The organism is Mesorhizobium sp. M0968, assembly GCF_040319065.1.
Classification (GTDB): domain Bacteria; phylum Pseudomonadota; class Alphaproteobacteria; order Rhizobiales; family Rhizobiaceae; genus Mesorhizobium.
Genome location: NZ_JAMYNL010000027.1, coordinates 1 through 57523, shown reverse-complemented (window position 1 = coordinate 57523; position 57523 = coordinate 1). Strand labels below are relative to the sequence as shown.

At 59.4% G+C, this 57523-nt stretch carries 52 protein-coding genes and 2 pseudogenes; 41 read left to right on the top strand and 13 right to left on the bottom strand.

The genetic code is table 11. The features are described from left to right. Positions 1-106: 106 nt before the first annotated feature. Positions 107-447: pseudogene (locus NKH67_RS28790) on the bottom strand (VOC family protein). A gap of 186 nt (positions 448-633) precedes the next feature. Here NKH67_RS28790 and ppdK point away from each other — a divergent pair. The 4 genes from ppdK (at position 634) to NKH67_RS28770 (ending at position 5428) form a co-directional block, all read left to right on the top strand. Then, positions 634-3312, top strand: coding sequence for a pyruvate, phosphate dikinase (gene ppdK / locus NKH67_RS28785; RefSeq protein ID WP_352473349.1), 2679 nt, complete (start codon positions 634-636; stop codon positions 3310-3312). Between the two features lie 135 nt (positions 3313-3447). Then, positions 3448-3921, top strand: a complete 474-nt coding sequence (locus NKH67_RS28780; protein WP_352473348.1) for a glycosyltransferase family 9 protein — start codon at positions 3448-3450, stop codon at positions 3919-3921. 122 nt (positions 3922-4043) lie between these two features. Then, the gene (locus NKH67_RS28775) at positions 4044-4550 is read left to right on the top strand and encodes a glycosyltransferase family 9 protein (RefSeq protein ID WP_352473347.1); all 507 of its coding nucleotides are present in this window, start codon (positions 4044-4046) and stop codon (positions 4548-4550) included. 140 nt (positions 4551-4690) lie between these two features. Continuing rightward, positions 4691-5428 (top strand): polysaccharide deacetylase family protein, encoded by a 738-nt coding sequence (locus tag NKH67_RS28770; protein WP_352473346.1) that lies wholly within the window; start codon positions 4691-4693, stop codon positions 5426-5428. On the opposite strand, the gene NKH67_RS28765 is transcribed toward NKH67_RS28770, so the two are convergent. Continuing rightward, positions 5429-5818 (bottom strand): DUF427 domain-containing protein, encoded by a 390-nt coding sequence (locus NKH67_RS28765; protein WP_353032315.1) that lies wholly within the window; start codon positions 5816-5818, stop codon positions 5429-5431. 127 nt (positions 5819-5945) lie between these two features. After that, positions 5946-6332: a hypothetical protein gene (locus NKH67_RS28760; RefSeq protein ID WP_352473343.1), complete on the bottom strand. Its 387-nt coding sequence runs from the start codon at positions 6330-6332 to the stop codon at positions 5946-5948. A gap of 176 nt (positions 6333-6508) precedes the next feature. Between NKH67_RS28760 and NKH67_RS28755 the strand changes: the two genes are divergently transcribed. Beyond that, the gene (locus NKH67_RS28755; RefSeq protein WP_352473342.1) at positions 6509-8137 is read left to right on the top strand and encodes a fatty-acid--CoA ligase; all 1629 of its coding nucleotides are present in this window, start codon (positions 6509-6511) and stop codon (positions 8135-8137) included. A gap of 83 nt (positions 8138-8220) precedes the next feature. After that, a complete protein-coding gene (locus tag NKH67_RS28750) occupies positions 8221-9006 on the top strand; it encodes a DUF1499 domain-containing protein (RefSeq protein ID WP_352473341.1) in 786 nt (261 codons plus the stop codon). A gap of 13 nt (positions 9007-9019) precedes the next feature. On the opposite strand, the gene NKH67_RS28745 is transcribed toward NKH67_RS28750, so the two are convergent. Beyond that, positions 9020-9928, bottom strand: coding sequence for an MBL fold metallo-hydrolase (locus NKH67_RS28745; protein ID WP_352473339.1), 909 nt, complete (start codon positions 9926-9928; stop codon positions 9020-9022). Positions 9929-10042: 114 nt separating this feature from the next. Between NKH67_RS28745 and NKH67_RS28740 the strand changes: the two genes are divergently transcribed. From NKH67_RS28740 to NKH67_RS28605, 28 genes are all read left to right on the top strand, one after another. Next, the gene (locus NKH67_RS28740; protein ID WP_352473337.1) at positions 10043-10633 is read left to right on the top strand and encodes a biotin transporter BioY; all 591 of its coding nucleotides are present in this window, start codon (positions 10043-10045) and stop codon (positions 10631-10633) included. 422 nt (positions 10634-11055) lie between these two features. After that, positions 11056-11598 (top strand): transcription termination/antitermination protein NusG, encoded by a 543-nt coding sequence (gene nusG, locus NKH67_RS28735; RefSeq protein WP_352473336.1) that lies wholly within the window; start codon positions 11056-11058, stop codon positions 11596-11598. A gap of 145 nt (positions 11599-11743) precedes the next feature. Next, positions 11744-13060 carry a UDP-glucose dehydrogenase family protein gene (locus NKH67_RS28730; protein WP_352473334.1) on the top strand — a complete coding sequence of 439 codons (1317 nt, stop codon included), beginning with the start codon at positions 11744-11746 and terminating at the stop codon, positions 13058-13060. Positions 13061-13099: 39 nt separating this feature from the next. Then, the gene (locus tag NKH67_RS28725; protein ID WP_353032311.1) at positions 13100-14377 is read left to right on the top strand and encodes a sugar transferase; all 1278 of its coding nucleotides are present in this window, start codon (positions 13100-13102) and stop codon (positions 14375-14377) included. A 370-nt stretch (positions 14378-14747) separates the two neighbouring features. After that, on the top strand, positions 14748-16430 hold the full coding sequence (locus NKH67_RS28720) for an ABC transporter ATP-binding protein (protein ID WP_352473331.1): 1683 nt from the start codon (positions 14748-14750) through the stop codon (positions 16428-16430). A 128-nt stretch (positions 16431-16558) separates the two neighbouring features. Then, the gene (locus NKH67_RS28715) at positions 16559-17413 is read left to right on the top strand and encodes a polysaccharide pyruvyl transferase family protein (protein WP_352473329.1); all 855 of its coding nucleotides are present in this window, start codon (positions 16559-16561) and stop codon (positions 17411-17413) included. Between the two features lie 279 nt (positions 17414-17692). Next, complete coding sequence (locus NKH67_RS28710) at positions 17693-18601, top strand: glycosyltransferase family 61 protein (protein WP_352473327.1); 909 nt, start codon at positions 17693-17695, stop codon at positions 18599-18601. Positions 18602-18802: 201 nt separating this feature from the next. Next, positions 18803-19282, top strand: coding sequence for an acyltransferase (locus tag NKH67_RS28705; RefSeq protein WP_352473326.1), 480 nt, complete (start codon positions 18803-18805; stop codon positions 19280-19282). Continuing rightward, positions 19279-20478: a glycosyltransferase gene (locus NKH67_RS28700; RefSeq protein ID WP_352473324.1), complete on the top strand. Its 1200-nt coding sequence runs from the start codon at positions 19279-19281 to the stop codon at positions 20476-20478. The genes NKH67_RS28705 and NKH67_RS28700 overlap by 4 nt, the downstream gene beginning before the upstream one ends. Before the next feature lie 52 nt (positions 20479-20530). Continuing rightward, a complete protein-coding gene (locus NKH67_RS28695; protein WP_352473322.1) occupies positions 20531-21454 on the top strand; it encodes an NAD-dependent epimerase/dehydratase family protein in 924 nt (307 codons plus the stop codon). A gap of 38 nt (positions 21455-21492) precedes the next feature. Continuing rightward, complete coding sequence (locus NKH67_RS28690; RefSeq protein WP_353032308.1) at positions 21493-22401, top strand: glycosyltransferase family 2 protein; 909 nt, start codon at positions 21493-21495, stop codon at positions 22399-22401. Positions 22402-22486: 85 nt separating this feature from the next. Then, positions 22487-23551: an EpsG family protein gene (locus NKH67_RS28685; protein ID WP_352473320.1), complete on the top strand. Its 1065-nt coding sequence runs from the start codon at positions 22487-22489 to the stop codon at positions 23549-23551. 6 nt (positions 23552-23557) lie between these two features. Beyond that, the gene (locus NKH67_RS28680) at positions 23558-24673 is read left to right on the top strand and encodes a glycosyltransferase family 4 protein (protein ID WP_352473319.1); all 1116 of its coding nucleotides are present in this window, start codon (positions 23558-23560) and stop codon (positions 24671-24673) included. 38 nt (positions 24674-24711) lie between these two features. After that, entirely contained in the window at positions 24712-25593 is an 882-nt protein-coding gene (gene rfbA / locus NKH67_RS28675) for a glucose-1-phosphate thymidylyltransferase RfbA (RefSeq protein WP_352473317.1), read from the top strand. A gap of 5 nt (positions 25594-25598) precedes the next feature. Next, entirely contained in the window at positions 25599-26150 is a 552-nt protein-coding gene (rfbC, locus tag NKH67_RS28670; protein WP_502893823.1) for a dTDP-4-dehydrorhamnose 3,5-epimerase, read from the top strand. 29 nt (positions 26151-26179) lie between these two features. Further along, the gene (gene rfbB / locus NKH67_RS28665) at positions 26180-27250 is read left to right on the top strand and encodes a dTDP-glucose 4,6-dehydratase (protein WP_352473313.1); all 1071 of its coding nucleotides are present in this window, start codon (positions 26180-26182) and stop codon (positions 27248-27250) included. After that, complete coding sequence (gene rfbD / locus NKH67_RS28660) at positions 27247-28128, top strand: dTDP-4-dehydrorhamnose reductase (protein ID WP_352473311.1); 882 nt, start codon at positions 27247-27249, stop codon at positions 28126-28128. The genes rfbB and rfbD overlap by 4 nt, the downstream gene beginning before the upstream one ends. A gap of 268 nt (positions 28129-28396) precedes the next feature. Then, positions 28397-28888, top strand: a complete 492-nt coding sequence (locus tag NKH67_RS28655; RefSeq protein WP_352473310.1) for a hypothetical protein — start codon at positions 28397-28399, stop codon at positions 28886-28888. Positions 28889-29435: 547 nt separating this feature from the next. Next, positions 29436-30245, top strand: coding sequence for a tyrosine-protein phosphatase (locus NKH67_RS28650; RefSeq protein WP_352473308.1), 810 nt, complete (start codon positions 29436-29438; stop codon positions 30243-30245). Next, positions 30245-31033, top strand: a complete 789-nt coding sequence (locus tag NKH67_RS28645) for a polysaccharide biosynthesis/export family protein (RefSeq protein WP_352473356.1) — start codon at positions 30245-30247, stop codon at positions 31031-31033. The genes NKH67_RS28650 and NKH67_RS28645 overlap by 1 nt, the downstream gene beginning before the upstream one ends. 50 nt (positions 31034-31083) lie before the next feature. Next, positions 31084-33468: a GumC family protein gene (locus NKH67_RS28640; protein WP_352473307.1), complete on the top strand. Its 2385-nt coding sequence runs from the start codon at positions 31084-31086 to the stop codon at positions 33466-33468. A 37-nt stretch (positions 33469-33505) separates the two neighbouring features. Further along, positions 33506-34609: a tetratricopeptide repeat protein gene (locus NKH67_RS28635; RefSeq protein ID WP_352473305.1), complete on the top strand. Its 1104-nt coding sequence runs from the start codon at positions 33506-33508 to the stop codon at positions 34607-34609. Further along, positions 34606-35922 (top strand): O-antigen ligase family protein, encoded by a 1317-nt coding sequence (locus tag NKH67_RS28630; protein WP_352473304.1) that lies wholly within the window; start codon positions 34606-34608, stop codon positions 35920-35922. The genes NKH67_RS28635 and NKH67_RS28630 overlap by 4 nt, the downstream gene beginning before the upstream one ends. A 389-nt stretch (positions 35923-36311) precedes the next feature. Next, positions 36312-37217: a sulfate adenylyltransferase subunit CysD gene (cysD, locus tag NKH67_RS28625; RefSeq protein WP_352473302.1), complete on the top strand. Its 906-nt coding sequence runs from the start codon at positions 36312-36314 to the stop codon at positions 37215-37217. 2 nt (positions 37218-37219) lie between these two features. Continuing rightward, positions 37220-39157 (top strand): sulfate adenylyltransferase subunit CysN, encoded by a 1938-nt coding sequence (cysN, locus tag NKH67_RS28620; RefSeq protein WP_352473301.1) that lies wholly within the window; start codon positions 37220-37222, stop codon positions 39155-39157. Continuing rightward, positions 39135-39956, top strand: coding sequence for a 3'(2'),5'-bisphosphate nucleotidase CysQ (cysQ, locus tag NKH67_RS28615; protein WP_352473355.1), 822 nt, complete (start codon positions 39135-39137; stop codon positions 39954-39956). The genes cysN and cysQ overlap by 23 nt, the downstream gene beginning before the upstream one ends. Positions 39957-40190: 234 nt before the next feature. Beyond that, on the top strand, positions 40191-40436 hold the full coding sequence (locus NKH67_RS28610; protein ID WP_352473300.1) for a type II toxin-antitoxin system VapB family antitoxin: 246 nt from the start codon (positions 40191-40193) through the stop codon (positions 40434-40436). Further along, positions 40436-40585, top strand: a complete 150-nt coding sequence (locus tag NKH67_RS28605; protein ID WP_352473299.1) for a hypothetical protein — start codon at positions 40436-40438, stop codon at positions 40583-40585. The genes NKH67_RS28610 and NKH67_RS28605 overlap by 1 nt, the downstream gene beginning before the upstream one ends. Here the strand turns inward: NKH67_RS28605 and NKH67_RS28600 are convergent. Continuing rightward, positions 40582-42168, bottom strand: a complete 1587-nt coding sequence (locus NKH67_RS28600) for an adenylate/guanylate cyclase domain-containing protein (protein WP_352473298.1) — start codon at positions 42166-42168, stop codon at positions 40582-40584. The two genes, NKH67_RS28605 and NKH67_RS28600, sit on opposite strands and share 4 nt — an antisense overlap. A gap of 667 nt (positions 42169-42835) precedes the next feature. Between NKH67_RS28600 and NKH67_RS28595 the strand changes: the two genes are divergently transcribed. Together NKH67_RS28595 and NKH67_RS28590 are read left to right on the top strand one after the other, a co-directional pair. Next, the gene (locus tag NKH67_RS28595; protein WP_352473297.1) at positions 42836-43069 is read left to right on the top strand and encodes a DUF6429 family protein; all 234 of its coding nucleotides are present in this window, start codon (positions 42836-42838) and stop codon (positions 43067-43069) included. A 206-nt stretch (positions 43070-43275) separates the two neighbouring features. Then, the gene (locus NKH67_RS28590; RefSeq protein ID WP_502893820.1) at positions 43276-44058 is read left to right on the top strand and encodes a helix-turn-helix domain-containing protein; all 783 of its coding nucleotides are present in this window, start codon (positions 43276-43278) and stop codon (positions 44056-44058) included. 676 nt (positions 44059-44734) lie between these two features. Here the strand turns inward: NKH67_RS28590 and NKH67_RS28585 are convergent. The 4 genes from NKH67_RS28585 to NKH67_RS28570 are packed head-to-tail and all read right to left on the bottom strand — an operon-like array spanning position 44735 to position 49072. After that, positions 44735-45562: an ABC transporter permease gene (locus NKH67_RS28585; RefSeq protein ID WP_352473295.1), complete on the bottom strand. Its 828-nt coding sequence runs from the start codon at positions 45560-45562 to the stop codon at positions 44735-44737. 2 nt (positions 45563-45564) lie between these two features. Then, complete coding sequence (locus NKH67_RS28580; RefSeq protein WP_352473294.1) at positions 45565-46845, bottom strand: ABC transporter permease; 1281 nt, start codon at positions 46843-46845, stop codon at positions 45565-45567. A gap of 5 nt (positions 46846-46850) precedes the next feature. Then, positions 46851-47900, bottom strand: a complete 1050-nt coding sequence (locus tag NKH67_RS28575) for an ABC transporter substrate-binding protein (RefSeq protein ID WP_352473293.1) — start codon at positions 47898-47900, stop codon at positions 46851-46853. Between the two features lie 5 nt (positions 47901-47905). After that, complete coding sequence (locus NKH67_RS28570) at positions 47906-49072, bottom strand: ABC transporter ATP-binding protein (RefSeq protein WP_502893822.1); 1167 nt, start codon at positions 49070-49072, stop codon at positions 47906-47908. 315 nt (positions 49073-49387) lie between these two features. On the opposite strand from NKH67_RS28570, the gene NKH67_RS28565 reads away from it, so the two are divergent. Beyond that, positions 49388-50776: an aminotransferase-like domain-containing protein gene (locus NKH67_RS28565; RefSeq protein WP_352473291.1), complete on the top strand. Its 1389-nt coding sequence runs from the start codon at positions 49388-49390 to the stop codon at positions 50774-50776. Between the two features lie 10 nt (positions 50777-50786). Next, positions 50787-52037 (top strand): NAD(P)/FAD-dependent oxidoreductase, encoded by a 1251-nt coding sequence (locus NKH67_RS28560; protein WP_352473290.1) that lies wholly within the window; start codon positions 50787-50789, stop codon positions 52035-52037. A gap of 492 nt (positions 52038-52529) precedes the next feature. Here the strand turns inward: NKH67_RS28560 and NKH67_RS28555 are convergent, their stop codons facing one another. From NKH67_RS28555 to NKH67_RS28545, 3 genes are all read right to left on the bottom strand, one after another. Next, positions 52530-53723, bottom strand: a complete 1194-nt coding sequence (locus NKH67_RS28555; RefSeq protein ID WP_502893819.1) for an IS91 family transposase — start codon at positions 53721-53723, stop codon at positions 52530-52532. A 4-nt stretch (positions 53724-53727) separates the two neighbouring features. Continuing rightward, positions 53728-54633, bottom strand: coding sequence for a tyrosine-type recombinase/integrase (locus NKH67_RS28550; protein ID WP_352473288.1), 906 nt, complete (start codon positions 54631-54633; stop codon positions 53728-53730). Between the two features lie 295 nt (positions 54634-54928). Then, positions 54929-55336 (bottom strand): hypothetical protein, encoded by a 408-nt coding sequence (locus tag NKH67_RS28545; RefSeq protein WP_352473287.1) that lies wholly within the window; start codon positions 55334-55336, stop codon positions 54929-54931. A 34-nt stretch (positions 55337-55370) separates the two neighbouring features. On the opposite strand from NKH67_RS28545, the gene NKH67_RS28540 reads away from it, so the two are divergent. Both NKH67_RS28540 and NKH67_RS28535 read left to right on the top strand, forming a co-directional pair. Continuing rightward, a complete protein-coding gene (locus NKH67_RS28540; RefSeq protein ID WP_352473285.1) occupies positions 55371-55541 on the top strand; it encodes a hypothetical protein in 171 nt (56 codons plus the stop codon). Positions 55542-55794: 253 nt separating this feature from the next. Continuing rightward, entirely contained in the window at positions 55795-56394 is a 600-nt protein-coding gene (locus NKH67_RS28535; protein WP_352473284.1) for a sulfotransferase family protein, read from the top strand. Between the two features lie 309 nt (positions 56395-56703). Here the strand turns inward: NKH67_RS28535 and NKH67_RS28530 are convergent. Next, positions 56704-56956 (bottom strand): annotated as a pseudogene (locus NKH67_RS28530) (alpha/beta fold hydrolase); the annotation flags it as partial. 337 nt (positions 56957-57293) lie between these two features. Here NKH67_RS28530 and NKH67_RS28525 point away from each other — a divergent pair. After that, positions 57294-57523 (top strand): alpha/beta fold hydrolase (locus tag NKH67_RS28525; protein WP_502893821.1); only part of this gene is annotated, 230 nt, incomplete at its 3' end.

The following is a 57523-nucleotide window of genomic DNA, read 5'->3' as shown; positions in this document are numbered from 1 at the left end:
TACCAAACGGACAACTTGATTTTCTACGACACGGCGAAGATGAGAACCGGTCACTTTGATCTACCAGTTTCGTTCGCGATCGTAGCGTCGGAGCCGGAGTTGGAGACTATTCGCTCCAGACCGCCATTTCATTGCCGGCAGGATCGAGAATGGAACCACTGCCGCCGGGGAACGAAAAGATCGGCTTGACGATCGTGCCGCCGGAATTTTCGACGGCGTTCAATGTTCTCTCCAGGTCTTCGGAATGGAGAACGGGCAGCGGCTTGGCAGGCGCATCTTCGGCATCCGCCTGAAAGCCTCCGTCTAGCCCTTCGGCGAAGGCTGAATAGGTCGGCCCGCAATTGGTGAACGACGACGAGAAGGCGGCGCTGTAGAAGGCCTTCACCCTATCCAGCTTCCGCCGGTCGCCGGCATTTCCAGATAATCGAGTTTCCCGGTCACTCCCATGGTTCTGCCTCTTGTTCTCTGAATGTTCTACAGCGGAAGCGCTCAAAACGCCAGTGTTATCGACTTCGGTTTTCCTTAATCGATTGTAGAGGCTGGCGGGCCTTGCCGAAGCCTTGCCTTTCGCACTGCAGCATCATATCGCTCGATTTGCCAGCCTTTCCAACCTCCTGCAACCGGGGAGTAAGCATGCCCAAATGGGTCTACACCTTCGGCGACGGCGCCGCGGAGGGCCGTGCCGGCGACCGCAATCTGCTCGGTGGCAAGGGCGCCAACCTGGCCGAAATGTGCAGCCTGGGCCTGCCGGTGCCGCCAGGCTTCACCATCACCACCGAGGTCTGCAACGCCTACTACGCCAACGGCCGCGCGTATCCGGCCTCGCTGGAAGCGGATGTCGCGGTCGCCCTCGATCATATCGGCCGGCTGACCGGGCGGCGTTTCGGCGATCCGTCGAAACTGCTTTTGGTGTCGGTGCGCTCCGGTGCCCGCGCCTCCATGCCCGGCATGATGGACACCGTGCTCAATCTCGGCCTCAACGACGAGACGGTCGAAGCCTTGGCCGCGGATTCAGGCGATGCGCGCTTTGCCTATGACAGCTACCGCCGATTCATCCAGATGTATTCCGATGTCGTCATGGGCCTCGACCATGAGGTCTTCGAGGAAATCCTCGAAGACCAGAAGGGCGGCCTCGGCCATGATCTCGACACCGAGCTGACAGCCATCGAATGGCAAGGCGTGATCGCGCTCTACAAGGCCAAGGTCGAGGAGGAGCTCGGCAAGCCGTTTCCTCAGGATCCGAGCGAGCAGCTCTGGGGCGCCATCGGCGCGGTGTTTTCCAGTTGGATGAACAACCGCGCCATCACCTACCGCCGCCTGCACGACATTCCCGAAAGCTGGGGCACGGCGGTCAATGTCCAGGCCATGGTCTTCGGCAATATGGGCGACACCTCGGCCACCGGCGTCGCCTTCACCCGCAATCCGTCGACCGGCGAAAAGCAGCTTTATGGCGAGTTCCTGGTCAACGCCCAGGGCGAGGATGTCGTTGCCGGCATCCGCACGCCGCAGAACATCACCGAGGCGGCGCGCATTGCCGCCGGCTCCGACAAGCCGTCGCTGCAGAAGCTGATGCCTGACGCCTTCCAGGCTTTCGTCAGCATCTCCGACCGCCTGGAAAAGCACTACCGCGACATGCAGGATCTCGAATTCACCATCGAGCGCGGCAAATTGTGGATGCTGCAGACCAGGTCAGGCAAGCGCACCGCCAAGGCGGCGCTGAAGATTGCCGTCGACATGGCCAGGGACGGATTGATTTCGAAGGAGGAGGCCGTCGCTCGCATCGATCCGGCCTCGCTCGATCAGTTGCTGCATCCGACGATTGATCCGAAGGCGGCACGCGACATCATCGGCGTCGGCCTGCCGGCTTCGCCGGGTGCTGCCACCGGCGAGATCGTCTTTTCCTCCAATGACGCCGAGGAGGCGAAGGCGCAAGGCCGCAAGGCGATCCTGGTCCGCATCGAGACCAGCCCCGAAGACATCCACGGCATGCATGCGGCCGAAGGCATCCTGACGACGCGCGGCGGCATGACCAGCCACGCTGCCGTGGTGGCGCGCGGCATGGGCAAGCCTTGCGTTTCGGGCGCCGGCTCGCTGCGCGTCGACTACAAAGCCGGCACGCTGATGGCGATGGGCGCGACCTTCCGCAAGGGCGATATCATCACCATTGACGGCGGCAACGGCCAGGTGCTGAAAGGCGCGGTACCGATGCTGCAGCCGGAACTCTCGGGCGATTTCGCCGCCATCATGGAATGGGCCGACGGCGCGCGCCGCATGAAGGTGCGCACCAATGCCGAGACGCCGCTGGATGCGCGCATGGCGCGGTCCTTCGGCGCCGAAGGCATCGGTCTTTGCCGCACCGAGCACATGTTCTTCGACGGCGACCGCATCGTTGCGATGCGCGAGATGATCCTGGCCGATACGGAAAAGGACCGACGAACGGCGCTGGCCAAGCTGTTGCCGATGCAGCGCTCGGATTTCCTCGAGCTGTTCGAGATCATGGCCGGGCTGCCGGTGACGATCCGCCTGCTCGATCCGCCGCTGCACGAATTCCTGCCCAAGACCGAGGAGGAGGTGGCCGAGGTCGCCGCCGCCATGAATGTGTCGCCGGACAAGCTCAGGCGGCGCACCGAAGCGTTGCACGAGTTTAATCCGATGCTCGGCCACCGCGGCTGTCGGCTTGCCATCTCATATCCCGAAATCGCCGAGATGCAGGCACGAGCCATTTTCGAGGCGGCCGTGGAGGCCGGCAGGAAGGCCGGCGCGCTGGTGGTCCCCGAAATCATGGTGCCGCTGGTCGGGCTGGTTAAAGAGCTCGACTTCGTCAAGGCGCGCATCGACGCCGTCGCCAAAAGCGTGATGGAGGAAACCGGCGTCAAGATCACCTATCTTACCGGCACGATGATCGAACTGCCGCGTGCCGCGATCCGCGCCCAAATCATCGCCGAGGCGGCCGAATTCTTCTCCTTCGGCACCAACGATTTGACCCAGACCACGTTCGGTATCTCGCGCGACGACGCGGCCTCGTTCCTCGAGACCTACCGGCAAAAAGGCATCATCGAGCAGGATCCGTTCGTGTCGCTCGACATAGAGGGTGTCGGCGAGCTGGTGCGGATGGCGGCCGAAAAGGGCAGGGCGACGCGGCCCGACATCAAGCTCGGTATTTGCGGCGAGCATGGCGGCGACCCGGCCTCGATCCATTTCTGCGAAAAGGTCGGCCTCGACTACGTCTCGTGCTCACCATACCGGGTGCCGATCGCCAGGCTGGCCGCCGCGCAAGCGGCGGTGCAGGCTGCAAAGAACGGCCGCGGATAGGAGTTGGAGTCCACCGGCATCTGACCTTACCGATTTGTAACCGAATTCACGCGAACGTGCGTCTGTCGGCTCCAAATCCCGACATCGTTTCTGCCCAGTTTCCGGCCCCCGAACCCGCCCCGGTGCCAGAAACAGATGTTGCAGAACCCGCCCACGCACGTCCGCTCGATTCTCATCCTCCAGACGAAATTCATCGGCGATCTTGTCCTCGCTTCTGCGCTCGCCAGAAACCTGCGCCTCCAATATCCAAAGGCCAGGATCGTGTTCCTTTGCGAGGCGAACTTTGCCAGTTTCCTGTTGGCTCATGGCATCGCCTCGGACGTGGTGTCGTTCCGACGCGTACGCATGCGTGGCACCCCTGTGCAGCGTGGTCGCGAGCTTTACGCGATGGTGCGCGCTCTGCGCCGGTTCCGGTTTGACCTGACCATCGACCTGGCCGATTCCAAAACCTCACGCATCATCGTCAGGCTCGTCAACGCCAAGACCCGCGTCGGATATGATCCTCCGAAAAACCGTTGCGCTGGCTGGAACGCCAGCCCGCCAACGTCCTGGCCAACCGTTTGGCTTTGGTGGTCAGCATTATCTTCACCGCTATCTTTCGCCGCTTGAGGCGCTTGGCGTGGAGTTGCGTGCGGAGGTCCCAACGATTCAGCCACTGCCGCTGGAGACCGCTAAGGCATTGGCGCTTCTCGAGCGGCATCATCTTCGGCGTAACGCCTTCATAGCCGTTCATGCGGGAGCGAGCTTCCGGGGGCGCCAATGGCAGCCGGAACGTTTTGCGTTGGCGATCGACGAGATCTCGCGGCAGATCGGGTTGGACTTCCTGCTTGTGGGAGGCCCCGACGAACGGGCATCTGCCGAGCGCATCATGGCCAAGGCCGCTTCGCCGGTCGTCAACGTGGTCGGGGCGCTGTCGCTTGCAACGCTGCTGGCGGTCCTCGGGCCAGGCACGCCTGTTTCTCGGCAACGAGAGTGGTCCGATGCACATGGCCGCCGCCGCCGGAACGCCGGTTGTTGGCCTCTTCGGCCTGACCGACCCGGCCGTGTGGGGTCCTCTCGGCGCGGCCAATGTTACGCTGCGGCCCTCCATGCCTTGCGAGTGCATAGCCAGAGACCTGTGCCGCCGGCCCGATCCGAGCAAAGCTTGCTGCGTCTGGCGGCTAGAGGTCAAAGCAGTGGTCGACGCGGTGCGCGCGATCCTTTCACGTAAGGTTAAGGACGTGGAGCACGCATTGTGACCTCGCGCTTGCCAAAGGCCAAGCCGGCGGTCAAATTGCCGCTGCCGACGCTTTTGCAGGGGCATCGTCCCGATTTCCGCCTTGATGCCGGTCTTGGGGTCGCCGCTTCAACTTTGATCCGGCCGACCTGGAAATAATCGATGCGCCTGTTCCAAAAGTATTTTTGCGCCATTGCGATATCGCTGTGGGCTGTCTCTCCTGGCAACGCCCGGTTGCTCGTCGCACCGACGCTGCACATCAAGGCCGAGGCGGACGGCGGCCGCGTCGCGCTGACGCTCGATGCGTGCGGCGGAAGGACCGACACAAGGATTCTCTCGGCGCTGGTGGAAAACAAGATTCCTGCCACCATTTTCGTCACCGGTATCTGGCTGAAGCACAACGCCGCCGCCATCGAGATCATGCGGGCGCATCCAGAACTGTTTGAGTTGGAAAACCATGGCGGCCGCCATGTCCCGGCTGTCGACACGCCGCAAAAGATCTACGGCATTCGCAGTGCCGGCAGCCCGGAGGCCGTGCTGGCCGAGGTCGAATCGGGTGCTGCCGCTCTTGCCGTGACCGGCGAACCGGCGCCGAAATGGTTTCGCGGCGCGACCGCCGAATACAGCCCGTCGGCAATCGCGATGATACGCAAGCTTGGTTTCAAGATCGCCGGATTCTCGATCAATGGCGACGGCGGCTCATTGCTCGGCGCAAAAGAGACCGCCCGGCGCATTGCCGCGGCGAAGGACGGCGACGTCATCATCGCTCACATCAACCAGCCGACCCATGCGGCCGGCGAAGGCGTGGTGCAGGGACTTCTGGCGCTGAAGGCCAAGGGCCTCACCTTCGTGCGTCTCGACGATGCCGACGGCGTCGGCGATGAAGGCACCACCGACTGATCAGTCGGGCGTGGCCTTGATCGTCACCTTGTTTGGATAGAACGCGCCGTGGTCGCGGATATCGGCCACCTCGTCGAACGGCCGTTCATAGGCCCACATCGCATCCTTGCCTGCATCGCCGAAGGGCAGCACGCTCCAATAGCTGGCATCGCCCTTATAGGGGCAATGGGTCGAGTGTTCGGTCTTGCCAAGCTGTTTGAAGCAGATGTCGCCGAACGGAATGTAGAAAACAGGCGGATAGGGAGGTTCGGTCAGCACCTTGACCTTGCTGGACGAGGCGATGACGGTATCGCCGGCGCGCACCGTCACGGTGCCCCTGTAAGGCTCGACGGTGATCACCTTGTCCGGATTGCGTTGAAAGCCGGGTGAGGGGTTTGCGATCTGGTCCATATCGGATCTCCTTGCCTCTACCGCAAGATGTGTCTGGCAAGCGCGTTGCGCAAGAGCTGCCTGCCACCAGGCGGGCGTCGTCCGCAGGCGGCAGTCTTGCGCTTTCCTCCGGTATCCCGCCTGGAAATCAGGCGGCGGCCTGGAATGCGTCCATCAGCCCGGCATAGGCGGCGGCAATGCCGGCCACCGGATTGGTGCTTTTCGAGGTGGTCTCGACCTTCAAAGCACCACCGTTGGTCGGCAAGGTGAGCAGCAGGAACTGGCGATTGCCGCCATCGCCGACCGATGCGGCGGCGACGTGCTGGGCTTCGCCCTCGTTCTCGACGCACATCTTGAACAAGAGCGTGCCGCCGACAGCTTCGAGGGCACCGCCGACGACCTCGACGAATTCATCTTCGGAAACGGTTTTGGCGTCAGGCGCCAGATCAGCCTGCGCCACATCGGCTGCAACCCGATCGGCCAGGCTTTCGGCAAGCGTATTTTCCAAGGCTTTGTCGTCGAGCTGCGCGTCCATGCGAACCTCTTTCATTCGCCAATCGCGCCCCGCCATTAATCAAAGTTAACGCCGAGCATGGCCGGATTGTGGCGAATTCGGCCTCATTTTGGTCTATGCACGGCTCCAGCCCAGTCACAGCTGGACAATCGGTCGGTTCGTCCCACAATGGCGCAAAAAATAACGGGAGGAACAAAATGCTCGGGCTGATGCAGAAATGGCCGCTGCTTTGTCACAAGCTGATCGACAACGCCGAGAGGCAGCACGGTAGCCGCGAGATCGTGTCGCGTTCGATCGAGGGGCCGATCGTGCGCAGCACATATGCCGAAATCCATGATCGTGCCCTGAAGGTCGCCGAGCGGCTCGAGCGTGACGGTTTCGGGCTTGGCGACCGCATCGCAACCCTGGCCTGGAACACCGCGCGCCACATCGAGGCCTGGTACGGCATCATGGGTGTCGGCGCCATCTATCACACGCTCAACCCGCGGCTCTTTCCCGAGCAGATCACCTGGATCATGAACAATGCCGGGGACAAGGCGATCTTCGTCGACCTGACCTTCGTGCCGCTGCTCGAAAAGATCGTCGGCGCGGTCAAGTCGCTGAAGCAGGTTATCGTGCTGACCGACAACGCGCATATGCCGGAGACTGCGCTGCCCAATGTGGTTGCGTACGAAGAATGGCTTGCTGAAGCCGACGGCAACTTCGCCTGGAAGACTTTCGACGAAAACACCGCCGCCGGTATGTGCTACACCTCGGGCACCACGGGCGATCCGAAAGGCGTCCTCTACAGCCATCGTTCGAACGTGCTGCACGCCATGATCGAAGCGATGCCCGACGCCATGGGCCTGTCGTCGCGCGATACCGTATTGCCGGTCGTGCCGATGTTTCACGCCAACGCCTGGGGCCTTGCCCAGAGCGCGCCGATGATCGGCGCCAAGCTGGTCATGCCCGGTTGCAAGATGGATGGCGCTTCGATCTATGAGCTGCTCGACACCGAGAAGGTGACCTTCAGCGCCGCCGTGCCGACGGTGTGGATGATGCTCCTCCAGCATCTGGAAGAAACCGGCAAGAAACTGCCCTATCTGCAGAAAGTCGTCATCGGCGGCGCGTCCTGTCCACGCGCGATCACGACGAAGTTCCAGGACAATTACGATGTCCAGGTCGTCCACGCCTGGGGCATGACCGAGATGTCGCCGCTCGGCACGCTGTGCACCTTGAAGCCGGATTACGCCGGGCTGAAGGGCGAGGCTCGCCTCGCCGTCCAGCAGAAGCAGGGCTTTACGCCGTTCGGCATCGAAATGAAGATAACGGATGACGACGATAACGAGCTGCCATGGGACGGCAAGACCTTCGGCCGGCTCAAAGTCCGCGGGCCGGCCGTCGCGCGCGCCTATTATGGCGGCATCGGATCCGAACAGTTTGATGAAGACGGCTGGTTCGATACCGGTGATATCGCGCATATCGACCCCGGCGGCTACATGCAGATCACCGATCGCGCCAAGGACGTAATCAAGTCGGGCGGCGAATGGATCTCGACCATCGAGCTCGAGAACCTCGCTGTCGGCCATCCCGACGTGGCGGAGGCCGCCGCCATCGGCATTCCGCATTCCAAATGGGGCGAGCGGCCTTTGCTCGTGATCGTACGCAAGCCGGGCAGGGAGCCGACCAAGACGGATATTCTCGCTTTCATGGACGGCAAGGTGGCGAAGTGGTGGATGCCGGACGACGTCGCTTTTGTCGGCGAAATCCCACACACGGCTGCCGGCAAGATCCAGAAGATTACCTTGCGCCAGCAATTCCGGGATTATCACCTGCCGACGGATTGACCGGAGATGCGGCGTCTTTGCGCCTTCAAGCCGCCACTGAAAGGCACTATGCCTGTGTTCGAGTTGGGGCAGCGCGGAAAACAATGACGGGAATTCCCGAGCGACAGACGTCGTGGGCTGCCAGCTGGTCGCGGCGCGCCGGCGCGTTTTCGGCAGTCCTGCTGCTGACCGCTCTCATCGGCGATCGCTATGACCTCGTCGAGACCCAAGCTTTCCTATGGGTGCTTGGCATTGTCGCCTTGCTGGCTGCGTTTGCGCTTCTGTTCGCCGGGTTTGCCTTTGCGCGATTGTGGAATTTCGGCGATCGCGGCGGCCGCGACCTGACTGTCGGCGCCTTGCTGGCGGTTCTGGTTCTCATCCCTTACGGCGTTGTGGCCTATTGGGTGGCCACCTATCCGCCGCTACGCGACATCTCGACGGATCTGGACGACCCACCGGTGCTCGATATTTCTACCCGGACAAAGGATATGAACGAGCTTTTGCCGCCGACACCCGGCGAGCAGCGCCTGCAAATCGAAGCTTATCCGCTTGTTACCGGACGCAGCTACACCTTGCCTTTCGATCGCGTTCTGGAGGCGGTCAAAACGGTGCTCGATCGGCGCGGCTGGCAGCTCACGGCGCCGTTTCCAGACGCAGCAGGGCAAAGCGACGTGACGGTCGATGCGCTGGCCAAGAGCTTGCTGCTTGGTCTTCCCGCCGATGTCGCCATCCGCGTGACCGACGATGGCGACGCGGTCACCGTCGATATGCGCTCGGCCTCGCGTTACGGCCGCTATGACCTTGGCGACAATGCAGCGCGCATCATCGATTTCCTTGCCGAGCTCGACCAGGAAGTCGCCGGCCAGGTGGGCGTGGCGCCGGCGGGGTGATACCCGAAGTGTACTACTTTGCCGGCGAATAGATGCCATCGATAGCCGGCTCGCCGTCGGTGTGGACCAGGCCGCGCGCCACCAGATCTTCCAGATGGGCAAGCACCGACAGGCCGGCCGCGCCATGGAGGCGCGGGTCGGTGTCTCGATAGATCGCCTCCACCATGTCCTTGATTGCCCGGTCGCCGCTGTTGATCCGCTCCAGAATTGCGCGTTCGCGCATTTTGCGATGCGTTTTCAATCCGCGCATGAAGCTGCGCGGCTCGGTCACCGGCCCACCATGACCGGGCAGCAGCAGCCGGTCGTCACGTTCGATCAGCCGATCGAGCGATGTCATGTACTCTGCCATCGCGCCATCCGGCGGTGCGACGATCGTGGTTGCCCACGCCATGACGTGATCGGCCGAGAAAAGGATGCCGGTTCCCTCCAGCGCGAAGGCCGCGTGATTGGCGGTATGGCCGGGCGTCAGCACCGTGCGGATCGCCCAGCCGTCGCCGTCGATCACCATATCGTCCGGCAGCGCGATATCTGGAACGAACTCGATATCGGCGCTGGCATCGAGCGGATTGACCTCGCCGGTGCGCAACGGCCGCGCCGGGCGATGCCGGCCCTCCGCCAGAACCACCGCACCGGTATGCTGCTTTAACCGAGCCGCCAGCGGCGAATGGTCGCGATGCGTGTGGCTGATGAAGATATGGCTGACCGGCCTGGTCCCGATCGCTTCGAGCAGTGTTCGAAGATGTGCCTCGTCATCCGGTCCGGGATCGATCACCGCCAGCGTCTCGCGTCCGACGATATAGCTGTTGGTTCCGTGAAAGGTGAACGGGCTTGGGTTCCTGGCGGTGACGCGTTGAATATCAGGCGCAACGACTACGCCCTGGCCGTAGGCCGGTTCGAAGCCTGTGTCGAATTTCAGCGCCATGCGAACGTCGCGACCTTTTTTGGGGCGAGGGCAAAACCGATTGCCGCATAGCACGGAAGCCAATATAGGAAAACGCAAGGCCGCGTTCGGCGGCAATCCGGAACGGGGAAGACCATGGCAATTGCAACGACGATGCGTCCGCTCATTTCTCTCGCTTTGCCCGAAAAAGGCACGGCCCGCCTGGCGGGACAGCTTTTGCTGGCGATCGCCGGAACGCTGCTGCTGATCTTGTCGGCCAGGACCAAGGTCATGCTCGGACCGGTAGACATCTCGATGCAGACGCTCGCCGTCTTGCTGATCGCTGCCGCCTTCGGCATGCGCCTCGGCGTCGCAACGCTGCTTCTCTACATGGCTGAGGGCGCATTGGGCCTTCCGGTCTTCCAGAGCACGCCCGAAAAGGGCATCGGCATCGCTTACATGCTCGGTTCGACCGGCGGTTATCTTGCCGGCTTCGTCGTCATGGCGGCGATCGTCGGCTGGGCTGCCGACCGTGGCTGGGATCGCCATCCTATCAAGCTCTTCAATGCCATGCTGGTGGCCGAGATCGTCATGATGGCAATGGGCTTTGCCTGGCTGGCGCTGTTGATCGGCCCGGAAAAGTCGTGGCAGTTCGGGGTGATACCCTTTATCGTGGGCGATCTGATCAAGGTAGCGCTGGCCGCGAGCCTGGTGCCGGCTGTCTGGTCGCTGGTGAAGCGTTCGTGAAGCCGGTCGAGCGGTGATAACCTGTTCTGCGCGACAGTGGTTTTTCGCCGTAGTTGGCGTGGCCGTGCAGGTTCTTTGTCGCTGGCGGCACGCTTGTGCGCGACGCCATCCGTCACATTAGCTTCAAGTCGACGGACTAAGTACCAGAACCAACGTGCGATTCGTCACGACCAGCGTAACCAAGCACCTACGTATGGAAATAAATTGCTCGACATAGCATCTCAGCCAGCTGAAAAAGAAAGCGGCTCGATCATTATTTAGGCACCGCTAAATTTCTGGACAATGTGTAGGAAATTCTTAACCCAACCGCCTTGACTTTAGTGGCTTGGTTGCTTGCTGGTATCCACACACTGTCGTAACCGTTGACCTGAGATCATGCCGCCGACCGCCGAAGGAAGACACGTGAGTAGCGCGGAAAAAAAATGAGCAAGGCAACAACCCTGTCGCCCAAGCCGACCGCCGCGCCGGCAACGCGCTGGTATGCCGCCAGCGTCTTCCCCGGAAAGGAGCATGTCGCCGAGCGGCATCTTCGGATCCAGGGATTCCACCCCTTTGTGCCTCGCTGCGAGAAAACCGTGCGTCATGCCCGGCGGCTCGAAACACGAGTTGCGGCTTATTTCCCCGGTTATATGTTCATCGCCCTTGACGTTGCGCTGCAACGTTGGCGCTCGATCAACGGAACGTTCGGTGTGCGCTCCCTCGTCACGCAAGGGGACCGGCCTTTGCCTGTCCCTTCCGGTCTGGTAGAGCGCTTCATTGCGTTGACCGGCAGGCACGGCCTGCTCGACTTCAGCGGCGGCCTCGCAGCCGGTGCTTCGGTGCGGATCCTTTCCGGCCCGTTCGCGGAAATGATCGGTCGCCTTGACCGGCTCGATCCAACCGGAAGAGCTCGGGTTCTGGTTGCCATCATGAGTGGCGAGATCCCTGTCGACCTTGATGCCAGGGATCTCGTAGCCATCGCATAATCGCAAGCACCGAGGTGCGGCGAGGCGATGTAAATTGTTGTCGGATCGGCTCTCGGGTTTTCACCCGGGAGTGCGGTAGCCGTTCTTTGGTGGGACTAGGCGCTGTGTGGCGAGATCACATCGGCGCTGATTGGGAGTATGCGGTATGCGAATAACAATGATTGGAGCCGGCTATGTGGGGCTCGTCTCGGGCGCCTGCTTCGCCGACTTTGGCCATCAGGTCTGCTGCGTCGATCGCGATGCGGAAAAGCTTGCCATGCTAAAGCTCGGGAAGATCCCGATCTACGAGCCAGGGCTCGACGAATTGGTAACGACGAACGTGGCGCAAGGCCGCTTGCGTTTCGACGACAATCTGGCAGATGCGGTTTCTCAATCGGATGTCGTCTTCATCGCCGTGGGCACGCCGTCACGGCGTGGCGACGGTTTTGCCGATCTCTCCTTCGTATATGACGCGGCGGCCGAAGTGGGTCGCGCGATCAAGGGATTTACCGTCGTGGTGACGAAATCCACCGTCCCTGTCGGTACTGGCGATGAAGTGGAACGAATTATCCGGGAGCAAAATTCCGCCGCGGACTTTACTGTGGTGTCCAATCCCGAATTTCTTCGCGAAGGATCGGCGATCGAGGACTTCAAGCGGCCCGACCGCATCATTGTTGGAACCGACGCCGAAAGGGCCAAGACGGTCATGGGCGAGATCTACCGCCCGCTCTCGCTGAATGCGGCGCCGATATTCTATACGAGCCGGCGCACGGCGGAACTTACCAAATATGCCGGCAATGCCTTTCTGGCGATGAAGATCACCTTCATCAACGAAATTGCCGATCTCTGCGAGCGGCTGGGAGCCGATGTGCAAGACGTCGCGCGCGGCATCGGCATGGACAATCGCATCGGGGCAAAGTTTCTTCACGCCGGGCCGGGTTATGGCGGCTCCTGTTTCCCGAAAGATACCCTGGCGCTGGTCAAGACCGCGCAGGACGCGGCAAGTCCCATCCGGCTTATCGAAACGACTGTGTCCATAAACGACCAGCGCAAGCGGGCGATGGCGCGCAAGGTGATCGAGGCCTGCGGCGGCTCCGTGCGCGGCAAGACCATCGGTATACTGGGCCTTACGTTCAAGCCAAACACCGACGATATGCGCGATGCCCCCTCATTGGCCATCATTCAGGCACTCCAGGACGCGGGCGCTTCGATCAAGGTCTATGATCCGGTCGGCATGGAGCAGGCGCGCAAGATGATCGAGGGCATTGAATTCGCAGAAAGCGCCTACGCGGTGGCCGACGGCGCACACGCGATCGTCATCGTCACCGAGTGGAACGCGTTTCGCTCATTGGATCTCAAGCGGCTGCATGCGCTGATGGCGACGCCGGTGATGGTTGACCTGCGAAACGTTTACCGCGGCGAGGACGTCGTGAAGGAAGGCATTGCCTATTCGAGCGTCGGCCGAGAGCGGCATCTTGTTTGAACGTCAGGTTTTCATGGGGCCCGGTTCGCGGGATTCAATTTGACCACTACCACTATCCATTTACCTAATCGAAGGCACCTCCTGCTCCGGATGCGCTTTCAACTGCTTGGCGGATTGACGTTCGCCATACTGCTGCCTGCGTTGATGCGCATGTCGTTCGATCGGGAAGTAATCTGGCAGTCGAACATGCAAGTTACGATTGTCGCGGCATTCATCGCCCACACCACCGGCTATCTGCTTTACAAGCGCATTGGCAATTTCCCGGGCGTTGCGGCGGCCGGCTACATCTTGCCAACGTTTGCACTGACTTACGGTCTCGTGTTCGTGACTATCTTCTTCTTCAGGTTCGAATACAGCCGGTTCCAAGCCGCCGCGAGCTTCATCCAATCGACATTGTGGTATTTTGGCCTGAGCCTGGCCACGCGGCGGCTCGATGCACACCGGCTGGCGATCATTCCTGGCGGGGACGTTGACCGGCTAGAGAACATACCGGGTGTCAATTGGCACAGGATCCATTCGCCTGACATGATTGTCGAATATGCGAGCGGCGTGGTGGCCGATCTTAGAGCCGACCTTTCGGGTGAGTGGGAGCGTTATATCGCCGATCGAGCGCTCTCGGGAACACCGGTCTACCACGTCAAGCAAATTAGTGAGTCGCTCACCGGTAGGGTAGAGATCGAGCATCTTTCCGAAAATACACTAGGTTCTCTGAACCCGAACCAGGCCTATCTGAAAATAAAGCAGGCGATAGACTGGGCTTCCGCGTTGTTTGTTCTTGTTGTTTTCTCTCCATTGCTGTTGTTTGTGGCGATTGGCGTAAAGATTGATTCGCCTGGACCCGCACTATTTAGACAGAAGCGAATGGGCTACGGAGGGCATCCCTACGAGGTCTACAAGTTTCGAACGATGAAGCTCAGCGACACGGCTGTCGACGAGAAGGAAGCGGCCATCACAAAGGCCGGCGACACACGCATCACCCGTTTGGGGCAGTTCTTGAGAAAATCCCGGATCGACGAGTTGCCGCAGGCCTTCAACATCCTGCGTGGCGAGATGAGCTGGATCGGTCCGCGGCCGGAAGCTCTCGTACTCTCGATGTGGTACGAGGCGGAACTGCCATTCTATCGGTACCGGCACATCGTTCGGCCTGGCATCACCGGATGGGCACAAGTCAACCAAGGCCATGTTGCGGCCGTTGACGATGTTCTGGAAAAACTTCACTACGATTTCTACTACATAAAGAACTTCTCGCCTTGGCTTGACGTGCTGATAGTGTTTCGCACCATCCGAACCATGCTCACTGGATTTGGCGCGCGTTGAAGAGTATTTGTCCACAAAACATCTCTGACACGAAGCGTCTGGTATCCGTGTCGGCCTGTTTCTTTGTCTGCCGTGATGCGCCCAGATATGTTGAGGTTCTGGAGGAGGCGATCGCCGGACCCGCGGGAGGGCTTCTTTCCCTTCGGCCAAATGAAGTGACCGATACATTTGCTGAGAAGTGCCTGGTGGAGGGGGACAGATATCGCAGCAGCAAAAGTGCGCGCGAGAGCGGAAGGAAATTCCCTGGCTTTTGCAAGTCTCATCGAACAAAGGGCGTTATCGTTTGACTCAGCATTCTATGATCGCATCACTACGCGAGCTTTTCGCTCATGTGTCCCGCCGCCGCCGCCGCCAACTTGGCCCCGTCCTGATGCTGATGCTTGCCGGCGCAGTGGCCGAGGTGGTCTCCTTGGGAGCGATTCTACCATTTCTCGCTGTCGTCTCCAAGCCACAGGAGGCTCTTGCTAGCGAAAGGCTGCGGCCGCTGCTCAATGCGCTCGGACTCAGCACTCCCATGGAGCTAGTGATCGCGGCCGCCGCTGGCTTCGCGCTGTCGGCCGTCGTCGCCGCAGCGGTGCGGCTGTTGCTCGTCTGGGGCAGCCAGAAATTCGTCTTCGCCATCGCCCAGGAGCTTAGCGTGGCAGTCTACCGCCGTACTCTCCACCAGCCTTATGCCTACCATACCGCCCACAACTCAAGTGAGACTTTAGCGGCCATCAACAAGGCACAACTTGTTACAAATGGCCTGCTGGTGCCGCTGATGCAAGCGGCCAGTTCTGCTGTCATTGCGCTGTTTATCCTGCTTGGCCTACTCTTTGTTGACCCAGTGGTGGCACTGACCTCGGGCCTCGGTTTCGGCCTCATCTACCTGCTGGTTATGCATTTCACAAAGCGGATAATGCGGCGCAATGGCGGGGTCATCGCCCGGGCACAGAAAGAGCGTGTGCAGGCGGCGAGCGAAGGATTGGGCGGCATCCGCGACGTGTTGCTTGATCGATCGCAAATCGTCTTCATCAAGCGCTTTGCAGCCGTCGAGAGCGACCTACGCCGGACACAGGGGACCAACAATTTCGTTGCTGCCGCGCCGCGCTTTGTTGTCGAAGGACTTGGGCTAGTGTTGATCGCTGGGCTAGCGCTAATGCTCAGCTTCCGGGATGGAGGGCTGGTTGCGGCAATCCCGGTGCTCGGCGCCCTAGCACTCGGCGCACAGAGATTGCTTCCGTTGCTGCAACAAGTCTACTACGGCTGGACGTCCTACATGGCGAACGGTCAGTCGCTGCGTGACGTTCTTGACATTTTGCAACTGCCGGACGCGCCGCACTTTGGCGCCTCGCAGAGCTTCGACCCTTTGCCTTTCGACAAAGCGATTACGCTAGAAAACATCCGCTTTTCATATCCTGTGGGCAGTCGGCCGGCAATCGAAGACGTCAGCCTCGTCATCTCCAAGGGAACGCGCGTCGGCTTTGTCGGCAAAACCGGCAGCGGCAAGTCGACGTTGATGGATATCATCCTCGGACTTTTGACGCCCACCAGTGGCCGCATCATCATCGACGGGGTCGAACTGAGTGATGCCAATCGCTCGGCCTGGCAGGAGCGCATTGCACATGTGCCGCAGGCGATATACCTGTCCGACGGCAGCGTTGCCGAGAACATCGCCTTTGGGGTCTCGGCAGAAACGATTGACCACGAACAGGTTAGGCACGCTGCCGAACAGGCTGAACTCCTGGACGTCATCGCAGCGCTGCCCCACGGGTACGACAGCATCGTCGGCGAGCGCGGGGTTCGCCTGTCGGGTGGGCAGCGCCAGCGCATTGGTATCGCTCGCGCACTCTACAAGCAGGCCGACGTGCTCGTGTTCGACGAGGCAACCAGCGCGCTGGACAACGAGACGGAGAGCGCGGTTATGCAGGCGATAGACGGGTTGAGCCGGTCGTTGACCGTTATAATGATAGCGCATCGGGTATCCACATTGGCAAAATGCGATTTTATCTTTGAATTAAAAGACGGCCGTGTTTTGCACGGCATAGATCGTCGACTTCAAGAGATTAGCTAGTAAGATAACGTCAAGCGGAAAGAATATACGATCTTTCTGCTTCGCTAGGCTCAATGTGATTGCGGGCTTCACGGGCAGTACTGAATGGTTAACCGGGCGAATGCCTGCTGAGGCGAGGAAAGTTCTGGATGAGGACCATGCGTTCACTAAACTTTGTGGCTAGATTGACGTCTGATCTCATACCATATATCGGTGGAGATAGAAGGACGCCCGTTGTTTACTTCGACAAGGTCCGCAATGTTGGCGATATGCTTAACCCGTACATTGTTCCAAAAATAACGGGGCAAGAGACGCGGCGGTCGAAATCAAATGTTTTCGCGCATTTGAGGGCGATCGGAAGTGTGTTAGGCTCGGCCAACCGGCAGAGTTACATTTGGGGATCCGGCTCAATCGATGGCAAGCCTCCCAGGTCCAGATTGGATCCGCAAAAAATTCGCGCCGTGAGAGGGATTCTTACTCGCGAAATGTTATATGATTGTGGTTACCCGATCGAGTCAGTGCCGCTCGGTGATCCAGCCGTACTGCTTCCAAGATACTATTCGAAGGAACGTGTTGCGGCTACCTTTCGTGTTGGTGTCGTACCTCATTTTTCTGACATGGATATACTGCTTCAGGGAAATATGGTTGTCCCAAAGGACTGCGTTGTTATAGACGTGGCGCAAGAACCAGAGGTATTTATCGATTCGCTTCTGAAGTGTGACTTCATCGTAAGCTCGTCGCTTCATGGACTGATCCTCGCTGACGCCTATGGAATTCCAAATGTTTGGGCGAGTTTCTCAGATAGACTTCTGGGAGGTGAGTTCAAGTTCATGGATTATTATACAACGACGGACTCTCCGAAGCAGGTGGTGTACCACGTTGGAACGCAAAGTGACTTTACCGAGCTGTTGAAGAGCATCTCATCGATCGCGTCTAGAAAGTTGTTTAAATTCAATACCGACGATTTGCTTGATGCATTTCCAAGAGAGATGAAGTCTGTTTAGGCCGTCAAGGGGCAACTGCCGAGCGCCGCACGCCGGAGAACGGCGAAAGGGGCGGATCGGGCCAATGGTCATTTGGGCGAGTGCGATTACCGATTCAGCGGTGCACAGGCGCTTCGGGGGAAGTTCGATTGGGTTGTCTTGCTGATGAGGAGAACCGTCGTGGTTGAGGAGGAGATACACCTTGTCGAATCGGTCCCGGCGCCGGTCTTTCGGCCTGGAACAACTCAGGCCCGTAACGTAATCGTGACCCGCTCAGGAATGTGCTTCCAAGGACCGCTCATGCTGTCAGATTCTGTCCATGTCGGTTACGGGTTCCGCAAGAGCCTTGCAACCTACGCAACCGGAATCGGCAGCCTGTTGACACGCGGTGTGCGCTATCATCGCACCACGCGCGAAGCGATTGTATTCCATAACCTGTGGACTGGGGGTTACTATCACTGGATGACAGAAGCCTTGCCGCGGCTATTCGCCGTCCGCGACCGGTGGAGCACGTCTGCGTTAGTTGTGCCGCACCACGCTCCGAATCCGTGGCTTCTCAGGTGGATCGAGAATGTAGGCCAATTTGGAGAAGTCGTCCGGTTTGAAGGCGGGCGAAATCTGTGGTTGCCGCGCGTGTTGATCCCGCATTGCCCAACAAGGCAGGATGAATTTGACGTGCTAAACCTTCAAAGGGTTAAGAGTGAACTCTTTGCTTCGATTGGTGTTGACCAACGGACCAAGGCCGATCGCCGGATTTTCATCACGCGACGAAACGCCAGATGGCGCAAAATCCCCAATGAGGCTGAGGTAATCGCGCGACTCGAACCACTAGGGTTCGAGATCTTCGATTTCGACAAACTGGACTACGAAGGTCAGGTACGCACCATGAGTGAGGCAGGTATTCTTGTCTCTTTGCATGGAGCGGGCCTGACCAACTTGATGTTCATGCGGCCAGGGTCACATGTGGTCGAATGTGCAATGCGCCCCGCCTATCCGCTTACCTACAATCGTTTTCGGAAGACGCACCTAGCAAATCCATCTTATGTCAGACTGGCGCGACTGTTTAGGGTAAATCATCATTTCGTGTTTTGTGAACTGGATATGTCCAATGTTCCAAAAAGCAGAACCAAGAAGATAACCGCAAACGATTATGACCTCATCGTGGACGTGGATAAGTTGTTGGCGACGCTGGGCGAGATCATTCGATGAACAAAAAGCTCGTATGAGATGATGAGGTTCGCAGCAAAATTTGTGCATTCATGGCTGACGAATCCGGTCTCGCGCTTTTTCTACCGAAGATTCGGAGCTGGATCGGTCGTCGCGCGCAGAGCCGAAATCATAGGTCGTCGGCGGGTGGCGATCGGGGCGGGCGTTCGTGTAATGCCGGGCGCTTCCCTAATATGTTCGGGCATGCCACCCTATCTTTTTAAGCGTAAAGGAACAATCAGCATCGGTGATGGAAGTATTATCAGAGAAAATTCCTTCCTGATCACGTACGGCGGCAATATAGAACTCGGCAGTCGCGTAACGGTCAATCCATTCTGCTGTATCCAAGGAAATTGCGGTGTTAAGATTGGCGACGATGTTCTCATCGCCAGCCATGTGTCGATTTTCTCCGCAAATCATGTCTTTGAGGATTCAACTAGAACCATTCGTTCCCAAGGTGAGCGGGGGAAGGGTGTCCGCATAGCAGATGATGTGTGGATCGGCTCTCACTGCGTCATCCTCGATGGCGTGACAATCAATCGAGGCGCTGTGATCGCAGCTGGTGCCGTTGTGACACGTGAAGTCCCGGCATTTGCCGTTGTCGCTGGTGTTCCAGCCCGAAAAATTGGCCAGCGTGGCGCATCTGCAGAAATGGCAGACGCGACAAGGAATAGTGCTCAATGAGATGCGGCGTCCTTTACATTTCCTATGATGGCATGCTCGAGCCACTCGGCCAATCGCAGGTGCTTGGGTATGTCGAGCGCCTGGCCGCGGATTTGCCGGTACACCTGATCAGCTTCGAGAAGCCGGAAGATTGGAAGCGGGTGGCGGAGCGAGAGCGTGTGGCGAACCGCATCTCGCAATCTGGAATCCACTGGCACCCATTGAGCTACCACCGACGTCCGACCGCGCCCTCTACCGCCTACGATATAGCCCAGGGGATCCGACTTGGCGCTTGGCTTGTAGTACGCCATCGCCTGTCGATTGTGCACGCGAGGTCTTATGTTCCCTCCGTAATGGCACTTGCGATCAAGCGATTAACTGGTGCTCGCTATCTTTTCGACATGCGTGGCTTTTGGGCAGACGAACGGGTCGACGCGGGCATGTGGCCGCCGGAAGGACGGCTCTATCGTCTTGCCAAGGGGTTTCAGCGGCGCTTTCTGCAGGCAGCTGACGCGGTCGTCTCATTGACGCACGCCGCCGCACATGAAATCAGCGGCTTTTCCTATCTTGCCGGACGGATCCCGCCCATCACGGTCATTCCGACCTGCGCGGATCTTGGGCGCTTCACGCCTCGTGTCGGTGCTGCACCGGAACGGTTCACGCTGGGTTTTGTTGGGTCGGCCGGGACATGGAATCAGTTTGGCGAAGTTTTGTCCTTCTTCAAAGCTGTCCGTGTACTTCGGCCTGATGCCAGGCTCCTTGTAGTAAACCGCGGCGAGCACGATCTCATTCGCAAGGCGGTTGCGGATGCCTCACTTCACGACAACACCGTCGAGATCACGGCGGCCGATCATTTCGAGGTTCCAAGCTTGATCCGCCAGATGACAGCCGGCATCGCGATGAGGAAACCCGCGTATTCGAATCTCGGTTCAGCGCCGACCAAAATTGCCGAATACCTCGGCTGTGGCATTCCCTGCCTGGGAAACGGCAGCGTTGGAGATGTAGCGGAGATATTGGAGGGACGCCGAGTCGGCGTCGCAATGACAAGTTACTTAAACGAAGACCATGCCTTGGCAGCCAATAGGCTGCTCGCGCTTCTGGAGGAGCCGGAATTGGGTGCGCGCTGCCGACAAACGGCCGAAGCGATCTTTTCCCTCGACAAAGGTGTGGAAGCTTACCGGCGCATTTATGCTTCGCTTCAGAATCTGCAACCTTAAGTCGGTTGCAAATCGAACTCTGCTAACACCACAGAAGGACCAAGCGACCAAAATGAGTTCCTATTTGATCACTGGAGGAGCCGGCTTCATCGGCTCTCATTTGTGCGATGTCCTGCTCGGGCGAGGTGATAGGGTGGTCGTGCTCGATAACTTCCTGTCAGGCAAACGGCAGAACCTTCCACTTGCCCATCCTAATATCAGCGTTTTAGATGGGGACATTCGGGAGATTGGCAAATTTCGCAGCGAGATCGGCAATGTCGACGCAATTGTCCATCTAGCGGCGCTGATCAGCGGGTATGACAGTCTACGGACGCCTGACGAATATGTGGACGTCAATGTGACTGGCCTGCAGCGGGTGATCGATTTCGCGGGCACTCAGCGCATCGGGAGAATCGTCTTCGCATCCAGTTCGACAGTGTACGGGAGTACTGATCTGTCCTCGATCGGCGAAAGTGTCACGCCTGCACCGGTCACGGTGTACGCCGCCTCGAAGCTGTTTGGCGAGCACCTCCTGGCCATGTACGCCAACTTGCACGGGTATTCTTATTGCTCCCTGCGCCTGTTCAATGTTTATGGTCCGCGGCAGGCGATCAATCATCCTTACGCTAATGTCACATGCAAGTTCTCTCACGCCGCTGCCCATGGACTTCCCATTAAGAAGTTCGGTGACGGCGGGCAAAGCCGCGATTTCGTCTATATAGCGGATGTGGTCGACGCTTTCGTGTCAGTTCTGGAGAAAACGGGTAACGGGCTCTATAATATCGGAACCGGAACGTCTAACAGCATCAATGCGCTGATCTCCGAACTGGAGAAGATCACGAACAGCACTCTCGACGTCGAGTTGCTCGAGCCGTGGCCAAACGACGTGCGTCGAATACAGGCGGACATTGCAAAATATGTCACCACTTTCGGCGCTGGCCCGAAGGTGGGTCTTCGTGAAGGTCTGGAAAAAACGGTCGATTTCTTTCGCGCATGATGGGACACGCACTCTCAGCAAGATCCGAAGCGGAAGCATTGAAAAGTGTCGTCCTCGCAATTTCGACATTCCGAACCGTGGAGCATGTGCTCACGCTGCTGCGATCGGTGTTTGCCAATGACGATACGCCGTTCATGGCGGTAGTCGTGGTCGATTCGCTAGGTGACGGTCAGTTGGCTGCCGCCATTAGAGAGAATGGATGGCCCGTCGAGTACCACAACGCTGACCGGAATCTCGGTTCTGCCGGTAATTTGCAGAAGAGGCTCCAGATGGCGGCGGACCTCGGCGGACGGTGGTGTTATGCGATCAACCATGACGGCGAGGTTGACCTCCGTGCCGTCCAAGCCATGGTCGAAGCCGGCAACGCAGGCGAACGGATCGGTGCGGTTTACCCAAACCGATTTCGACCACACCGTGGAGGGAGTTGGGAGAAGCCGCGTCGGAGCGGGGTACCGCATCTGTTTTCAGCAAGGCTTTCTTCTCAACTTGCTGTGGGGGAGGAGGTTGTTTGGAGCAGCTCGAACGGCGCGCTCTATAGCTTGCAGCCTCAGCGCGAGGGGATCGAAGTCTGGGGCGATCTCTGGATGAGTTGGGAGGACCTAGGCTACGGTCTTTGCTTGAATCAAGGAAAGTGGCGGCAGATCATATGTGCCGATGCTACTTTCACTGACACGTATGAATACAGAAAGGCAAAATTCCTGAGAAAATCGATATATATTGCGGACAAGCCCACTTGGTACCAGTACTATCATTTTAGAAATTTGATCCTAATAGCGAAAAGGGCAGAAGGCGGGCTAAAACTATTTATAAGCCTGGTTCCGATGCTGATGAAGGATCTGGTTGTTATTCTCTTGTACAAATCTGATCCGCTGACCCGACTTCGGCTGCTATTTCGAGGTGCTTTTGACGGCATTCGAAACATCTCAGGAAAGGGACCCTTTCCATGACCGACTTTAGACGTCACCCGCGAGGGGCATGACGAGAACAACCATTTGGTGAAATCTATCCAATCAAAGACACAGGCCCTCCACATTGCTTCCTTATTGGCTCATGTTCGGCATTCCTGCCTTCGCTGCTCTTTTCGAGCGAAGAGGGAAGGCACTTGATTACCCCGGCGAACGATGGCTGTTCTTCATTGCTGGGCTTGCCATTTGTTTGCTGGTCGGTCTTCGCAACGATGTGGGAGCCGATTGGCCCGCCTATCTGGGTCACCTCGTTCGAGCCAGTTTAACGGTGTTCATGGATGTTCCAAAACTGGGGGACCCGGGCTATGCGCTCCTCAACTGGATCAGCGCTCGCGTGGATCCTGAGGTTTGGCTGGTCAACCTCGTATGTGCGGGTTTGTTCAGTTGGGGGCTTTTTTCCTTCGCACTGGCCCAGCCACGTCCCTGGCTCGCCCTGGCCGTGGCGATACCTTACTTGGTCATCGTCGTTGCGATGGGGTATACGAGACAGGGTGTGGCGATAGGGTTGGCTATGCGTGGACTGGTCGCCTTTGGTCGTGATCGTTCCAACCTCAAATTCGTCCTATGGGTGCTCATAGCGGCAACCTTCCACAAATCGGCCGTCCTGCTCATACCGATCTCGGCTCTTGCCGAGAATCGTGGTCGTGTTTGGACCGTGTTGTGGGTAGGTTGCGCTGCAATATTGGCCTATTTCGCCCTCCTTCAGGATAGCGTTGACAAGCTGATGTATATATATGTCGATCGTGAGTACGATTCCGGTGGCGCCGCAATTCGGGTCATAATGAACGCTATTCCGGCGACACTGTTTATCTTCTTTAGAAAACGGTTCCTGCTCAGTCCGCACGAGAGGCAGCTTTGGCTCATCATGGCGCTGATCGCGATAGCCCTGGTACCAGCACTCGTTATTTCGCCATCATCGACAGCTGTTGATCGAATGGGACTCTACCTAATACCTATCCAAATCATGGTCTTGTCACAAATTCCGGGATCTTTTGGGAGATCCGAACGAGCTTATCGGTTTATGGGTCTACTCGTGGTTTTATATTCGGCGTTCGTACAGTACGTCTGGTTCAATTTCGGCTCACATGCTATATATTGGCTTCCCTATCAAAACTATCTCCTTCAAGGTTGACAGAATTTGCGACTCATTATTTGTGCCAACACGGCGTGGAACCTTATCAACTTCCGCGCTGGGCTCATTCGGAGCTTCCTAGAGCGCGGCATAGAGGTTATTGCTGTCGCTCCACCGCATCAGCAGCATGCGGCGCAGTTGATGAGGATGGGTTGTCGTTTCGAGGAAATGCCTATGGACAATATGGGCACGTCGCCAATTGGTGACCTTGCCCTGCTGATGCGGTTTAGAAGATTGTTCAGGCGAACCCGACCTGATGTTTACCTCGGTTACACGATCAAACCGAACATCTACGGATCTATAGCCGCGAAGATGCTTGGTGTCAGTGTCATCAACAATATCGCCGGTCTTGGAGTCGCATTTTCAAAGGGATCAAAGATACAAGGCCTGGTGGAAATCCTTTATCGCTATGCTTTGCGTGGATCGCGGCGAGTATTCTTTCAGAACCGAGAAGACCGGGATGATTTTGTGCGCAAATCTATCGTAATGCCAGGTTCGTCCGACCTGCTGCCAGGCTCGGGTGTGGACCTGCTGCATTTCATGCCCGCACGGGCTCGCCCGAGCGAGGACGGACCTGAAAGCGTTTTCCTCCTGGTTGCCCGAGCCCTCTGGGAAAAAGGCGTAGGCGAGTTTGCCGAAGCCGCGCGTATCGTGCGCTCGACGAATGCGCAGGCACGTTTTCAGTTGCTTGGCTTTCTTGACGTTCAGAATCCCTCAGCAGTCTCGAAAACGGTGATCGAGCAATGGGTGAAGGAGGGAGTAATGGAATACCTTGGTGTTACAGACGACGTACGCGGATATCTCGCGGCTGCCGATTGCGTCGTCTTACCGTCCTATTATCGTGAAGGAACCCCGCGTAGCCTGCTGGAGGCGGCTGCTATGGGCCGGCCAATCATCACAACGGATTGGACCGGGTGCCGCAATGTGGTCGACGATGGTGTGAACGGCTATCTCTGCCAGCCGCGGGACGCCCGGGACCTTGCCGATCGAATGTTGAAATTCATGTCGCTGTCCCTGCACGAGCGAGTCGCAATGGGCGACGCTAGTCGCGCGAAGGCCGAACATGAGTTCGACGAAAGACTCGTAATACAAAAATACCTGAATGCGATAGGGGAGGTGTAAATGAGCATTCCCAGACGTTACGGACACGAAGGTCGAGCATGAAAGGCATCATCCTTGCGGGCGGGAGCGGAACCCGGCTTTATCCGCTGACGCTCTCCGTGTCGAAGCAGTTGCTACCGGTCTACGACAAGCCAATGGTCTACTACCCGCTGAGCGTGCTGATGCAGGCGGGCATTCGCGATATTCTCGTCATCTCAACTCCGCGTGATCTTCCAGGCTTTCAGGCGCTGCTAGGGGATGGTGGCGTGTTTGGCCTGAACCTGTCCTATGCCGAACAGGCACAGCCGAATGGGCTGGCCGAAGCCTTCATTATCGGCAGCGATTTCATTGGTTCGGACAATGTGGCCATGGTACTCGGCGATAATATCTTCTTCGGCGCTGGATTGACAACGATCTGCCAGGCTGCCGCGAAGCAGACTCAAGGCGCTTCCGTGTTCGCCTATCATGTCGAGGATCCAGAGCGGTATGGCGTGGTCAGCTTCGAGGCGGCGACGAGCAAGGCCCTGACCATCGAGGAGAAGCCGAAGGAGCCTAAATCAAACTGGGCGGTCACGGGGCTCTATTTCTACGACAATAATGTGATCGATATTGCTGCCTCAATCAGGCCGTCGGCGAGGGGCGAGCTCGAAATCACCTCGGTGAACAACATCTATTTGGAGCGCAGCGCGCTTCATGTACATCGGCTGGGCCGCGGCTTCGCCTGGCTCGACACTGGCACTGTCGACAGCCTGCACGACGCATCCTCCTTTGTTCGCACGATTGAACATCGCCAGGGGATCAAGATCGCCTGTCCGGAAGAAATCGGCCTGGAAATGGGTTGGATCTCGGCCGACGCAGTTCTGGCGCGTGCAGAAAAGCTCGGCAGAAACGAGTACGCCGGCTATTTGCGCCGCCGGGTCACCGAACTGGCACGGGGCTGATCGTGGTGGACGTTCGCAATCTTGGGCTTGAGGGGGTGCTGGAAGTCACGCCAACGCGCTTTTCCGATGCACGTGGCTTCTTCTCCGAGACTTACAATGCAGTGGCCCTCGCCGAAGCTGGCATTGATTTCGTCTTCGCACAGGACAATCACAGCCTCTCTACTGCAGCAGGCGTTCTCAGGGGGCTCCATTACCAACTGCCCCCTTTTGCACAAGCCAAGCTCGTGCGCGTCGTGCGGGGCGCGATCCTCGATGTAGCGGTCGACATCAGGAAGAGATCCCCGAGCTTCGGCAAATGGATATCGCTGGAGGTATCGGCGGAGAAGTGGAACCAGATACTGGTGCCGACCGGATTCGCACATGGCTTCGTCACCCTGACGGAGAATACGGAGGTGATCTACAAAGTGACGAACCCGTATTCGCCAACGCAAGATCGTGGCATTCGCTTTGATGATCCGGCCATTGGGATCGAGTGGCCGACCTTTCCGAACGGGTTTGTACTCTCGGGTAAGGATCGTGATGCGCCGGGTCTCGCCGAAGCCGAGATTTTTGACTAGGTCGATCACGGCTAGCGAGGGGCTTTTGGATGAACATATTGGTAACGGGCGGGGCGGGCTTCATTGGATCGGCGGTTTGCCGGCATTTATGCGGAAATGCCGACCATCGCGTTGTGAACGTCGACAAGCTGACTTATGCTGGGAATCTCGCTTCACTACGCCAGATCGAAAACCATCCCAACTACCGCTTCGTGCGGGCCGACATTTGCGACGAAAATGCAATTTCTGAGATCCTGTGCGACAATGACATCGATGTTGTCATGCATCTTGCCGCCGAAAGCCATGTGGATCGCTCGATCGACGGCCCGGCAGCTTTCGTCGAGACAAATATCGTCGGCACCTTCAAGCTGCTCTCGGCTGCTTTGGCCCATTGGCAGCAGCTGTCCGCCGAGCGCCAAGAGACCTTTCGTTTCCATCATGTCTCGACAGACGAAGTGTTCGGGGATCTGCCATTCGACGGCAGCTTCTTCACGGAACAAACCGCATATGCGCCGTCGTCCCCTTATTCTGCGTCCAAGGCCGCATCGGATCATCTGGTTCGCGCCTGGCACCAGACATACGGGCTTCCGGTGGTCCTTTCCAACTGTTCGAACAATTATGGCCCGTTTCATTTCCCTGAAAAGCTGATCCCCTTAGTCATCCTCAACGCGCTGGAGGAGAAGCCGCTGCCCGTCTATGGCACTGGCGCAAATGTGCGAGACTGGCTGTTCGTGGACGATCATGCGCGGGCACTGGAACTGGTCGCGACCAAAGGAAGGCCGGGCGACAGCTATAATGTTGGCGGGCGTTGCGAGCGCAGCAATCTCAGCGTTGTGGAGACGATTTGCCGGACGCTGGATAGCCTTAGACCGCGGCGCGGCGGAGCATGCTATCGCGACCTGATCGCGTTCGTGGCTGACCGCCCCGGCCATGATCGGCGCTATGCGATCGACGCGTCCAAGATCGAGCGCGATCTGGGCTGGACGCCAGCCGAGACATTCGAGACTGGCCTTGCCAAGACCATCCGATGGTATCTGGACAATCCTTGGTGGTGGGAACCCATCCGCAGCAGCCGTTATGCCGGTCAGAGACTAGGTGCAGCGGAAAAGGCATTGTCGTGAGAATTCTTGTCTCAGGCCGCCATGGGCAGGTTGCGCGCAGCCTAGCTGAGCGCGCCTCGGTTATTCCGGGCGTCGAATTGATCGTCACGGGTCGTCCTGACTTTGATCTACTTGATCGCAACTCAGTCAGGTCGACAATCCTTGCCTGCGAGCCCGATATTGTGGTCTCCGCCGCAGCTTACACGTCCGTTGACCAAGCCGAGGACGAACCCGACACGGTGCAGGCGATCAATGTGTTGGGAGCACGTGCCGTGTCCGCTGCAGCGGCCGAAATAGGTGCTCCCGTTATCCACCTTTCGACCGACTATGTGTTTGGCGGGAAGAAAGCCGGCGCTTACATCGAAACTGACACCACTGGCCCGACCGGGGTCTATGGTCGTACCAAGCTTGATGGCGAGGCAGCGGTAGCCGCGGCCAATGGCCGTCATGTGATCTTGCGTACCGCCTGGGTACACAGCCCGTTCGGGCGCAATTTCGTCAAGACTATGCTCACTCTGGCAAAAGACCAAAAAACAGTCCGCGTCGTCTCCGACCAATTCGGCAACCCAACGTCTGCCCTCGATATCGCAGACGGCATTCTTCATATCGCGAAAGCGGTGGAGCGTGAAGAAAATCCCGGTCATTTCGGGACATTTCACCTTGCCAGCGCCGGCGGCACGAACTGGAGCGGTCTCGCTCGCGAGATATTCGCCGAAAGCCGACGGGTCGGCGGACCATGGGCGGATGTCGAAGACTTATTCACCGACCAATACCCAACTAGGGCAAAACGACCGGCCAGCTCACTCCTGAACTGTCAAAAGCTGTGGGACATCTATGGCTGGCGCGCGCCTGGTTGGCGGGAATCATGCAGGACTGTGGTCAGGAGACTTGTCGACTGAGGGTCGACCGCAGACGCTGCATGCGCCCAAGTGCCGTGAAGGCGCTAGCAACGCAGGAAGGCCAGATCGGCTGAGAACCTATCGTCGGCTGTAAGTATAGTGCGCTAAAATATCCAACAGTGTGTTCCATCAACCACACCGAAACCGAAAATTATCTCGCACCTGCGAAATAGGTTGGAATTGACGCAAAAAGCTGGTACGCGCTGATTTCAGATCTTAGTGGCTGGGTGGGCCTCTCAGGTAAGGCGGCACAGAAGGATTGAGACGGATGAACGTTGTTTTCAAAAGTGCGTTGGCTGGATTCGTAGCCTTGCTCGGCTTCGCTCCGGTATCATCTTTCGCAGAGGATGCTTCGTGTACCTGTGCAACTGCATATTCCGGTGTAAATCCACTTGGGTCGCTCGGCGATGTTCATGGCGACGTAATGATCTCGCAGGTGGCTGGCTACGGCCCGGCAAGAGCGGGGGGCGCGTTGGATTTCGGTAGTCGTGTCGTGGTTGGCGCGAAGGGCTCGGCTTCGGTTCGTGTCGGTGGATGCAATCTGAGCCTGCCAGCCAACTCGAGCCTCGATATCTCCCGCGTCGAGAACAAGATTTGCTTAAACGTTGTAGGCTCTGAGCATACGGCTGCCACTGATCCCTCCGGCAACAATGACAATCCTAACCGGAGCAAATTGCCATTTTTGATCTTCGGTGGCATGGCTGGTGCGGCTGGCATTCTGGCCGCAACGGAAAATAAGCACCACGGCGTCAGCAACTAAGTTGGCTGTACCGATAGGGTAACGGCAGCAGAAGTGCCTGGCGCTTCTGCTCTTCCTCTGCTGTCGGCAGGAGAGATGCCTTAAATCGCGGGCCGGTGTCGTGAGTCGCTTGGATCGCTCAAGGCCGATGCGGCGTGCGGATGTCTGAGGCTGATGGATTTCAGGACCCAGCTCGGAGCACCGTCCGACCCGGTGCCCGTAACAGAACCGGATCGCAACCTTCCACTTCGATGCGTGTCGGCGTGAACTGCAGTCTCGATATTCCGGCGATGATCGAAGTCGATACCGGGGAGGGAGGTATGTGCGTGGCGCTGGACATATCAAGATGGGGCTTGGCCTTGCGTGAATTCTGTTGGGCGGCGCTGTTTCGCGCGGTGTGGCGCTGATCATTGGCCCGCATGATGGTGACTCTGTCAGCCGGTAGCTGTGACCCTGCATTCTTCGCATTGCATGAGGTCAAATGCGTCATGCGCCGGCCTGCGAGTAACGTACTTATGTTGTTTTGGGATTGCGCCGTTACGCTGCTTCGTTGCAGTCACAAGCGCCCATGATCGATCTGCATTCCCATATCTTGCCTGGCCTTGACGACGGCTCGCCCAGTCTTGCCGAATCGGTGGAAATGGCTCGATTGGCGGTGGCTGATGGGACGACCCACATGGCGTGCACGCCGCACGTGACGCCGGGCGTATACGACAACGGAACATCGAACATCGTTCGGGCCGTCCAAGAGTTGGACCAGGCGCTGCGCCGCGCCGCAATACCACTCGCTCTTTACGTCGGCGCGGACGTTCACATTGCGCCCGATCTTCCCGACCGATTGGCGGCCGGCAGTGTACCGACTTTAAACAGGTCCCGCTATTTTCTGTTCGAACCGCCACATCATGTTCTACCCCCGCGCATGGAGGAACTTGCTCTACGCCTCATTAACGCCGGTTTCATACCGATTCTTACCCATCCTGAGCGTTTAACTTGGATCAAAACAAATTACGACGTTATCGAGAGGCTGAATGCAGTGGGCTGCCTTATCCAGCTTACCGCAGACTCGATTGTTGGTGCTTTTGGTCGCGCGGCGCTTTATTATTCGGAAAAGCTCATTGACGAGGGTAGGGTGGACATTATTGCATCGGACACGCACAGCGCCACGCGCCGGCGTCCTGGACTTTCGCAGGCGGTTGCTGCTGCTGCCAAACGATGTGGGGAAGACGAGGCCCGTAACATGGTATTGAAGCGTCCAGGCCTGATATTGGCAAATCGGCCAATCGAACCGATCGGAAAGGCACGTCCGAAAAATCCATACCCCGCCAACACCGGCCGTTTTGGAGGATTTGGCCGCTTCTTCAAAGGCGGCACGGCGTGATGGGCATTTTGAAGTCCGCAAAGAGTCGCATCGGCGCCGTATTCGTCGTGCTCGCTTCACTCGCGATCTCGGCGTGCACGAGCACTTCGTCAACGACTTCACCTTCGTCGGCTTCGATCGATGCGCTGCAATTGACATCATCCTCGACCACGCCCCTTTCCGGCGGCGGCGCTCTGCAGATGGTAAAAGATCTGCCCGCGCCGGCAAACACCCAGAACGGTAGTGAACAGCCTTTGTCCCCGAATGACGTGCTTGAAGTGAATGTGTTTCAGGTCGATAACTTGAACAGAACGGTTCAGGTTGATGCTGGCGGCCAGATATCCCTTCCGCTTATCGGCACTGTCACCGCGGCAGGAAAAACCGTCCGCCAGCTGGAGCAGGAAGTAGAAACCGCCTACGGCGCCAAATACCTGCAGTCGCCCGACGTGACGATTTTCGTAAAGGAATCTGTAGGACAACGCATAACTGTCGACGGGGAGGTGAACAGAGCCGGTATTTATCCGGTGTCGAGCAACTCCTCCCTTCTAGACGCGATTGCTCTAGCAGCAAACTTCAGCCCGATCGGGGATGCGAGCAAGGTCTTCGTCTACCGCAACATCGGCCCAAATACGTTGGTTGCAAATTACAACGTGGAAGCAATTCGTGCCGGCAAGGCCCGCAACCCACGCATCTACGGCGGTGACAAGGTTGTTGTTTTCGCCTCCAAATCAAAAATCGCGATGAATAATCTTAAGGACGCTCTCGGCATTGCTTCAAGTGCAGCTCGACTTAGTGTAGCAGTCCCGTAGATGCTATTCGCTCAGCCAAATCATAGGCAAAATTAGGATTATTCCGCGCTATGCTCGATCGCAACAGGCAGCAGCAAATTGCCGCTCCACGGCATGGCCAGGCCGTGTCGGCAGATCTGTATTATGACGGTCCGCAAAACTATGGCCCTTACGGCCGCGACCACTCTGAGCAAGAGGACGGCTTTAGTCCGCTAAGGCTGCTGTTTTACGTTGTCCAGTACCGATGGTTGATCGTGATGATGGCAGCAGCTGGGCTTGTAGCCGGCGTCATCATCACCATGATGCAAACTCCGAAGTATCAGGCCACAACGCAATTGGAAGTGCTGGTCCCGTCTGCCAAGGTCTTTCAGGACATTGAGGTTGTTTCGGAAAATGCTGATGTCCGCGCCTTCTTAACAGCTCGTGAAAAGCTCAAGAGCCGTGCATTGGCGCAGCGCGTAGTATTCCAACTCGGTCTGAGCGAAAAGCCGAACTTCCTGTTTCCGACCGCCGACTTCTCTCTTAGCAACATCTTCTATCGCGCGTTCAGGATTTCGAAATCGCCTTCTATTGAAGACAAAACTCCGGAGCAACGCGAAGAGATCGCAATCCGTCGCGTTATAAAAGACCTCACGGTCAATCTGGTCCCCAACACAAGCCTACTATCGATCACGTTTGTCGATCAAAAGCCGCAGTATGCGAGCGATGTTGCTAACCAGGTCGCGCAAAGCTTTATCGATCAACGCCTCGATCAGACAAGCGAAACTTCCGACCTAGCGCGACAGTTCATCCAGGAACAGGTTTTGCAGGTAAAGCAGAAACTTCAGAAATCGGAAGAAGAATTGGTCGCCTATGCGAAGGATGCTGGCATCACAATAACGGGCAACGACAAGTCGCTGATAGGGTCGAACATCGAAGCATTAAACACGGCGCTCGCGACCGCTATTCAAGAACGTCTCGATGCCGGACGGATGGTCGACCAGATAGACAAGGGCCGCGGATCAAGCCTCAGCCCGGTCTTGGAAAGCGAAGGCCTGCAGAAGCTGAGCGATAAACTGGCGGATTTGACCAGCCAGTACCAACAGAAGCTGGGCATCTTGAAACCCGGTTTTCCTGAGATGCAGCAACTTCAGTCGCAAATTAAGGAGTTGCAGCGGCTCTATAATAACGGCGTTCTGGCTATAACGGACTCGCTGCGGTTGAAATATCAGGAGGCACAGAACAAGGAAGCGGATCTTAGGTCCAAGCTTGCCGAGATGGAAAAGCAGCAGGTCGTGTTCAACGACAAGAACATTAAATATACGATTTTGAAGCGCGAGGTGGATTCCAATCGGTCGCAATATGACAGCTTGATCGCCAAGCTAAATGAGGTTGGTGTCAGCTCTGAACTGAAGACCCAGAGCGCGGCGATTGTTGATTTTGCCGCGCAGCCGAATACTCCTTATTCGCCGCGCTTAAGCATTAATCTTGCGGTTGCACTAGCCGTGTTTCTCGCCCTAGGTGCTGCGATCATTTACATTATCGAGCTGTTGAACAATACGTTCTCCAATCCTGAGCAGATTGAAAAGGAACTGGGATTGCCGATGCTCGGTATCTTGCCGCTCGTCGATGACCGGGAGCTCATTGCCAGCATCGCCGACCAGAAATCCGGCCTGTCCGAGGCTTACCGTTCGCTTCGAACATCGTTGCAATTCTCCGGTGCGGAAGGCGCTCCGCGATCGTTGCTAGTCACGAGTTCGGAACCGTCGGAGGGCAAGTCGACCACTTCTTTCAAACTCGGTCAAGACTTTGCTGCCCTTGGCGCAAGAGTTCTCATCGTCGATGGCGATCTTCGAAAACCAAACCTTCATCGCCTGTTTGGTCTCGACAACACCATTGGGCTCAGCAATCTCCTAACAAACACCGTCCGCAAAGAAGATCTGGCGAGCATTTTCAGGGGGACTAAATTTCCCAATGTGACCGTTCTCACCTCTGGAACGATCCCGCCAAACCCCGCGGATCTGCTCTCGTCACCGAAAATGGCGCTGATCCTTACTAACCTTAGCAAGCGCTTTGACCTTGTCATAATTGACGCGCCGCCGGTCGTCGGCCTCTCGGATGCCCCCATCCTGAGCAGACTTGCGGAGGGGACATTAATGGTCATCTCTACCAATCAGGTGACGCGCAAGTCGGCCAAGACAGCATTGAAGCGCCTTCGTGCCGCTGGAGCGAACGTGGTTGGGGCTGCTATGTCCAAGTTCGCGGTCAACAAGTTCGACTACAATTACGCCTACAAATATATGAACTACCAGTATTATAACTACGGCACGGACACGAGTACTCCGAAGATTGAGGGCAATGTATATGATGGAGCAAGCAAGCCCGCTCATGCTAAATCTCCGGCGTTCCGTCGTTTGGTTCGTCGCGTCCGTTCTAGCGTTGGTGGCTTCCTCGATCGGGCTAAGTCGGTTTCTTGAACCCGAGGCGCCAGCCGTTTCGCTTGTGCTAGATCCGTTGAACGTCGACGCACTGATAGCTGAGATCACAAGTGACCTGAACGACCCGAACAATCCTCCCGATCTGGATCTATTGCTTTCCAGAGCCGGAAGTGGGCTTCGCTTTGATCTCGCGGACGCGCGTCTCTATAGTCTGATTGGGGAGATCAAATATCGTCAGGGCGATACAAAAAAAGCCTATGAGCTTTTCGACCAGGCTCGAAAATTGTCCAAAACTGAAATCCTCGCCCTCCAGAGATCCATTGGCCACTCGATCGAAACAGGCGAACTATCAAAGGCGGTCAATGAGATCGACATATTGCTCCGGCGATGGCCCGATCGATTTCCGGCCGTCGCCGAGGGGCTGCCGAGAATCCTTTCCAATCCTGATGGATACCAGGCCGTGTTGGCAGCCGTCAGAGCGGAGGCGCCCTGGAGAGCCAATTTGTTTGCTAACCTTGGCAAAACCTCTGAGGGTCTCGACTCCGCAAATCGCTTGTTGCTGGATATGAGTGGCTCCAGTACGCCAGGCAATGCAAGCGAACTTTCTACCGTAATTGGCGGCTATATTCGCCTGAGGAAATATGAAGCAGCCTATCGGTTGTTTCTTTTCAGCCAGTCTGATGAAGAACGAAAGTTGGGCGGATACATTTTCAACAGTACCTTTGAGCCAGTATCTGGCGGAAAGCCTTTCGATTGGCAACTAGGCCATCAGTCGGGAGTGGAAGTTTCATTTACTACACCGCAGGATCCAGCCGGGGGCGGCGCTATAGTCCGATTTCTAAATACGCCCGTCAAGAACGCAGCTCTTCAGCAATACGTAGCGCTGCCCCCAGGCGCGTACAGGATTTCCCTGATAGCCTCCGCTAGAGGTCTAAAGCTTCCGAAGGGACTGTTCTGGTCGATTAGGTGCGCCGATCCGGCAGGCGAAATTGCGCGGTTCAACATTCCGGAGGGCACGTATAGTCGTCAAACACTGACTCAGGATGTCTCGGCCGGACCCGCTGGCTGCCCCCTGCAATTGCTGACGCTGCAGACCAGCGCCATAGCCGAGAGCTGGCGATTTCGCTATGTCGGTACGTTGGTTATGCACAAATTGAGCATCGAGAGAAATCCATCTTGAACGATCGGTCGACGGAATGGGATAAATATCTCCTCGGCACGGTCTTGTTTGTATCGCTGCTGATCGGCGGTGGTACTGCGAGCGGCCTTTACACAGACACTCTGATCGAGGTCGCGGCGATAGTTTCGGCCGCGGCCGTCTTTTCGCAAACGCCGGGCCAGAGAACTGCCCATTCGGTTTTGTGGCTGCTGCTCTTCGCAATCGGACTCGGGATCGTCCAAATCATCCCATTGCCGGCGGCTATATTCAAGGGCACGCGGCCGGAACTGCTGCTTGGAGATCAGTGGGTCGGGGACACAAAATTTCGCTTTATCAGCGTTGGTGTCGGTCGCACAGTTGAATGTCTGCTTTATCTTGCGGCCGCAGCGGGTTTTTTTCTAGCCGTATTGCGCTTGCGTGCCGAGCAGGTCAGCGCGCTTCTTCCCTTTTTCTTCATGGGTGTAGTCTGCAATGGATTGGCAGGAGCGATACAATACTCCCTGTCGGACACAGTCGCTATTGTGGGGTTGTTGCCTTTTACTATAAATGCAGGACTTTTTGCCAACGGGAATCACTTTTCGGCTTTGCTTTTTGTATCCATTCCTTTCGTTATCTATTACGGTCTCTTCCGCGGACATCTCTTGTCGGGATTACTCGGCCTGCTCACACTTTTGCTGCTGCTCTTGGCGGCAGGTTCGCGTGCCGGTGTTCTGCTCGGCCTGGCAATCACGGTATTGTCCGTTGTGTTTCTATCAGCAAGATCCAGGATCAGTGGGTTGTGGATTCTTGCAATGTTCATCGGGCTCTCGGTCTACACCATCGGCGCGTGGACGAAGATCGATGCGGACGTGATCGATCCGGCCTTCGGGCGCGGAGAATTTGCGCGAACCACAATCGAGGGAATCAAGGACAATTGGGAGACAGGAGTCGGATTTGGAAATTTCCAGAAAGTCTATCAAGTATACGAAAGGGAGGGTATGATTTTCAGGCAATACGTTAATCATGCCCATAATGATTTTCTTGAGATTGCCCTCGAAGGCGGAATTGTTGCTGTCATGTTGATGATAGCTTATTTGTCATTATTTTCTGCCTATTTAATTAGGATTCGTCATGACCCAATCCAGAAAGCTGCTTTTCTGTCTGTGTCGTTCCTGCTCATTCATTCGCTAGTTGACTATCCGTTGCGAACCGAGGCGCTGGTCATGACCTTCGCCTATATGAACGCGATCATCTTCCACAAAGGATTTGCGGAACGATCGGGCCGCAAAAGCGAGATGATCGAGATCGACCACAACGGTGACAGGCTACTTGTTCCCATCGGAACGTCGTCTTAGCGGGCTCGTCGGCACGACTGGCATCGCCTGAGTGAGGCGGGACGACTCTCAGTTGCCGCTTGGCCGCATGGCGGGTGTGCGCTGAGGGCACTCTGACCGCCGGCTCCTGGCGATTGCCCTCCCCGACGCAGGCAATATTTTCCTGCCCCTCGCAACCGCGTCGCTCGCTGAGCAGAAATTTCCGGATCTTGCCGGCTGAATGGAAAATTCATTCCCGAACCATTCGGCCGCAGGCTTGTCTTGCATTGTTCTGCCCAGGAACGATCTGCTAGAACGCCCGCACGAGAAATAGATTGTCCAGAAGTGCAGCTTGAACCAGGCGGCTGAAGAACGCGCCCGTTGATGATACAGGCCCTTCGTGGATCGGTACGAAAGAACGCTCGCAGTCCATGAACATCGCACTTACGCACCTTCAGCGGCTTGAGGCTGAATCCATCCATATCTTTCGAGAGGTGGCCGCGGTCTTCGCCAAGCCGGTGATGCTCTATTCGGTCGGCAAAGATTCGTCCGTGCTCATGCATCTGGCGATGAAAGCCTTCTATCCGGCCAAGCCGCCCTTTCCGTTTCTCCATGTCGACACGACCTGGAAATTCCGCGAGATGATCGCCTTTCGCGACCAGATGCAGCAAAAGCTCGGCTTCGACCTCCTCGTCCATGTCAATGAAGACGGCGTGCGCGACAACATCAATCCGTTCGACCACGGCTCCAACACCCACACCCATGTAATGAAGACGGTTGCGCTGCGGCAGGCGCTCGACAAATACGGGTTTGACGCAGCCTTCGGCGGCGCGCGGCGCGACGAGGAGAAGTCGCGCGCCAAGGAGCGCATCTTCTCGTTCCGCAACGCCCAGCATGTCTGGGATCCGAAGAACCAGCGGCCGGAGATGTGGAAGATTTTCAACACCCGCGTCGCTGCCGGTGAATCGATCAGGGTGTTCCCGTTGTCGAACTGGACCGAGCTCGACATCTGGCAGTACATTCTTCAGGAAGACATCCCGATCGTGCCCCTGTATCTGGCCAAGGAGCGGCCGGTCGTCGAGCGCGATGGCATGCTCATCCTGAGGGATGATGAGCGTATGCAGCTGCGGCCCGGCGAAACAGTGGAGAACCGGATGGTGCGGTTCCGCACGCTCGGCTGCTATCCGCTGACCGGCGCGATCGACTCGGAGGCCGACACTCTGGAGGCGATAGTCGGCGAAATGCTCACGGCGCGTACTTCCGAGCGGCAAGGTCGCCTGATCGACCGTGATGAAGCCGGCTCGATGGAAAAGAAGAAGCGCGAGGGGTATTTCTGAGTATGCGCCATATCATGGCCAAGAGCCTCGCCCCAACCGACGGCGTCCGCGATTATCTGGCGGCGCAGGAACGAAAGTCGCTGCTGCGCTTCCTGACCTGCGGCTCGGTCGACGACGGCAAGTCGACGCTGATCGGGCGACTGCTTTCCGACACCAAGCAGATTTTCGAGGACCAGCTGGCCACGCTCGAGCGCGATTCGCGCAAGCACGGCACCACCGGCGACGACGTCGACTTCGCGCTGCTGGTCGACGGCCTCGAGGCCGAGCGCGAGCAAGGCATCACGATCGACGTCGCCTATCGCTTCTTCGCCACGCCAAAGCGCAAGTTCATCGTCGCCGACACGCCCGGCCACGAACAGTACACGCGTAACATGGCGACGGGTGCATCGACCGCCGATCTCGCCATCGTGCTGATCGATGCCCGCCAGGGGGTACTGCGTCAGACCAGGCGGCATTCGATCATTGCCTCGCTGCTTGGCATCCGCCACATCGTGCTCGCCGTCAACAAGATCGATCTTGTCGGCTTCGACGAGGCGGTTTTTGAACGGATCGTCGCCGATTACGCACAGTTCTCACGTGAACTCGGCTTCCAGACGATCGTCCCCATCCCTATGTCGGCCCGCTATGGCGACAACGTTACCGGCCGTTCCGACAGGACGGACTGGTATTCCGGCCCGACGCTGATCGAACATCTCGAAACCGTGTCGGTCGACGAGGCCGCGGTCGAATTGCCGTTCCGGTTTCCTGTCCAATATGTGAACCGTCCCAATCTCGATTTCCGCGGCTTCGCCGGCACCGTAGCGTCCGGATCGGTTGCGCCGGGCGACGAGGTAGTCGTCGCGAAATCCGGCAAATCCTCCCGTGTCAGGCGCATCGTTTCGCATGGTGGCGACCTTCAGCAGGCTATCGCTGGCCAGGCCATCACTCTTGTCCTCGACGACGAGGTGGAAGTCTCGCGCGGCAATATGCTGGTGTCGCCGGCGGCGCGGCCGCAGGTCGCCGACCAGTTCGCCGCCAACATCGTCTGGTTCGACGAACATGCGCTGCTGCCTGGCCGCTCCTACATCCTGCGCACCGAGACCGACCAGACCAGCGCCACCGTCACCGACCTGAAGTACCGGGTCAACGTCAACGACTTTGCCCATGAGGCGGCCAAGTCGCTTGAAATGAACGAAGTCGGCATCTGCAACATCTCGACGCGGTCGCCGATCGCCTTCGATCCGTTTGCCGAGAACCGCACCACCGGCGCCTTCATCCTGATCGACCGCATCACCAATGCAACGGTCGGCGCCGGCATGATCCTGCATTCGCTGCGCCGCGCCGAAAACATCCACTGGCAGTCGCTCGATGTCGGCAAGCGCGCCCGCGCCGATATGAAGAACCAGCGGCCGGCCGTGTTCTGGTTCACCGGGCTTTCGGGCTCGGGCAAGTCGACCATCGCCAATCTGTTAGAAAAAAAGCTGTTCGCCACCGGGCGCCATACCTACATTCTGGATGGCGACAACGTCCGTCACGGCCTCAACCGCGATCTCGGTTTCACCGACGCCGATCGTGTCGAAAACATTCGCCGCGTCGCCGAAGTGGCACGCCTGATGGCCGACGCCGGGCTGATCGTCATCGTGTCGTTCATCTCGCCGTTCAGCGCCGAGCGGCGCATGGCGCGCGAACTGATGGCCGACGGCGAATTCGTCGAGGTGTTTGTCGACACACCCTTCGAGGAATGCGCCAGGCGCGATCCGAAGGGTCTCTATGCGCGGGCGTTGAACGGCGAGATCAAGAATTTCACCGGCGTCGATTCACCGTATGAGGTGCCGGAAAAGCCCGAAATTCATCTCAAGACACTCGGCAGATCGGCCGAGGAGATGGTGGACGCCCTGGAACACTGGCTGAACGAGCGGGACATTGCCGAAGACCAATATGACAGCGGCGGCGGTATCTGACGACGAAGCGGTGCTCGCCGTCTTCGAGCACCTTGCCCTGGCGGCGGGGCGCGAGGTGATGCGCGTCTTTCGTGCCGGCTGTGCGGTCGACAGCAAGTCGGACAGTTCGCCAGTGACGGAGGCGGATCGCGAGAGCGAGAAGATCATCCTTGCCGGGCTGCGCGCCGCATTTCCCGAGATTCCGTGCGTGGCCGAGGAAGAAGCTTCGGCCGGCATCACGGCGCCAGATCTCGGCGACGCCTTCTTCCTGATCGATCCTCTCGACGGCACCAAGGAGTTCGTCAACCGCAGGACCGATTTCACTGTCAACGTCGCGCTGGTTCGCCATGGCGTGCCTGAGATCGGCGTTGTCTTCGCGCCTTGCACCGGCCGCTTCTTTTCCGGCCGGCCGGGCAAAGCGGAAACGATCGAGATCAATGGCGACTACGAGATCGTCGATCGCCAGCCGATTTCGGCAAGGGCCGGTATGGTGCCGCTAACCGTCGTTGCCAGCCGCTCCCACAACACGCCGGAAACCGACGCCTATATCCGCGCGCTTGGCGCCGCCGAGATCGTCTCGGTCGGCTCGTCGCTGAAATTCTGTCTCGTTGCCGGCGCCGAGGCAGACGTCTATCCACGCTTCGGCCGCACCATGGAGTGGGATACGGCCGCGGGTGACGCGGTGCTACGCGCCGCCGGCGGCATGACGCGCACGCTGGATGGTGAGCCGCTCGCCTACGGCAAGCGCAACCAGAGTGACGACGAGGATTTCGCCAACCCGCATTTTATCGCCAGCGGCAAGGCTGCTGGATTTGGCTAGACGGTGATTGCGCCGTTCCAGACCCGTACGAAAGTGCGGGTGTTGCACGTGACTTATGCAAGCGACCTCAGATACTGCTCGAGATCTGTAAACACAGCGGTACGATCCCATCCAGCCGACAGTTGGGTCGGCGTGGCCGATTCGCTTCGTGTGCGGTCGATGCTGCGGGGCCTTCACACGGGTGTATCCAAATTGCTGTATACCGATAGACTTGAACGGCTATACGAGCGAGTGATGGCGTTCCACATCAAAAATCCCGAGACCGACGCACTGGCCCGCCGGCTCGCCGCACTTACGAGGACTGCTCTGACAGAGGCCGTCCATGCCGCGCTCAAGCATGAGCTTGAGCGCGAACAGGCTAGACCGTCCCTCGTAGAGATCGGCGTCAGGTTCTGCCGTGATCTGCGAGCCCGGGGCAAGCCTGATCGCGGCAGGCCCGCCGACAAGGCGTTTCGCGACAGCCTGTACGAGAATCACTGATGTTCATCGACGCCTCGGCCCTGACGGCGCTGATGACCAACGAGGATGATGCGCGAACTCCTGGCCGGGACCCGGCGCGCCTGAACGGTGTTGAACCGGACTTTACTTGGCTGGCCACGGTCCAGATTGGATCACGTTCAAGAACCTAAAGTGCGGCGGGCTTGCTTCGGATGGTTAAGGCCAGGAGCGCCTCCGAAAGTCGTTTCTTCGCCCGCTCCACCCCGTTCTCGTCGATTGCCTCAACATCGAGGAACAAGTCGAGACCAGTCGCATGCTCGCTGATGACCTGAGGGCGCTGGGCGAGTTCACCCAGGAGGCCCTCGACTTCGTAGGGGACAACCTCCCGGCTGATCCCCTTCATGGCAATGGGTGCTAACGGACGCGCCCGGACAAGGTCGCGCACGAGCGCGTAAGTCTCATAGCTGAGGCAGATGCCGCCGGGCTCGGCAATCGACTGCAGCCGGGCCGCCAAGTTCGCCTCGGCTCCAATGATCGTGTAGTCCATCCGATCATCGGAACCGAAGTTCCCAACATTGCAATAGCCCGTGTTGATGCCCATACGAGCTCGGAAGGGCCGTTCAACTCCGCGGTCATGCCACACCCTGTTCAACTGCTCCAGCCGACGCTGCATGTCGACAGCCATGCGCAAGCAGGCTCTCGCGTCTTCCTCGACGCCTTGCGTCTCGGGGTCTCCGAAGAACACAAGAAGCGCGTCGCCGATGAACTTGTCGACGGTGCCGCCGTGTTTGAGCGCGATCGTCGACATCTCGGTGAAGTACTCGTTGAGGAGAAGCGTCAAGTCCTCGGGCTGGAGCCGTTCCACGATCGCGGTGAAATCCTTGACGTCGGAGAAAAAGATTGTGAGCTTCTTGCGCTCGGTCGCGATGGTGACGTCCTTCTGGCCGCTGAAGATACTTTTGTAAATTTGAGGCGAAAGGTATTTGGCGATCTTCAATGAAATCGCGGCCAGGAAGTCGTTTGCCTCCGAAAGCTCCTTGTTGATGCCCTGAATCAACGCGGACTGCCGACGCTGCAGGAGAATGAACGTCAGGCCCGCCGCCGCCGCGAAACCGAAATACAGGAGCAGATACTTGAAGGTCAGCACGTTCGCAGCAATAGGCTGATTGACTGATATCTCCTGGATCCCTCGGACATCCCCCACCTTCCAGTCCGTCTTGGGGCTGTCCGGGTGTGAGTTATGGCAGGTCACGCACACTTGTCCCATTATGACAGGGGCCGCGGCGCGCACCTGCCGGTCAAACAGTGAGCCCGAGACCTCGATGATCGGCTCCTTCGGGTTGGCGCGCAAAGCCAAGATTGCATTCCGCTCGAACGCATCGAGCTGGTGGGGCGCGCGACCTTTGAAAGGCAGATCCGAGACGAACCGATATTTGACCGAGCCGTCATGAGCGCTGATGCGGTTGCCCAGTTCGATCGAGAGGGTTGCTGGAATAGGGATCGCGCCTGGCACGTCCCGGTAGTTGTGCGTCGCAGTCACGGCGCCGTTAGCTTGCAGCACGCGTCCCACGACGTCGCTGCCGTAGAATCCGCGCATTTCGTCGATGATGCGGCTGATTTCGCTGGCTTGCCTGCGCAGCATCCGTTCCGATAGGTCTCGGAGGTCGAGCCAGGCTGCAACGGGCAGACCGACAAGGCCGATGACCACTGCCGCCACCAGGAGCGGTCCCATAGTGCGCTGCTGTCGCGCAATCTGTTCACCCAGTCCAGCCATTGTGCAAGCGCCCGGCCGTCTTAGTGTGTGAACTATAGCTCATTCCCGGCGCGGTACCAGAGTCAGTCTTGGCTCGATGAAAACACGTCAGCCCTGCAACGTCGGACCGACCTTGAGCGGTTGTTGCTAAGCCCCGACCGTTCACAGCGGATTTCGCATTCTGGCGCTGGACGGACAGTGAATCAGGAAAGGGATGTCGCAACGTCGGTTGTGGCCGGAATGCGCTCCGCGATAACCGCTCAGGAGTCAAAAATCACCTCTGACAAGGTTGAGACTTGCAGTCGGACAGCGGGTCGGAAAAGAAAGTGTCCCGCAAAACGTCTCCGCGCGTCGGTCGACTATGGAATGGGCCACCGCGGCGGGGCGGCGCGCGTTGCCGGCAGCATGACGCGGACCTGGATAGTGCGCCGCTCGCCTGCGGTAAGCGCAACCTGAGCGAAGACGAGGATTTCGCCAATTTGCATTTCATTGCCAGCGGCAACGCTGCCACGGCCGCTTAGGCATCATTATGAACTCCAATCCCGTTCCCGGCTCGTCGGCCCCCAATGACGCCGTCGCGGATGCGACGCCTGAGTGAGGCACTTGTTCTCAGGCGAACGCTCGCGGCAGGGAATAACCATCCGGTGTGGATCGTGGCAGCGGCCTTTTCGCGTGTTAGACTGCTTGCATGGAGATCGACGCCGACAAGATCGACGAAGCCGTTCTGGGCCTGCTTTGGCTGACGCTGCATGAAGAGAGGCGCGCCTGGAAGGGGTTGGATTGGAATGCTCTGGATCGCTTGCACGAGAAGGGGCTGATCGCAAATCCGGCAAACAAGGCGAAGTCGGTGGTTCTGACAGATGAAGGACTGCGGCGTGCTGAGGAGCTATTCCGAACCCTGTTCACCCGCGCGGCGCCCTGAGCCAGATTGCGGGACGGGTGCCTGCGAGCTGATAGCGCACATGGCTGAATTTCGCGCTGACCGCAGGCGGGACGGCCAGTGCTCTCGCCGTGGCGGATAAATTGGTATTCGAACGGGCGCATCCAGTCTGTTAAAGGCAGTGGCAGAGAACACCGCAGCCGCGGCCCTCAATCAACGGCATTGTCGCGAGGTCCACCATCCGCAAGATGCTTTCTGCCGGCGAAGCGGCCTGCGACCCGGAGAACCGGCTTATTGCGGCCCAGCTCGAGAGGAGTTGGGAAGCCACGCTCAGGCGCGTGGAGACCTGCGAGGCCCGGCTGAGCGAAGTCAAGCGTGTGGAGCCTGTCGACGCGGTTCCGGACTTCACGGGCCTTGCCCAGGATCTCGAGGCCACCTGGAACGCGCCGGGTGTCGACATGCGCTGTCGTCAGCAACTGCTGCGCGCGCTCATCAAGGACATCGTGGCGGATGTCGATGACGATGCGCGCGACGTGATCTTGACCATCCACTGGCACGGAGGCCAGCACTCGCAGGTACGGGTTCGCAAGCCCAAATCCGGAGAGCATGGCCAGCGTACGCCTGAGGAGGCTCTGGCGATCATGCGATCCATGGCAACCCGGTGGTCGGATGCCGAAATCGCTGCCACACTCAACCGCATGGGCATGCAGACCGGTCAGGGAAAGACCTGGACCGCGCGTCGCGTCCAATCGCTGCGCACGGTGCACAAGATCAGCGGCTATCGCTCGTCCGACAAGAATGGCGAGTGGATCACTATGTCGGATGCGGCCGCGAAGCTCGGCGTGTCGCACGTCAAAATCCGCCGGTTCATCAGGGATGGCCTCTTACCCGCCGAGCAGGTCATGCGCGGCGCGCGCTACCAGATCCGCGCCAGCGACCTCGAAGACGAACGGATCAAGGCCGAACTGGCGCGCAATACTCCGGGTCGCATCCACGACGATAACCAGGAATCGCTGTTTTCCGCCATTTGAAAAGGAGGTGCATAATGAATCTGGGGGTTCTGTGTAGTCGCGGGCGCGATTGGGCAGGCACCCACGGGTCGCGACTACATTGAAGCCTGATTGAACTGAACCGCGGGATGGCGGGCGGGGCTATGGGGATTTAGGGCTCGACAGTGTGTCCGAGGCGCCGGAGCGGGCTCGCCGATCGCTCTTGGGCGGTCGCCCGTCGTCGCGATACAGGACCATCTGCGACGCGAGAGACGGCGCCATTTGGGTCGTTGACGCTGAGGTGCAGCGTACCGCGCACCGGCGACCGGACCGGGCTCAATCCATTCGCTGTCCTGCCGCCAACGGCGCCATCACCCAACGCGTCAGTCGCCTTCGTGTTGTCGCACCTTGCGTTAGCGACTGCATCTTCTGCGACTTGGAGAGAACATCGGCAAGCGCTATCCGCGGCCAAGATGGTCCGGCAATTCAGCCGCTGTCGTGGCGGCCGGGAGCGCACTTGCAGCTTCTGGCATCCTAAAAGCGATGGCAGACATTCAAGCAGGTGGGATTGAAGTCTCAACTGATCCAAAGGCGAAGATCCCGAACGGACCTTTCAATGACCGCGTCGTGCCCATCCCGTCTCTTCCGACGATCGCCGACCAGGGACCTGGGAACACTACCATAAACTGCGGGAACATTGGAGCGGCAAGGCCACGAGTTACTCGCTCGCGCTTGGCCGACGCTGGCTACGCCGTACCAGAAGGTTGGCCACGACCAGGAGCACTATAGACAGCGCCATCATCAGGGTCGCGGCGGCGGTGATTGCCGGGGAGAGCTTCTCGCGCAAGCCGATGAACATTTCGAGCGGCATGGTGCGTTGGTTGGCGCTGGCCAGGAACTGTACCACGACGACCTCGTCGAACGAGGTAACGAAGGCGAAAGCGGCGCCTGACAGCACGCCGGGCAGGATCAGCGGCAGCATCACCCTGAAGAACGATGTGATGGGCTTTGCTCCGGAGATGGCGGCAGCGCGCATCAGATTGCGGTCGAAGCCGGTGAGGCTCGCTCCCACCGTGACGACGACGAAGGGACTGGCGAGCGCGGTGTGCGCCAGGATGATGCCGGCATAGGTGCTGGCCAGGCCGACGCGGGCATAGAACAGATAAGAGCCGACGGCGGTGATCACCACCGGCACGATCAGCGGCGACAGCAGCAGCGGCATGACGATGCGGCGGCCGGGAAACTTCTCGTCGGAAAGCGCAATCGCTGTCAACGTGCCGAGTATCGTCGCGATCAGCGTCGTCCCGAACGCAACGATCAGGCTGTTGCCGATCGCCGATTGCCAGCGTTGGGTGCCAAGCACGACCGCGTACCAGCGCGTCGAAAATCCCTCCAGCGGAAAGATGAAGAAGGCGCCGCTGTTGAACGACAAGGGGACGGGAACGACGATCGGCACGAGCAGGAACAGGATCACCATGCCGCACCACAGCCACAGCAGGGTGATGCGGATTCTTTCGCCTGTCGTCGGATAGGGAGACAGCAGCATGGCTACACCAGCTTGAGACGGTCGAGGCCGAGGATGCGGGCGAAGATGCCAAACAGCGCCAGGGTGAAGACGAGCAGGATGAAGCTCAGTGCTGCCGCCATCTCCCAGTTCAGCTCGACATTGACGTAGTTGGCGATGAAATTGCTGATCAGCTGGTCGCTTGCACCGCCGATGAGCGCCGGCGTGATGTAGTAGCCGAGGCACAGAATGAAGGTGAGCAGGCAACCGGCCATGACGCCCGGAAAAACCTGTGGAAGATAAACGCGGCGGAACGCGGTGAAGGGTTTTGCGCCGAGCGAATAGGCGGCTTTCATCTGCGAGGCCGGGATCGTGCGCATAACGCTATAGATCGGCAGCAGCGTGAACGGCAGCTGGATATGGGTCATGGCGATGATCAGTCCGATGCGGCTGTACATCAGCTCAAGCCGGTCGTCGGCAATGCCGAGCCACAAAAGCAGGTCGTTGACCAGGCCGAATTTCTGCAGGAGCACGGTCCAGGCCGCGGTTCGCACCAGGATCGACGTCCAGAATGGCAGCAGCACCGCGACGATGAGGATGGCGGCGAGGCCCTTGGGTACCGAGGCGATGAGATAGGCGAGGGGGAAGCCCAGTATCAGCGTAGCCAGCGTCACCGCCGCGGCGACGAAGAATGTGCGCATGAACACCTGCAGGAAGATCGCCTGTTGCGGCGGCACTCTTTCAATGCCTCCATCGGCGTTCCAGCGCAGATCGAGCGCGCTCAGCAGGTAGAACGACGTCACGCTATGGGTGCCGCTCTCGATGACCGGCCACGTGCCCGGCGCCGACCAGAACGGCACGGCTTTCATCACCTCCAGCGGCGGCCTGTCGGCAGCCTCAAGTTGGCGTACCGTCTTGAGCACCTGGCTGCGCGCACCGGGCAGGCGGGCGTTCAGGCTTTTGGCGAGCTCATATGCCGTGCCCATGGCCTGATTGTCCCTGAGGTCGGCGGCAAGGGCCAGGAAGGCGGCATCTCCTGGCAGTCCCGCGCCGTTCCAGCCGCGCAGCGCCTGGCTGGTCTGCGGCAAAGCGTCGGCAATCGTCGGGTCATAGACGGCGCGCGATAGCAGCAGGACGATCGGGATGCCGAAGCTCAGCGCCAGGAGCACAAGCAAAGGCGCCGCCAGCGCCAGTGACCGCAGCCGATCGCCGAACTCGGCGCGCCGAAGTTTTGCCGTGACCGATTTCGCCGCTTTGATATCGGCGGCCGACCGGTCGCGCGCGAGGCGCGGCCGTTCCAGCTTCGTGGGCTCAAGCGCCGTCATTTTTCCTATTGCGCGAGCCAGGCGTTGAAGCGCTTGACCAAATCCTCGCCGTAATCGCCCCAGAATTCGGTGTCGGCGACCAGGTAAGCGCTCATATGGTCGGGCGCATTCGGCAATTTGGGCAAGGCGTCCGGCGCGACAAAGGAAGCTGCATCGGTGCGCACCGGCCCGTAGGTGATGTAGCTGGCCAGCTTGGCGTTGATTTCCGGCTGGCTGATATAGGCAAGGTACTTGTAGGCCAGGTCCGGACTCTTGGCCCCTTTCGGAATGGCGATCATGTCGTATTCGAGGATTTGGTTGTTCCAGACGATCTTGAACGGCGCCCCATCCTTATCGATGGCGTTCTGGATACGGCCGTTCCAGGCGGTGGTCATCACCACTTCCTTGGATGCAAGGAGCTGCGGCGGCTGTGCGCCGGCATCCCACCAGACGATGTCTTTCTTGATGGTGTCGAGCTTCTTGAAGGCGCGGTCGACGCCTTCCGGCGTGGCCAGCACCTTGTAGACATCGGCCGGCGCGACGCCATCGGCCATCAGCGCCCATTCCAAATTCTGCGCCGGGAACTTGCGCATCGCTCGCTTACCGGGAAACTTGGTCGTGTCGAAGATGTCGAGCACCGAGGTCGGCGCCTCTTTCAGCACGTTGGGATCATAGGCGAGCACGTCGCCATAGGCGTCGAGGCCGACGCCGCAGTCGAGCGCGGAGCCTTCGAGGAATTTTTCGCGCGGCGCGATCTTGGAATAGTCGAGGCGCTCGAGAATGCCGGCGTCGCAACCTTGCAGCACGGTCGCGGTCTCGACCGTCACCAGGTCGATCGGCACGTTGCCGGTGTCGACCATGGCTTTGACCTTGCCGAGATCGCCGAGATATTCCTGCTCGACGATCCTGGCACCGGTCTCCTTGCTGAACGGCTCGAACCATGCCTTGCGCTGGGCATCCTGCCAGGCGCCGCCGCTGGCCATGATCGAAAGCTCGTCGGCGAAGGCGACATGTCCTGAGGTGATGAATGCTGTGGCTGCCGCAAAGGCGAACAGCCGGGCTCTTGTAATTTTCATTGTTGTTATTCCCCTGTTTTCGAGATGGAACCGTCCGTTGCGGCATCTGCCGGAAAGGCACGGCAGTCGTTGGGCGCGCAGGAAACCGTGACCGGTCCCCCGTTGCCCATGGTCGTTTCGGGGCCGATCTTGACCGTCAGCACCTGTCCGTTTTCCAGCCGGGCCAAAAGACGCTGGTGGTCGCCGAGATAGATGCGGCCTTCAACCGTGGCGGCCAGCCCATTTGCTCCGTTCGAGGCGGGCGCAAGCTTCAGCCGCTCCGGGCGGATAGCGACATGGCAGGCATCGCCCTCCGCAACACCGATGGCGAGCGCCGTGACCGAACCGCCGCCGTCCAGCGCGACGCGGCACTCCTTGCCAGAGACGCGCTCGACCTTGCCGAGCAGGGTGTTGTTCTCGCCGATGAAGCTCGCGACGAACGAAGTTTGCGGCGCGTTGTAGAGATCATCCGGCCAACCGAGCTGGGCAATCCCGCCATTGTTAAAAACGGCGACGCGGTCCGACATGGTCAGCGCCTCGCTCTGGTCGTGCGTCACATAGACTATGGTGACACCGAGCATCGTGTGAAGTTGCTTGATCTCGAGCTGCATGTGCTCGCGCAGATTCTTGTCGAGCGCACCGAGCGGCTCGTCCATCAGCACCAGGCTCGGCTCGAACACCAGCGCGCGGGCAAGCGCGACGCGCTGCTGCTGGCCGCCGGAAAGCTGTGCCGGCCGCCGGTCGCCGAACTGCCGCAGCCGCACCATGTCGAGCGCGCGGCCGACGCGGGCTGCGACTTCCGTCTTGGTAATCTTGCGAACGGAGAGCGGGAAGGCGACGTTCTCCTCGACGCTCATGTGCGGAAACAGCGCGTAGCTCTGGAACACCATGCCGATGTTGCGCTCGTAGGGCGGCAGCCTGTCGACCGACCGGCCTTCAAGCGCAATGACGCCTCTGGTCGGCCGTTCGAAGCCTGCAAGCATGTTGAGCGTCGTCGTCTTGCCCGAACCGGAGGGTCCAAGAAGGGTGAGGAACTCGCCGCGCGCAACGCCGAGGTTCAGCCGCGATACCGCGAACGTGCGGCCGTCATAGGACTTCTCGACATCGATGAATTCGACAAATCCTTGGCTGCCGGCATCGGCTGCCCGTGCAGGACCGGCGCTGTCACGCGACAGGGCTGTCGCTTCGGCCATCACGGACGCAAGTCCGTCGATCTGCGGCAGAAGCTGCATGTCGAAACGAGTTGGCGTTTACCGTGCATGTATGGGTCTCGCATGACGCTGCCGCACAATGGCGGCAAACCAAACTTGTATGCTCACACAATCGATCGCAAAAGAACCATAGATGCAGACAAGTTTGGCCGTCAAGCGGCTTTCTTCGGGATTGTGTGAGATTGTTCGGGCCGGATTTTAAAAATACCTGCCGGACAAGTGCTATTGTCTGGAGCATTGTCTTATGCTAGATGCGCCGATAGCCAGAGCGTCAACACACCGAAACCGCCAATCCGCATGCTTCAGGACCTGCAACTCGCCTCGGATGAAGGCCCGGTCTATCGGCGTCTTGCGGACGCTATTGCGGAACGGATCACGGCCGGCACACTTGCAGTTGGAGACCGGCTGCCGCCGCAGCGCGAGATTGCCCGCGCGCTGGGCATCAATGTCACCACGGTGACGCGCGCACTGTCGACGCTGCAGCAGCGCGGCCTGCTCGAAGCGCGGCCCGGACGCGGCACAACGGTCGCGGCCCGCAATGGCGGCGAAAGGCCAGGTTTCGTGTCAGCGCCGAGCGACGACACCGGCGTCATCGATCTTTCCGTCAACAGACCTGCGACCTCGGCCTATCTCGATGCGCTTGGGCTGCTGCTGCCGCGCCTGTCGAAGGACCGGCACTATGCCACGCTTCAGGACTATCATCCGCCCGAGGGGCCGCTTTGGGCGAGGATGGCAATCGCCGAGTGGATGCGACCGGTGGCCGGGGAAGGCGATCCCGGCCGCGTGGTGCTGGCGGCGGGCGCCCAGCATGGGCTGGATTGCGTGCTTGGCGCGGTGACCAGGCAAGGCGAGGTCGTGCTCGCCGACGAAGTGACCTATCAGGGCATCAATGCACTGTGCCGGGTGCATGGGCTCGACCTCAGAGGCGTCGCGATGGACCGTGGCGGCATGCGGGCCGACGCGTTCGATGTGGCCTGCGCGCAGCTCCGCCCACGTGCGGTCTTCCTGGTGCCGACCCTGCACAACCCGACGACCATCACGCTATCCGAAGAGCGCCGGCACGAGCTGATAGCTGTCGCCCGCCGCCACAACGTCCTAATCATCGAAGATGACGTCTACCGCCCCCTGGCAGACAATCCACTGCCGTCGCTTGCCAGCCTCGAGCCCGAACTGACGATCCATATCGGCGCCATGTCGAAATGTCTTGCCCCTGGGCTGCGCCTCGGTTTTGTGATCGCGCCACGCGCCATAGCCGGCCAGGTCGCAGCGGCGTTGCGTATCAACTGCTGGAGCATCAGTCCCTTGACGGCGCTGATCGGCGCGCGGCTGATAGAAGAGGGCCTGGCGGCGCGCATAATAGAAACGCAGAAGCAGGAGCTGCGCCAGCGCCAGGCCATCCTCACTGAAATCCTCGGCCGCTACGATGTCCAGAACCACCCAACCTCGACCCACGCCTGGCTGCGCCTTCCGGAGCCGTGGCGGGGCGCGGGTTTCGCTCGCACCTGCCTGGAACGTGGCGTTGCCGTGCTCCCCGGTGATGCCTTCGCCGTTGGGCGCGAGCCGGTACAGCACGGCGTGCGTATCAATGTCGGCGCTGCGCGCTCGCTCGACGATCTGCGCACGGCCCTGAACTCGGTGGCCGAACTGTTATCTGCCGGCCATCTTCAATTGCCTGGTTTCGTCTAGGAATTTAAAGATGGCAGCGTCGGAAACGGTCGAAATCGCCATCGTCGGTGCCGGCGTTGTCGGACTGGCAACTGCACTCCGGCTCGCAGCTGAGGGTTGCGAAGTCCTGCTCATCGACCCCAATGAGCCGGGCTCCGGCGCCTCGTTTGGCAATGCCGGAACGATCGCCGAATATGCCTGCATGCCGGTCGGCAATCCGGCTCTGCTGCGCGCGCTGCCAAAGCTGCTTCTCGATCCCGACAGCCCTTTTTCCTTGCGCTGGCCGGCGCTGTTGCAGCTTGCGCCATGGCTGGTTCAATTCGTGCGGCAATCGCTTCCCGCCGCTACCCGCGCCAATGCGCTGGCGCTCGCCGGTTTACTGGCCGAGGCCCCGCCGGCCTGGGAAGAGATGGTGGAGGAGGCTGACCTGACAGACCTGCTGCGCCGCAACGGCTGTCTCTACCTGTATCGCCGCGAGAGCGATTTCGCCAAGGCCGCTGGGGGCAGGGCGCTGCGCGCCGGGTTTGGCGTCCATCAAGAGGTTCTGACGCCGGAAGCGGTGGCCGCGCTGGAGCCTGGCCTGCCCGCGACCGGGGCCAGCGGTCTGTACTTCCCCGACTCGATGAATGTCACCGATCCCGAGACAGTGATGCGGCGGCTGCTCGATGCCGCGGCCGACCGCGGCGTTTCGGTGGCGCAGGCTGAGATAACCGGACTGCGGGTTGAGGCGGACGGTGTCAGGCTCAGCGGTTCCGGCTTTAACATCAAGGCGAACACGGTGGTTATCGCCGCGGGCGCGCAATCGCGGGCGTTGGCCATACAGGCCGGCGACAGGATTCCGCTCGAGACCGAACGCGGTTATCATCTCGAATTTCCGACCGAAGCGCCTCTGCTCAATCGTCCGGTCTGTCCGGTCGATCTCGGCTTCTACATGACGCCGATGGCCGGCCGGCTGCGTGTCGCCGGAACCGTCGAGCTCGGCGGACTTGCAGCGCCGCCAAATGCGCGCCGGCTGGCGCTGCTCGATCGCGGTGTCAGGCAGTTCTTTCCACAACTCGGCCAGCCTTCATCCGAATGGCTCGGGTTCCGGCCATCGCTGCCCGATTCCCGCCCGGTCATCGGCGCGTCGCGCGGCAGCTCGAGGGTGATCCACGCTTTCGGCCACGGCCATCTCGGCCTGACGCTGGCGCCGATCACGGCGCGCCTGATTGCCGAGCTGATCATTGGTCGCGGCGATCCAGCGCGCATAGCACCCTTTGCGGTGGACAGGTTCGGCGCCTGAAGTCCACGCGGGCTGCGAAAAGACAACGTCGCCTGGGTTCGGAGGTGGGAGAGTGAATTTTCTGCCTTGGCAATGGTCAGCTCGCACGCGGAAAGCAGACCATCTGCCAGGGTGGCGCAACCGCGACCTCAGCGGCGGCGCCAGCATTGTCAGGTTTGGCGGGCGGTCAAGTCGACCGGAATGACCGACATTGCTGAAGGGTTTCGGGTGCCGTCAGGCGTACGAAAGTCTCTGATGCAGGAACCCGCGGGCCGCAGGCGGTGAGCTATGGGGATTTGTGTTTCGGGGTGTGCCAGCGCCTGTCGCGAACTTCCGCATAGGACGCGGTGGGCATGTCGTGGAAGCGGCTTCCGGGCCAGGTCGCAGAGCCTGTAGCGTTGATTCCGACGGGATTGGTGTGCGTGACGACCGGCGTCACGGCAACGTGCACATAACATCCCGTTGACCGGCGCCAGCATGGCGCGGCCGTGTGGACAAACGGTCCATGCCGGGTCATGGGGCGTTCTCCCGGTTCGGCGCCCTTGAGGCAGGCGGTGCACGAGGCTGGCACCACCGTTCGAACCTCTCGATGACGACCATGCGCCCGCCGCAGCAAGGGCAAGGCCGGCGGACGTCAGCCGGTTCTTCCGAAGTGTCGTCTTGGGGCGGCAGATCGACGTTCAGCAGTTCGCGCGCGAGTGCGAGGCTGGCCTTGCGGGCGGAGGTGGCGAGCAGCCCATAGTGACGGATGCGGTGGAACCCACGCGGCAGGACATGGAGCAGGAAGCGGCGGATGAACTCGTCGGTGGCAAGCGTCATGGCGCGCTGGCGCTCGACACCATCGCGGCGATAGTCCTTGTAGCGGAAGGTGACTCCAGCCTCGTCGAAGGCGATCAGGCGGCGGTTCGAGATCGCGACCCGGTGCGTGTAGCGCGACAGGTAGGCGAGCACCGCTTCCGGCCCGGCGAAGGGCGCCTTGGCATAGACCACCCAGCGCTTGTTCCGGACCGGCGACAGGTGCCGCAGGAAGGCCTGCCGCTCGATGAGACGAGCAAGGGTGCCGAAGAAGGCGAGCCGATCGGCGTCGTGCAGCGCGATCAGCCGGGTGAGGAACAGGCGGCGGAACAACTTGCCCAGTACTCTGACCGGGAGCAGGAAGGCCGCGCGCGACGATATCCAGCGGCTCCCGTCCGGCGCGATGCCGCCGCCCGGCACAATCATGTGGACATGCGGATGGTGGGTCATTGCCGAGCCCCATGTGTGGAGCACGGCAGTGATGCCGATGCGCGCGCCGAGGTGCTTCGGATCGGCGGCGATGGTCAGCATCGTCTCCGATGCCGCCTTGAACAGCAGGTCATAGACCAGCGCCTTGTTGTGGAACGCGATCTCGGCGACTTCGGCCGGGAGCGTGAATACGACATGGAAGTAGCCGACCGGCAGCAGGTCGGCTTCGCGCTCGGCGAGCCATGTACGCGCGGCCGCGCCCTGGCACCTGGGACAGTGCCGGTTACGGCAGCTGTTATAGGCGATCCGCCATTGGCCGCAGTCCGCACAGGCTTCGACATGACCACCCAATGCAGCGGTGCGACACTGTTCGATCGCCGACATGACCTTGAGCTGCTGCAAGCTCAGATGCCCGGCGTGGGAGATCCGGTATCCGGGGCCGGCAGCACGGAAGATATCGGCGACCTCCAGGTCGGCGCGCACCGGTTCAGCCGGACGGCGTCTTGCCTTCCATCAGCGCCATCAGCCGGTCCAGCGGCCCTGCGACCGCGTGGATCGTCCGGGTCGAGACCTTGGTGTAGAGCGCTGTCGTTTCGAGCTTGCAGTGCCCGAGCAGCACCTGGATGACGCGAATGTCGACATCCTGCCCGAGCAGGTGGGTGGCGAAGCTGTGCCGCAGAGTATGCGGGCTGACGCGCTTGCGGATGCCGGCGACTTCGGCGGCTTCCTGAACCGCGCGATGGAGTTGCCGCGACGAGATCGGATCGGTGCAACTGCGCCCCGGGAACAGCCAGCCATGCGGAAGCATCACCCCGCGACGCCTGCCTTCGCGCCACCACACCCGCAGCAGTTCCAAGAGTTGCGGCGAGAGCATGGCGTTGCGAACCTTGCGTCCTTTGCCCTGTTCGACGCGGATCAGCATGCGTGTGCTGTCGATATCATCGACCTTGAGGTGCGCGACCTCCGATACGCGCAGACCCGCGCCATAGGCGACACCGAGCGCGGCCTTGTACTTGATGCCAGGTGCTGCTTCGAGCAGCCGCGCCGCTTCCTCCACGCTCAGCACGTCCGGCAGCTTGCGTGGATGGCGCATGATCACCAGCACACGTGCCAGATCCCGCCGCTTCAGCGTCACCAGGAACAGGAACCGCAGTGCCGAGACCGCGCCATTGATCGTCGCAGGGCCGACGCCGCTCTCATGCTGATGCAGCTGGAATCGACGGATGTCCTCAGCCCTCGCAGTGTCGGGCGAGCGGCCAAGGAACACAGCGAAGCGCCGGACGTGACGAACGTAGTCTTGCTGGGTATGGGAGCCCAGGCCACGCATGAGCATGTCGTGCTGCATGCGCTGGCGAAGCGGAGAGATTGGTGCATCGGTCGACAGGGTAGCCATGGCGAGTTCCTCTCGTTGAAGGGAACTCCATGGTCAGATCGACCCCTCTACCCGCTCAAGTCAAAATGGCAGTCGCGCCATCTCAGAACGAGGCGCCCCTCCCGCGAAGCGGGTTCGTGCATTAGGCGCAAAGCTGCCTAAAGCGAGTGGGACATCAGAGCCATTCTGCGTCGATGTTCACGCTTCGTGCTTGGAAGCCGCATAAAAAGGCAATGTGGAATGCACAAAGCAGCACGAGGAGTGGACCCGTTCTTAACGCGTAGGCCCCGCTAACATCGGCTGGGTCCGCATTCAGCTAATCCGGCCGTGCTTCCGACGCGACAGCGTCCAGGAGCAGGGTAACCTCGACATTGACGCTGGTAATGGCTTGCAAGTGAAGGGGCTGATTGGCCCAACGGGCGATGGAGACTACCAACGAGTAGTCCTCAACCGGCACCTCATGGATCTTGATCGACGTCCCCGTACGATCCAACAGCAAAAGCAAAGGAGTCGTCCCCTCGTCAGATTTGCTCGCGATGGCGGCAACTCGCTGAACATCCACGTGGCTGTCAACGCGAACATTGAAGAGTATTCGGCCTCCAGATTTATCGGCGCAGTCGCCTGCTACAGTATCGAAGCTGGCCGCCGGAAAATCTGCCGCTTGGACAATCATCTCGATCAAAACCGTCTCAAGTTGTGGCGTGCTACCTCGGCTGATCGGCATCGTCTATCCCGGAGAGTCTGGCAGGGCGACGGGCATGACCTATGAAGCGTTTGGCCGGCGCACGGCCACCACCAACACGCCGGCCGGCGGCGGCTCTGCCGTTACCACCTTGTATACCCGGTGTGGCAGCGTGATCTGCCAGGCGCGCGATGCAGGCGACATTCGCCAATCTGTTCAGAGGCGTATTCCGTATCCACAGCTATGATCAATGCTCTTCCGATAAAGGTGTAGGACGCGATGCCCGTGACTTGCCGTGTCGCCAATTTTAGAAGTTTTAGAATAGTGGCATGGCGTCCGCGAAGGCCAGACTCCGCCAGTGCCTGAAGGTCAGCTACTGAGGCGCGCAACGAAGGACCGGCAGTGGCGCGCAAGACGGACTTTCGCAAAAACAGCTGTTATAGTGCTCGGCTGGCGGAGATAAATGATCCGGTTCGGCGCAGGCACCGTGGAGGGCTGTCATGCCGCTCAAGGTCATCGGAACGGGTTTCGGGCGCACCGGAACTGACTCCATGCGAGAGGCGCTCAACCTGTTGGGCTTCGGACCCTGCCATCACATGTTCGAAGTCGATGGGAGCGCCATTCAGAAGCAGCGCTGGAGGGCCTTAGCCAAAGGTGCGTCGGCAGACTGGGAGAGTCTGTTTGAGGGCTACTCATCCTGCGTGGACTGGCCCTCCTCTTATTATTGGCGCGAATTGATCGAAGCGTATCCGGAAGCACGGATCGTTCACACGGACCGCTCGGCCGAAAGCTGGTGGACAAGTATCGAAAGCGCGTTTCAGGTGACGCGCCGCGGTCAGGTCGACCCGGACTCTCTGGGGGAGACCCTCGTTTTCGGCAAGGTCTTTGCAGGACGCGTCGATCGCGCTCACGCGATAGCCGTCTACGAATCACATCGGCACGACGTACTCACCACTGTGCCGCCTGGCCGACTGCTCGTGCATGTACTCGGGCAAGGATGGGAGCCGCTATGCCGCCATCTTGGCGTCCCGATCCCGGAGCAGCCGTATCCTATGCGGAACAGCGCCGAGGAATTCCGGCGGCGGGCCGAGACACGCTAAACGGGCCTGCTTGAACCAAGGCGAAGCCGCCCTCCACGGCCGAAATGCGGCGCGATGCGATCGTTCACTGTGCCGTGCGGGTTCGAACCCGGCACGACGGCGAAAGTGACACGGCTGGATCCGGTTGTGCCGCCACTCAATCCACGACTTCTCTACCTCGGGGCAAAGCGACGCCAACGCCACAGCTAAAGCAGATGGCCGGAAAGGCAGTTCAGTCAGTGGTCGTCGCCTGCGGCCGGCAAAGATGGACCTGGCGGGCCAAATTCCGCCACGTCATTTTGCGAACGCGAACGCGTCCCAAAGATACGTTCAGCCCTCGATGGAGGCCAGCAAGTCATGGTTGATGACGTCCGCGTGCGTCGTCAGCATGCCGTGCGGGTAACCCGTATAGACCTTCAGAGTGCCGTTCTTCAGAAGTTTGACCGACAGCCTGCCCGAATCCTCGATCGGCACGACCTGTCATCGTCGTCATGCATGACCAGCGTGGGCACGGTGATCTTCTTCAGATCCTCAGTGAGAAGGCCTTGATGGCTTCATAGTGAGGCTTGGCGCTACTCATCATGGTAAGACAGTATGTCCGCCTCTGCGATGAGGTGGCTCGCCCTACAGTGCGCGTCCGAGCGTTGCTCGGGGCGGGCCGAGCCGATCCTCACCACAGGAGGACGAGCCACCTCATCGGCAGAGGCGACATACAGTCTTCCCAACATGCCCTGATGCTACCAATTCTGAATCACGCAACACAACAAAAGGCCTTCTTCGTTCAATCGACGGCGATTCGAGCTATTAGGGCCGTCTGCGAGTCTTTATGCTCCTCATCGAAGCGGATCGGCAGCGACACGCCGACGTCGGCATGGCTCAGTGCAACAACGTTCACGGAGGACGACATGTGTAGGATGATCATGGCAGTGCTAGGTCTGCTGCTCGCTAGCTTGCCGGCCACGGCGCGGGTCGTCCCATTCCCGCCAGGCTTCAAGACGCAATCGATCGAAACCAACGGCACGAGCCTTAATGTCCGCATCGGGGGACAGGGCCCCGCCGTCGTGCTGCTACACGGCTTCGGCGACAGTGGCGACATGTGGGCGCCTGTTGCGGCAAAGTTGATGCAAGATCACACCGTAATCGTGCCAGA

Excerpts from the sequence above, each read along its gene's own strand:
- ppdK (WP_352473349.1), top strand. The coding sequence starts at position 634 with ATGCCCAAATGGGTCTACACCTTCGGCGACGGCGCCGCGGAGGGCCGT.
- NKH67_RS28780 (WP_352473348.1), top strand. The coding sequence starts at position 3,448 with ATGTTGCAGAACCCGCCCACGCACGTCCGCTCGATTCTCATCCTCCAG.
- NKH67_RS28775 (WP_352473347.1), top strand. The coding sequence starts at position 4,044 with ATGCGGGAGCGAGCTTCCGGGGGCGCCAATGGCAGCCGGAACGTTTTG.
- NKH67_RS28770 (WP_352473346.1), top strand. The coding sequence starts at position 4,691 with ATGCGCCTGTTCCAAAAGTATTTTTGCGCCATTGCGATATCGCTGTGG.
- NKH67_RS28765 (WP_353032315.1), bottom strand. The coding sequence starts at position 5,818 with ATGGACCAGATCGCAAACCCCTCACCCGGCTTTCAACGCAATCCGGAC.
- NKH67_RS28760 (WP_352473343.1), bottom strand. The coding sequence starts at position 6,332 with ATGGACGCGCAGCTCGACGACAAAGCCTTGGAAAATACGCTTGCCGAA.
- NKH67_RS28755 (WP_352473342.1), top strand. The coding sequence starts at position 6,509 with ATGCTCGGGCTGATGCAGAAATGGCCGCTGCTTTGTCACAAGCTGATC.
- NKH67_RS28750 (WP_352473341.1), top strand. The coding sequence starts at position 8,221 with ATGACGGGAATTCCCGAGCGACAGACGTCGTGGGCTGCCAGCTGGTCG.
- NKH67_RS28745 (WP_352473339.1), bottom strand. The coding sequence starts at position 9,928 with ATGGCGCTGAAATTCGACACAGGCTTCGAACCGGCCTACGGCCAGGGC.
- NKH67_RS28740 (WP_352473337.1), top strand. The coding sequence starts at position 10,043 with ATGGCAATTGCAACGACGATGCGTCCGCTCATTTCTCTCGCTTTGCCC.
- nusG (WP_352473336.1), top strand. The coding sequence starts at position 11,056 with ATGAGCAAGGCAACAACCCTGTCGCCCAAGCCGACCGCCGCGCCGGCA.
- NKH67_RS28730 (WP_352473334.1), top strand. The coding sequence starts at position 11,744 with ATGCGAATAACAATGATTGGAGCCGGCTATGTGGGGCTCGTCTCGGGC.
- NKH67_RS28720 (WP_352473331.1), top strand. The coding sequence starts at position 14,748 with ATGCTGATGCTTGCCGGCGCAGTGGCCGAGGTGGTCTCCTTGGGAGCG.
- NKH67_RS28715 (WP_352473329.1), top strand. The coding sequence starts at position 16,559 with ATGAGGACCATGCGTTCACTAAACTTTGTGGCTAGATTGACGTCTGAT.
- NKH67_RS28710 (WP_352473327.1), top strand. The coding sequence starts at position 17,693 with ATGCTGTCAGATTCTGTCCATGTCGGTTACGGGTTCCGCAAGAGCCTT.
- NKH67_RS28705 (WP_352473326.1), top strand. The coding sequence starts at position 18,803 with ATGCCACCCTATCTTTTTAAGCGTAAAGGAACAATCAGCATCGGTGAT.
- NKH67_RS28700 (WP_352473324.1), top strand. The coding sequence starts at position 19,279 with ATGAGATGCGGCGTCCTTTACATTTCCTATGATGGCATGCTCGAGCCA.
- NKH67_RS28695 (WP_352473322.1), top strand. The coding sequence starts at position 20,531 with ATGAGTTCCTATTTGATCACTGGAGGAGCCGGCTTCATCGGCTCTCAT.
- rfbA (WP_352473317.1), top strand. The coding sequence starts at position 24,712 with ATGAAAGGCATCATCCTTGCGGGCGGGAGCGGAACCCGGCTTTATCCG.
- rfbB (WP_352473313.1), top strand. The coding sequence starts at position 26,180 with ATGAACATATTGGTAACGGGCGGGGCGGGCTTCATTGGATCGGCGGTT.
- NKH67_RS28655 (WP_352473310.1), top strand. The coding sequence starts at position 28,397 with ATGAACGTTGTTTTCAAAAGTGCGTTGGCTGGATTCGTAGCCTTGCTC.
- NKH67_RS28650 (WP_352473308.1), top strand. The coding sequence starts at position 29,436 with ATGATCGATCTGCATTCCCATATCTTGCCTGGCCTTGACGACGGCTCG.
- NKH67_RS28645 (WP_352473356.1), top strand. The coding sequence starts at position 30,245 with ATGGGCATTTTGAAGTCCGCAAAGAGTCGCATCGGCGCCGTATTCGTC.
- NKH67_RS28640 (WP_352473307.1), top strand. The coding sequence starts at position 31,084 with ATGCTCGATCGCAACAGGCAGCAGCAAATTGCCGCTCCACGGCATGGC.
- cysD (WP_352473302.1), top strand. The coding sequence starts at position 36,312 with ATGAACATCGCACTTACGCACCTTCAGCGGCTTGAGGCTGAATCCATC.
- cysN (WP_352473301.1), top strand. The coding sequence starts at position 37,220 with ATGCGCCATATCATGGCCAAGAGCCTCGCCCCAACCGACGGCGTCCGC.
- cysQ (WP_352473355.1), top strand. The coding sequence starts at position 39,135 with ATGACAGCGGCGGCGGTATCTGACGACGAAGCGGTGCTCGCCGTCTTC.
- NKH67_RS28610 (WP_352473300.1), top strand. The coding sequence starts at position 40,191 with ATGGCGTTCCACATCAAAAATCCCGAGACCGACGCACTGGCCCGCCGG.
- NKH67_RS28605 (WP_352473299.1), top strand. The coding sequence starts at position 40,436 with ATGTTCATCGACGCCTCGGCCCTGACGGCGCTGATGACCAACGAGGAT.
- NKH67_RS28600 (WP_352473298.1), bottom strand. The coding sequence starts at position 42,168 with ATGGCTGGACTGGGTGAACAGATTGCGCGACAGCAGCGCACTATGGGA.
- NKH67_RS28595 (WP_352473297.1), top strand. The coding sequence starts at position 42,836 with ATGGAGATCGACGCCGACAAGATCGACGAAGCCGTTCTGGGCCTGCTT.
- NKH67_RS28590 (WP_502893820.1), top strand. The coding sequence starts at position 43,276 with ATGCTTTCTGCCGGCGAAGCGGCCTGCGACCCGGAGAACCGGCTTATT.
- NKH67_RS28585 (WP_352473295.1), bottom strand. The coding sequence starts at position 45,562 with ATGCTGCTGTCTCCCTATCCGACGACAGGCGAAAGAATCCGCATCACC.
- NKH67_RS28580 (WP_352473294.1), bottom strand. The coding sequence starts at position 46,845 with ATGACGGCGCTTGAGCCCACGAAGCTGGAACGGCCGCGCCTCGCGCGC.
- NKH67_RS28575 (WP_352473293.1), bottom strand. The coding sequence starts at position 47,900 with ATGAAAATTACAAGAGCCCGGCTGTTCGCCTTTGCGGCAGCCACAGCA.
- NKH67_RS28570 (WP_502893822.1), bottom strand. The coding sequence starts at position 49,072 with ATGGCCGAAGCGACAGCCCTGTCGCGTGACAGCGCCGGTCCTGCACGG.
- NKH67_RS28565 (WP_352473291.1), top strand. The coding sequence starts at position 49,388 with ATGCTTCAGGACCTGCAACTCGCCTCGGATGAAGGCCCGGTCTATCGG.
- NKH67_RS28560 (WP_352473290.1), top strand. The coding sequence starts at position 50,787 with ATGGCAGCGTCGGAAACGGTCGAAATCGCCATCGTCGGTGCCGGCGTT.
- NKH67_RS28550 (WP_352473288.1), bottom strand. The coding sequence starts at position 54,633 with ATGGCTACCCTGTCGACCGATGCACCAATCTCTCCGCTTCGCCAGCGC.
- NKH67_RS28545 (WP_352473287.1), bottom strand. The coding sequence starts at position 55,336 with ATGCCGATCAGCCGAGGTAGCACGCCACAACTTGAGACGGTTTTGATC.
- NKH67_RS28540 (WP_352473285.1), top strand. The coding sequence starts at position 55,371 with ATGACCTATGAAGCGTTTGGCCGGCGCACGGCCACCACCAACACGCCG.
- NKH67_RS28535 (WP_352473284.1), top strand. The coding sequence starts at position 55,795 with ATGCCGCTCAAGGTCATCGGAACGGGTTTCGGGCGCACCGGAACTGAC.